A 42,692-nucleotide genomic window follows, 5' to 3' on the forward strand; every position below is an offset into this window, starting at 1 on the left:
ACCGCTATTTACAAGTAACGGCGAAGTTCACTGGTTAAAGTCCAGTACTATTTATTTTAATAGTAGCGTTTTAATTTATATGTGGGTGATTAGCTCAGTTGGGAGAGCATCGCCCTTACAAGGCGAGGGTCACTGGTTCAAGTCCAGTATCACCCACCACATATAAAATCTATTATTATGTTAATAGTCATGTTTTAAAGTTGTAATATGGGTCGTTAGCTCAGTTGGGAGAGCATCGCCCTTACAAGGCGAGGGTCACTGGTTCAAGTCCAGTACGACCCACCATTCTTTGAATGGTGCATATTACAAAAATCTAAATCTTCCAGTATCACCTTCCATTTTAATATTCATTATCTTCCACTCCTTTAGTTCATGTTCAGCATTAATTGCCATTTAGAAATTCGTTATCAAGCAATTCTTCGGTTTCAAAAAATCAGTATTACCAATCACATGCCAAAAACCTATCTTCCGAGTTTTATTATCTCCAAAATCATTTTGTTTAAACTTATTTTATTACGCGTGCTATCCATTTACTTTAAATGGGTTTTTAGCTCTTTTAAGATAAAAATATAAACCTTTAGAATTAATTTGCTTAATAAGCTCTCATCTTCGAAGCGAATCTTTAAATTACCTTGTAAGCGTCTAAACTGTTGATTATAGTCTGTGTTAAATTCAATTACGCTTAAGCCAATGTCTAAAAATATTTTTAATGAAGCAAAAATACTGATTGTAGAGGAGCAGCCACTTGCTCAAAGCTACATGAAACAGTCGCTCGAAAAAATTGGCTTTGGACATATGCGTTTTGCAGATCATGCTCTAGCGGCAAAAGAACAATGCTTACATGAAGAATTTGACTTGGTAATTTGCTCTTTTAATCTAAGCAAACGCCAAGATGGCTACCAGCTTTATGAAGAATTACGCGCTAAAGCATTAATAAAACACTCTACTGGGTTTATTTTTACATCTGCGGAAACTAGCGGAGAGTTAGTTCACAGTGTGTTAGAACTTCAACCCGATGACTTTTTAGTAAAACCTTTCTCTGTACAAGAGCTAAGAGTGCGCATAGAGCGTATTCTCAAACGCAAAAGCGACTTAAAAGCTATATACACTTTAATTGATGACGATAACCAGTCTAAAGCATTAAAACAAATTAATGCTCAGCTTGATAAAAGTAATAAATACAGCCCTATTCTGCTTAGATTAAAAGGTAATATTTTACTGGCGCTAAAACAAAACCAAGAAGCGAAAGACTTTTTTAAATCAGTTTTGAATATTCAAAAATTTGCATGGGCAAAAGTAGGATTAGTAGAAGCCTTAATTGCTAACAATGAGCATATTTTGGCTCAACGCATGCTTAAAACTATGCTTGAACGTAATGAAACACGACTAGTTGCATTAGACTTATTAGGCCGTTTAGAAATAAAACTAAACCAATTTGATTTAGCCCAAGACTTTTTAAGCCAAGCGGCCCATATTGCTCCACGTAATATAGACCGTCAAAAGTCACTGAACAGCGTATCTCTCATTAATAGAGATTATGAAACCAGCTACTTAACTCAAAAGGATATTGCCACTTTTGCTAAGTACTCTATGCATGATAGCCCAGACATTTATTTAAATGCCGCTCGTGCTGGGATTGATTTTGCACTAACCACAGATCAAACTGACCAAATAAACAGAATCTCCCGTCAAACAAATAAATATATTAATGAGCTAAAAACACAATTCCCAACCAGTAATGCACAAACTCAAATCGATGTGCTCAATGCACGCCTTTATTATTTAAAAGATGAACATAAAAAAGCGAAACAGTTGATTGAACAACTTGATGACAGCGATACTCAAATACGTTCAGTCGATGGTGCCCTAGATAAAGCAAAAGCATTACATGAATTAGGTTTTCATCAGAAGGCGCAAGCGCTATTTAGCCAAATTATTGATCATTGCGAACGCCACCCAAGTAGGAGCGACGCGACGTACTTGCGTTATATACAGCAACAGCAAAGTGAAAGACGTGATATTAAAATGGGGCCGAAGGAACTTAACAATCATGCAGTTAAACAGTTTGAGCGTGGCCAGTTAAATGTTGCTTTAGAGGCATTCAGTCAAGCCTTTAGGGTCATGCCACACAACCCAAGTATTGCGCTTAACTTATTACAGTGTTTAGTGGATAAATCAAAAAAACAGGGGGGCTCTTTCAATAGTCTATTGGCTCAAAAGTGCTTTAAACTATTAAAAAAATCACCCTTAGCAGAAGAGCAATCAGAGCGGTTCGATAAACTACTTCAGATTGCTAAAGAAATGAAACTAGAGATTAGCTAGGGCCTGTTGACATTTGCGGATTAAAATTTGTTCAAGCAAGGGACGATTTAATCGCAGCGTGAGGTTTGTAACCTAGTGGGCTCGATAACTGCTCCTGCGTTATTCTATTGGCTTACATCCATGTAAGAATAAGTAAAAGCCGAGCAAAGCTTCCGCGTCCTGCTCACGCCCCTTACCTACATCCATGTAGGCAACAAAGAGTTAATCGTCCTTTGGCAGAACCCTTTGGGCAGCGCCTGTTTGGAATTGATGCTAAGTTATCGCCCATTTATGGGGAATAACCACACCACATAGGCTCTGCCTTGCCTAAATACCAAACAGACTGCTGCAAATTTAACCTTGGAAGGCCAACAGGCCCTAGAGCTTTTTCATTGCCAGTGCGTTTACACAGTAGCGCAAGCCGGAAGGAAGTGGGCCATCAGGGAAAATATGCCCTAAGTGCGCATCACACACATTACAAACAACTTCAACTCGCTCCATGCCATGGCTGTTATCCATTACATACCCTATCGCATCAACCGTTGCAGGTTGTGTAAATGAAGGCCATCCTGTGCCACTATCAAACTTTTCATCCGCATCAAACAGTAGGTTGTCACAACACACACATACGTACTTTCCCGGTTCTAATAGTGTGCAACTAGTTGAACTATTTGGTCGCTCTGTGCCTTTTTTACGGGTCACGTAATATTGCTCTTCGTTTAACAGTTCACGCCATTGCTGTTCTGTTTTAACTACTTTTTGAACCGGTGTCGGATTGCCATGGTTGGCAAAATTAACAATATCGTTCCATTTCAACATAACAACCTCATTGCGTTATAAATTTGCTTCATACTGAGCCAAAAGCATTGGCTGACAGCCTATCATTACGTCCGTGGCTAATACCACGATCAACGCTATTTAAACACTATACGGTGCTTCTCTGTTGCTGTAAGTATACAGCTTATATAAGCGTGTAATTGAGCTTGACTACCAGGAATACTCACGCTTAATTGCCTGTCATTATTACTATGCACTATTAGCTCATCGTCTTTTATCTCTATTGACTCAATATTGCTGATGACTAACCAATGCGGGCCATTCTTTTTATCAAACAACCCGGTTAAACTAAAAACAAACAAATGCTGTGCATCACGCTGAATAAAGTTACGCAGCGGGTTACGCATTTTAAATAACGGCGTTAACCGGTAACAGCACGAACAAAATACCACTATCCACAATAGCAATATCCCTTTAAACCAAATATGTTCGCCTAATGATAAAAAATAGCCAACGCAGATAATAATCAGCCCTATAAAGGCCACTACTTGCGCTATTTTTTTATTAATAGTGTGCATAATCTCTTACTTTTTATCGGTTGCTTTTTCTGTCGGCTCAGGCCAATCACTAAAAAAAACACTTAAATAACGACTTTTTGCCAAATACCACAATACCCACAATACAATCACCATTTGTATGGCTAAAAACAGTGAAAAGCGATAATGACTATGGGCCGCCTGGATACTTAACCACGACAAGTCTATTAGCGCGCAAGCAATAAGCGGCCAACGCATGTATCGCCAAATACGCGCTAACCGTTTCGTAGCTTGATGCGAGTCTCTGGGTCTGCGTAAACAAAACAAAATAGTGGGTACAATTGCCACGGCACCAATTGCTATGGCAATAAAAAAATCATTTTTTGATTTAAAAAACAATGACATTAGATCAAGTTCAGGACGACGGCTCAGCGCGGCAATCACCCAAATAAAATAGGCCCGCAGTAACACTAAAATACTCAAATGAAACGCTATTGGCGTACGATAGCTACCATATTTATCCCAGTATTCAGGTCCATAACGGCTCACAACTGGTTTTTCCTATCGGCAATAGTGCCCAAAATAAAAAATGCAGCTAATAATGTGAGCCCTAACCACTTAGTACCAAAAAACAGTAAGGCTTTAGTTAGCAGTGGGCTTAACCACACCACTAATAAACCAAACCCAAACGCGGTGATCAACACAAAACATGCCACCCTTATAATAAAGTGACGCCTAGCTACCACGCCTTTGGTGAGCTTTAAAATATCATCCGCATAAAGCGACACTAAGCACACCATCAAAAGCAATGATAAATGCGGTAAATAGCCTTGTAGCCACTGGCCTAGGTCAATTAACAAGGTATTAAGTATATTTGTAAAACTAGCCATTATGAGTCTCTAACAAAGTAATTAAATCATCCTCTGTCAGTATTTCTATACCGAGTTCTTGCGCTTTAGTTAGTTTAGAGCCGGCTTTTTCGCCCGCCACTAGCGCATCCGTTTTGGCTGAAACACTGCCAGATACCTTGGCACCTAATTGTTGTAAGCGCGCTTTCGCATCATTGCGATTAAGCGTATTAAGCGTCCCAGTTAGCACATAAGTTAAACCCGCTAGCGGTTGTTCTTGCTCTGATGGCGCTGTTAACTGTGGCCAGTTAATGCCTTGGGCTATTAATTCGTTCACCACGGTTAAATTATGCTCTTCAGTAAAAAAGCCACGCACGTGCTTTGCCACTATTTCACCTACATCGCTTACTTCAATCAGCTGTTCAATGCTGGCATCGATTACGTTTTCAAGCGTTAAAAAATGATTAGCTAAGTTTTGCGCGGTTGCCTCACCGACTTCACGGATACCCAGTGAATATAAAAACTTTGCTAAGGTAGTCGTTTTTGCATCATCAAGTGCGGCAACTAAGTTTTTTGCTGATTTTGGCCCCATTCGTTCAAGTGATTCAAAATGTCCCTGCTTTAAAATAAATAAATCAGCCGGGGTTTTGATCAGCTCTCGGTCAACTAATTGATCAACAATTTTGTCGCCTAAGCCGTCAATATCTAATGCCTTACGCGATGCAAAATGCTTAATCGCTTGTTTACGTTGTGCTTGGCATACTAAGCCACCGGTACAACGTGCAACGGCTTCACCTTCAACCCGTTCAATATGCGAGTCACAAATGGGGCACATAGTTGGAAAGACAATTTCTTTTGCATCGCTTGGGCGTTGCTCAAGTACCACTTGAGTAATTTGCGGGATAACATCCCCTGCGCGGCGAATAATCACGGTGTCGCCCACTTTAACGCCTAAACGAGCTATTTCGTCGGCATTATGCAGCGTTGCATTTGATACCGTAACACCCCCAACAAATACTGGTTCTAGTCTTGCTACGGGTGTAATTGCCCCTGTACGCCCTACTTGAAATTCAACATCTAATAATTGCGTTATTTCTTCTTGCGCCGGAAATTTATAAGCGATTGCCCAACGCGGTGCACGAGCTACAAAGCCTAAGCGCTCTTGTAAGGCTTTTTTATTTACCTTTATTACCACGCCATCTATTTCGTACTTTAGCTCGCTACGACGCGTTAAAATATCATTGTAATAGGCAAGCGCAGCCTTTGGGCCTTCAACTAATTTGGTTTCTGGACACAGCGGTAATCCCCAATCGGTAAGCTTAGCAAGTTGCTGGTAGTGATCTTCAGGTAAGGTGCCATCGGCAACTAATCCGGTGCTGTAGGCATAAAACATCAATGGGCGTTTTGCGGTAATTTTTGAGTCGAGCTGGCGTAAACTTCCTGCCGCCGCATTACGTGGATTAACAAAGACTTTATCGCCACGTTTTTCTGCCTCTGCATTTAATTTTTCAAAGCCCGCGCTATCCATAAATACCTCACCGCGCACTTCAAGTTCACGAGGGTAATCATCACCGCGCAATTTTAATGGCACATTACGGATTGTTTTTACATTTTGAGTAATATTTTCGCCAGTAAAACCATCGCCACGGGTCGCCGCTTGAACCAGTACTCCATCGCGATAAATAATCGATACCGCTAAACCATCCAGTTTAGGCTCACAGCAAAATGTAAGCTCTTCAGTGCTCATTAAGCGCTCTTTAATACGACGATTAAAACCGCTAAATTCATCCTCACCAAAGGCGTTATCAAGCGATAACATAGGCACTTGGTGCGCTACTTGCTCAAACTTGGCAAGCGCCGCTCCTCCAACTTTTTGAGTGGGTGAATCGGCTGTTAAAAACTCAGGGTGCTGGGTTTCTAATTCACTTAGTGTCCGTAACAAGCGGTCATATTCGGCATCAGGTATGCTGGGTGTATCAAGCACATAATAACTATAATTGTGTTGCTCAAGCGTGGTACGAAGATGATTAATTTGCTCACTAATGCTGCTTGTCATGTAGACCTCAAAAAACATAAAAAAAGCCACTTTGACGAGTGAACGCCCAGTGGCTTACAAAATTTAACTTATGCGTATGTTACGCAGAAAATGCGCGAACCTGTTCAACATATTGACGAATACGCTCTACCGTCATTACATTTCGCTCTGCATCTAAAATATCGGCACCAAATTCATCCGCTATTTTTTTAGCGGCGCTGTGCAGCATGTTAAACGCGGCTAAACCGTCGCCATCGCATGGCAGAGTCATAAATAAGCTCACCCCAGCGGTGCTAAATTGTTCCATATTATCAATATCGAACGTGCCTGGGTTATACATATTCACCAGCCTAAATAACACCGGCCCTTGGCCTGCTGGGTCTAGGTGGCGATTAAAAAAGCCTTCTTCTGAATATTTAAAACCTAGCATGTTAACAGCAGGCAGTAATTTACTGCCTTGCATAGTGAGCCCTTCTGGCATTTGAATATGCACAATGACAAAGTCTGCAACGTCTTTAGGGGCATCTTGTTGTGTGTCTGCGGCCTCTTCTGTTACCACTTCAAGGTCATCCTCGATAGGTGTATTTACTGGGCTTTCGTCTATCTGTGGTTCATCAGCGCTGAAGTTTAACTCACTCATTTGTGGCTCTTCTCGTTGCGCTAACGTTGGCTCTTGTGGCTCAGTATGTACAGATGAAGGCTGCTGTTCTTGAACAGGCTCGACTCGCTCATTTGCAGGGAGTTCAGCATTCTCTTTTTTTCTTACTGACCACAAACCGTGTATTAATAAGCCACCAATGACAAATACACTGATCACAATTAAAACCCATCTTAATTCTTCGGCCATCCCCTCACCTTTTATTATTAATATGCCTAACAGCCATCATTTTACCTAAAATAACCAGCAAATGACTATAAAATTATGCATGTGCAAGTTGCACCGCTTGTTCAATATCCACAGCAACCATGCGCGACACGCCGGGCTCTGCCATGGTTACACCCGTTAATCTACCCGCCATTTCCATTGCAATTTTATTATGACTAATATAAATAAACTGCACAGATTGTGACATTTCTTCAACCAAACGGCAAAAACGAACCACATTGGCATCATCTAATGGAGCATCTACCTCGTCCAGCATACAGAATGGAGCTGGATTGAGCCTGAATATAGAAAACACCAATGATAATGCGCTCAGCGCTTTTTCTCCACCACTTAACAAATGAATTGTCGAATTTTTTTTACCTGGTGGCCTTGCCATTATACTAACACCACTTTCGAGTAAATCGTCACTGGTTAATTCTAAGTAAGCACTGCCGCCGCCAAACACTTTGGGGAAAAGCTGGCCAAAATCGTGATTTACCTGATCAAACGTAGACTTAAAGCGCGTTTTTGTTTCACGATCTATTTTATGAATAGCGCCTTCTAAAGCTGTTAATGCTTGGGTTAAATCGTCCAGCTGATTATTTAAATAATCACTTCTTTGCTTCGCTTGTTCAAATTCATCAATGGCTGCAAGGTTAACAGCTCCTAATTGCTCTAGCTGATTACTTACTCCAGCAAGTTGATTTTGCGCCGCATTTAATGACAACTCTGCAGGAAGCTCTGCTAATACCTGTTTTAAATTTTGATTAAGCTCACTAAGTGGCTCTAGTACCGCTTGCGCTTTTATTAGTAAGCTTTGCTCTTCAATACTCAGTTTTTGATGCTGCTCTTGCAATGCCACCAGCTCAGTCTGTGAACTTTTTAAACTCGCTTGTTTGTTTTGTAATTCTTGTTTTGCTTGAGCTAACTGCTGCTGGGTATCCACAAGGGTTTGTTCGCCTTGTTGGTGCTGTACTAATAATTGCTCAATACTCTCTGCAAGCTCTTGCTCAGGAATAAGTAACGCTTCAATCTGCTCTATTATCTCTTGCGCACCCTCTGCAGCAGTTGCAAGCGCCTGTACAGCATGGCTAAGTTTTGTTTGACTGAGCTGCCATTCACTTCGTGCTTTTTGCTCATTAAGGTTTGCCTGATGCGCTAGTGTTTTATATTGTTCAGCATTATTCAAAGCTTGTTTGTAACGCTCATCACTATTTATTCGTGTGCTATCGGCTTGGTTAAGCTCTTCAGCTAAGGCCTGTAACTGCTGTGCAAGCTGTTCATTTTTATCGAGCTCTTCGCTCAATAATTCGCTTAACTGCTGTTGTTGCTCTAGCAGAGGCAGACGCTGTTGTTGTAATTTTGTTAGCTGCTGCAGATGCTGATCAGCTTGCGCTTTAAGCATATCGCCACGCGTTGTTGCTACAGCAAGTTGTTGTGCTAATTGATGAATAGTGTCTTTGCGCTCATTTTGCTGAACAGTTAACAATGCAGCCTGCGTTTTATGTTCTTCAAGCGTGGAGTGTGCGTTCGTCAATGCCTGTTGTTGTTGCTCAAGTAAGGTTTCTTGCTGCTTGAGTTTTTTGTGCATTAATAATAAGGAATTTTCTGCATTTTTATCGCCACTTACATGCCAGTTTCGACCGTGTAATGCCCCTTGCTTATCTATAACCGCAATATAACTATTGTCGTTAAGTGCGCTTATATCGCCGGCTTCATCATAAGCAATATGATTTAATAACTCAGGATACACACCTGTGGTAATAAACGCGGCAATACTGTGCTTAGCTGCAGACTGCGATGCAATTTCCCACGTGCTATTTTCTGCTTTACCTTGTGATATATGAATGTGCTCAAGTGATGACAGCGCCTGCTCGACTAAAAACTCATATCCCGACTGAACAGTTAACTGCTTAAATAAGGTTAAACTTTCATCGCTGCTTTTTTCAAGCCCAAGAGTAGTTTGTAGCCCCGCTATACCGGCTTTTAATTCATTTACTTGCTGAGATAAATGCTGCCAATCTTGCTGTGCATCATCTAGCTGTTGCTGCTGAGTAGTTTGCGCAGTTTGGCCTTTACTGTGAGCCGTTTGCGCTTTCGCTAGCTGCTCAGTCAGGGCTTGTCTGTGCTGTTGTTGCTGAGTTAATAGCTGCTCTATCTCACTGTGTTTTAACTCATCTATTTGCTCATCAAGCTGCGTTAGTTGTTGCTTAACATAACTGCTTTTCTGTTCTGTGTGTTTTACTGCGTTGGTATGCGCTAACTGCTGATTATGCAATTGTTGATAATCTTCTTTTAGCGATTGCCAGTGTGATGTGTCGGCATTTTTAATCTCCAGCAGCCGATTAACCTCATCGCTAAGCTCTATAACCTGCTCGCTACACATTAAGTTATGCTCTACAGCCTGTTGTAAGCTGTCATCTAACTCTTGGCAGAAACTTTGTTGCTGCGTTTTGACTTCTTCACTTTGATTTTTTTGTTGCTCTAACTTGGCTAAATTTTGTTTCAGTGACAGCGTTTGTTGTTGAATGCTAATTTGCTGCTGTTCACTGCGAGTCAATTCTGTATGTGTATGGTGCTGCTGTTGCTGTGCATCATTAAGTTTATCTTGCTGAAATTGTACTTGAGCTTCAAGACTTGCCAGAACATCATCATGGCCTGAATGCGCCGTTTTAAAAAAGCTGATTTGTTCATCCAGTTTTTTTATTTGTGCGCTTTTATCAACTTGTTGCTGATGCAGCTTTTGCCATTTTAATACCGCTATTTGCCCCTTTAAAGTGCGTTCTTGGGTTTTAAATTCGCGATATTTTTTAGCATCAACCGACTGTACTGCAAGTTTATCAAGCTGGTTTTGTAACTCTTGGCGAACATCGAGGAGTCGCTCTAGGTTTTCTCGGGTGCTCTTTATGCGGGTTTGTGTTTCACGGCGGCGCTCTTTGTATTTCGATACGCCTGCCGCTTCTTCTAAAAAAACACGCAGCTCTTGCGGTTTGCTCTCAATTAAACGCGAGATCATGCCTTGTTCTATAATGGCGTAACTACGCGGCCCAAGCCCAGTGCCTAAAAATATATCGGTAATATCACGTTTGCGGCATTTGCTACCATTTAAAAAGTACAGCGATTGGCCATCGCGAGTTACCAAACGCTTAATAGCCACTTGGTTACGATCAGCAAAGGTATTGGGTAATTTACCTTGGGTATTATCAAATATGAGTTCAACAGAAGCTTGTGAGATGGGCTTGCGGTTAGTGGAGCCATTAAAAATAACATCTGTCATGGCATCGCCACGTAAATTTTTAGCTGAGCTTTCACCAAGCACCCATCGCACCGCATCAATCACGTTCGATTTGCCACAGCCATTAGGGCCGACAACACACGTCATTTGATCCGGAAATGGAATTTTAGTGGGCTCTACAAAGGATTTAAAGCCCGCTAATTTTATAGTGCTTAAGCGCATCTGTTTGTTTTACCAATTTTTATTATTTTTGTTAGTTGTTACAATTTAACCTATTTTTAGGCAAAAGGTTAAGCTTGGCGTTTAAAGTTATCTAAAATAATGCCCGTTGCCATTGCCACATTAAGTGATTCAGCGCCACCAAAGGCAGGGATGGTAATTTTATTTGTTACCAGCGCGGCACACTGCTGACGTATACCATGTGACTCGCTGCCCATTAATAACACCCCTTTCCCAGCAAACTGGCAATGATGGACATTCTCGCCCTCTAAAAATGCACCATAAATAGGCACATCCAAAGATGTTAAATAGCTAGGTAAATCAACTTGGCTTACCGATACACGAACAAATGACCCCATAGTGGCACTAATTGTTTTTGGGTTATACGGATCGGCACTGTCGGTGCTGGCAACAATGTGTTTTATGCCGTACCAATCAGCCACGCGAATGATGGTACCTAAATTACCCGGATCAGACACTCCATCTAAGGCCAATATTAAGCTGTTTTCATCGGGTAATGTGGTACTTGGCATATCAACAATGGCAATCGCCGCATTATTACTGACTAAAGTACTTACCTTTGTTAACTGCTCTTCATCTGCTGTAATAAAATGCGTTTGAGGGTATGCGCTTTGGTTATTATCAATAAAGTTTTGCGTTGCAAACACATCGGTTACTTTTAATGGGCTATTTAATAACTCCAGTACATTTTTTTCGCCTTGTACAAGGTATTGATTAAGTTGCTTGCGGTACTTCTTTTGGCCAAGCTGGCGAATTAGTTTAAGTTGGTTTTTTGAAATCATGTCAGCCCCGTTAAATTATCTGCACAGTATACCAGAGGAGACTTAAAGTGCAGCCCTATAAACAGCAAAAGCAATAAAATTAGCCTACTTACAATAAGCTAGCTAATCATAAAGATTGTTTTTATTCTCTAAAAAGGGTAAATTTACAAAAAATTACAAGGACTTTTTTTAAATGGAATCAATACACCCAACTTCATCTGAGTCAAACCAAACACCCTCCTCTATTTTTAGCGGTAAAGTACAATTTAGCGGCAAAAGCGGCGAATTTTTTGGCATATGGAGTGTCAATATACTGCTAAGTATTATTACTTTAGGAATTTATTCTGCATGGGCAAAAGTACGCACCTACCGTTATTTTTACGGTCATACGCGTATCGACGGTCATAGCTTTGACTACCTAGCCACTCCTATACAAATTCTAAAAGGCCGCATTTTAGCGGTAATCGTGTTTTTAATTTACACCATACTAAGCAGCCTCGCACCGGCGATAGGCCTTTTATTTGCTATTGGTTTTTTATTTTTGTTGCCATGGATCATTAACCAAGGTTTGCGCTTTAACATGCGTATGACCCGCCATCGTAATGTACGCTTTGCTTTTTCAGGTAATTACGGCGATGCATTTATTAACTTTGTTTTATTGCCTATTGCAAGTGTATTCACATTACACCTATTACTGCCGTATGTATTAAAGCGAATTGATCAATATATGCATGAAAACATCAGCTATGGAAATAAACCACTTACAGTAAATCTTCAGGGCGAACGATATTACATCGCAGCACTTATTACCCTGGGAGTTGCAATAGGTGGCTTAGTTATTTTTGGCTTCTTTGCTGGTGCAAGTGCCTTAACGATCGATAACTTAAACACACAAAACTTTAGCCTTTCGACAATTGTAGTGCCGCTATTAATTGCTGCGTTGTATGTTGCGTTTTTAACACTGGTAGGCGCTGTTTATCATTCGCTTATTCGAAATCATATTTTTAATAACAGTGAATTTACAGAAGTCGCTACCTTTGATTCGAACTTAAAAGCCATTGACTATGCCATCTTACTATTTACCAATGTACTGGCAATTATATTTACCTTAGGACTTGCCTACCCTTGGGCTAAAATACGCAGAGCAAAGCTATTAGCATCAGTTACAGAAGTCACTATTTATAGCGGCGCACTTTCGTTGATTGATGTTGCACAAAATGAGCAGTCATCATTTGCTGAAGAAGCTGCTAATGTGTTTGATATTGATATTTCACTCACCTAATGAGTAATTATCCTATTTTTGGCTGTTATTATTACCCTAATAGCAGCCAATATATTAAAAGCTACGCATACCTTTCCCATGAGCAAATAACGCTTGTTGACTCTGAGAATACGACGTTACTTTCATCAACTTTAGACGATTGCCAACTTGATAGTCCGTTACCGGGCATGGCATCAGAGTTAAATTTTGCTGATGGTGGGCGATTTGTTCCTCAAGATGTAGAATTTAGATGGCCATTCGCGCTTAAAAAGCATGGACTAAGTGAACGCTTAGAAAAAAATAAGATTCTTATTGTTGCATCCGTGCTGCTAATTCCCTTATTGCTTTGGTTAATTTTGTACCGCTTAATACCGTCAGCAGCCGTTTATAGCGTTAATTTAGCACCTACCTCGACAATTGAAACGATGGGGGAACACACCCTCAGTGTGATAGAAAAAGTCGCATTAGAACCTTCTCAACTTTCTACTAATAAGCAATCAGAAATACAGCAACAATGGCGTTTAATGCTTAACTCTCTCAATTTAGACAGTGCAAAATTTAGACTCTCTTTTTATCAGTCAGATTATTTTTCAGCTAATGCGTTTGCTCTTCCTAATGGGCGGGTTGTTGTGACTGACGAACTTGTTGAGCTATTAAAGAATGAACCTGATGCCCTGCGTGCTATTTTACTTCATGAAATTGGTCATGTTCAGCACCATCACAGCATTCGCCTTGCAGCACAAGCTGCAGCGAGCACCGTTGTATTTGCAGTTATTTTTGGTGATTTAGAAGGGATATTAGAGGTCGTGCTTGGCTCTGGTTCATCTTTTTTACAACAAGCGTTTTCACGAGATATGGAACAAGAGGCCGATGAATATGCTATTAAAAATCTTTTAAAATTAGGATATTCTAACCACGACTTTGCTGATGCAATTGAAGCACTGGAAAATAATTTAAAAGCACAAGAGGCGACCCTTGATGATACTTGGTTAAAGTATTTATCAACGCACCCAAGTTCCCAAGAGCGAATAGAATATGCGAGGCAATATAAACCACAATGACCCCTGAACTGAATTTATTGTTATTAGTTATCATTATGATAACGCTTGGCTACGGATTTATTTATCCGCGCTTTGCAGGCAGCAGCTTTAAAAAAGTATCGGTGCAAGATTTATTTGCAACAGGCATTACGCTATTAATTGCATCTACCCTTTATTACAACTCGGGCGTGCAATTTAGCTGGTTACTATTTGAAGTTAATTGGTTTTGGTTTACTTTTTTAACTTACGTAATAATCGAAATTCCGGTGTTTTTTATTTATGCTAAAAAGCACAATATGCAGTTTTCATAGTACTCTTATTTTTATACAAAAAAAGCGCCAAATTGGCGCTTTTTTGAGCTGCATTAAAACATACTAATATTTATGCTTAAGTGCCCACAAATGCAATAATTCACTGGCAATCGTTGCTGCGGCAATGGCGGTGAGCTCACTTTGGTCATAAGAAGGCGATACTTCAACTACATCCATACCCACCATATTAATGCCTTTGAGTGCACGTAAAATTTTCAGCACTTTATCAGAAGTTAAACCACCACATACAGGTGTACCTGTACCTGGCGCAAAGGCAGGGTCTAAACAATCTATATCAAAGGTTAAGTAAACCGGTAAATCGCCCACTCGCTCAATAATCTGCGCTGCAATATCATTCGCATGAAGATCATTGGCCTGCATAGCATCAATCACTGCAAACTCATGCTTGCTTTGATCAAAATCGGTACGAATGCCGAGCTGAATACTGTGATTAACATCAATCAACCCTTCCATTGGCGCATGATAAAACATAGTACCGTGATCAAAACGCGACCCATTACTATAGGTATCGGTGTGCGCATCAAAATGCACTAACGCCATTTTTCCATGAATTTTTGCATGTGCGCGCAACAGCGGTAACGTTACGAAATGATCGCCACCTAAGCCTAATAATGTTTTACCTTGGCGAAGTATTTGCTCTGCCGCCATTTCTAGCTGGGCAGTAAAATACTCAGGATCGCCTACCGGATAGGTAAAATCGCCAGCATCCGCTACTTTTAGCCGTTCAAACAAAGGAAACGTCCACGGATATTTCGTATCTTCCCACGCTAAATGCACTGACGCTCTGCGAATAGCATCAGGCCCTAAGCGGGCACCAGGGCGCCCTGAAGTAGCCAAATCAAACGGTAAACCCAGTACCACTACATCGGCTTCAATCGCATTAATGTTTTGTACCATAGGACGACGTAAAAACGTCATCCCGTTTGAGTACAATGAGTGGTCAACACAACCAAACAAGCTAGACATTGCTTATAACTCTTCTAAATAAGTGTAGCCGTCAAGGCCGCTTTGCAATTCGTCGAGGACGCTTTGCTGTTCATCTACTGCAATTTTTGCGCTGACTAACTGCGCATAAGACTGCTGAAAACCTACAACATCTAAATGTACATAACGCATCATGTCAGCAACAGTATCACCGAGGTTAATTTCTGTAATGCTGGCAACACCTTGCTCATCCATATTGACAATAGCACTGTGCGTATCACCAAATAAGTTATGCATATCGCCTAGAATCTCTTGATAGGCACCTACTAAGAAAAAACCCATTAAATAAGGTTTATCTGCTGTAAACTCTGGTACTGGTAACGTACTTTCAATACCTTGGCCATCTACATAATGCTCTAATGCGCCATCTGAATCACAGGTGATATCTAGTAACACAGCCCGTTTTTGTGGAGCTTGCGTTAAACCACTTAAAGGCAATACCGGAAACACTTGGTCAATACCCCACGCGTCAGGCAATGACTGAAACAATGAGAAATTGACAAAAAACTTGTCCGCTAAACGCGCATTAAGGTCATCTATAATCGGTCGATGAAAACGGTTTTTATTATCCATTAATTTATTAAGCTCATAACACACACGCAAATTAATTTGCTCGGCCCATGCGCGTTGGGTTAAATCTAATAATCCCATCGCAAACTGACTATGCGCTTCAGCTAAATCACCTTGGCTGTCGTGAAAAATCTCAATTAATGCACGGTCATCAGTAAGCACATGCAATTGTTGCCATGAAATCCACATATTTTTAAGTAACTGCGGCGCATCATCAGCTGGCGCTTCTATTTCTTCCGGTGTATACGTTTCGGTGCCAATTACATTGGAAATAAGCACTGCATGATGCGCCGTTAATGCTCTTCCCGACTCTGAAATAATGATAGGGAAAGGTTGCTCATACTGCTTACAAATATCACCGATGGTGTAAACAATATTATTTGCGTACTCTGCTAAGCTGTAGTTCATTGAGTTATGAGACTGGCTTCGCGTACCATCATAATCAACGGCTAAACCACCACCTACATCTAGGCAATCAATTTGTGCGCCTAATTTACGTAACTCACAATAAAAACGTGCCGCTTCGCTGACACCTAAACGTACATCACGAATGTTGGCCATTTGCGACCCTAAATGAAAATGCACTAACTGTACTAAATCAAGCTGATCAGTTTCTTTTAAGCGGTTCACAACATGTAATACTTGTGAAGCAGATAAACCAAACTTAGATTTTTCTCCGCCACTGGCTTGCCACTTACCTTTGCCTTGCGATGCTAAACGCACACGAATACCAATGCGTGGTTTTACATTTAATTCTTTAGCTTGGCTAAGTACCATATCCAGCTCAGACAGTTTCTCAAGTACGATATACACTTTATGGCCCAGCTTTTCGCCAATCAACGCTAAACGCACATATTCTTTATCTTTGTAGCCATTACACACAATCACCGCACTGGTTTTTTCAGCCAACGCTAATACGGTTAATAACTCTGGCTTGCTGCCTGCTTCTAAACCCAGCTGTTTTTTTTCTACTTGTGCTTGGCTGGCAACAATTTCTTCAACTACTTCGCGTTGTTGGTTAACTTTAATTGGGTAAACTAATAAATAGTCTTTTGGGTAACCATAGCTTTCTATAGCAGTATTAAATGCACCACATAAGCTATGCACGCGATGATGTAAAATTTGTGGAAAGCGAACTAACGCCGGCAAACTTAAGCCTTTTTCTTCAAGCTGCTTAGCAATGTCTGTTAATGCAATGGTTTGCTGTGGGGCATCAGCCTTGGGCGCAACATACACATCACCTTGATCATTAATACCAAAAAAACCTTGGCTCCAATGACGAACGTTGTAGCTCGTACGAGCTTGTTCAAGTGATGTTGTCTCTTTCATTTATCTTTCTCTTTTATTTATGAATGCCAAACCGGCTAGTTGCGCGCATTAAAAGAAAAATAGCGATTCATGTCCAACAAGTATTTCTACTCGTAACGAGTGAGGATTAAAATTGATAAAGAAAAACAGTAAATAGCGTATTATTAGCTGAGCGCAAGCTCCATAAATAGGCTGTTCGGGTTTTCTGTGTATTCACCAAAAGGGGCACATTGTACAAACCCTAAATTCTCGTAAAGATGGATTGATTGTCTTTGCTTTGGCCCTGTTTCTAGCTTTATGATTGGGATTTCTTCTTCGCCAGCATGGTGTAATAATATTTGCATAATACGGCGCGATAAGCCTTTTCCGCGATAACTAGGTTTGACATATAAACGGCGTATCTCACCATAGGGCTGGGTATCAAACTGCATAACAATCGCCCCACAAGCAATAATCCCCTCTTCATTTTTCAAGCCTATTGCATAGACATTGGGTTGACCCAATTGACTAACAGACAATGACTGTGCTGTCGCTACTGGATATAAAGAATTAATAAGTCTGTCGATATCAGAAAAAACATTAATCACATCGGGATCATCAGGGGTTAAATCTATTAACTGCATAGGTTATCTCTAATTTATTTTCTTATTTGTTAGCAAACTATAACGCATTGTAACAAATGAACAATAACTATGTTTTATGTCATTACTTTTAAAAAATACCGACACAAAATTATTATTGCAAAATAAAAAACAATAGTTTGACCTAGATGTACTATGACGGGCGTATAATGCAATCAATTAGAGTGTAAATTAGGAATAAATAATGTGGTTTAGCCCAAAAAAAAGAAAACAGGCGTTTGCAAAACAGCTAGTTAGTACACACGAAGCAGCTGCGATTATCGTTAACAACGACAACACTGTTATTGCAGGGAATGACGAGTTTACATCGCTAAGTAAGACACTTAACCAAACTAATGACACTAATACATTAACTTATTTAAATAAACGTTATAATCCAACAAGCAAAACCATTGCTTGTGGAAATAACTTGTTTTTAACCCAACACATTAGCCCGCTTACATTAAAAGAGCTTGATACATGCTCGCTCCATGTATTTAAACCTGAGCCGATAAGAGTGTTAGATGAGCAAGCTTGGCAAACACTTCTGAGTTTAGGTGAAGATATCTATGCAGTCTTCGATGATAACTCAAAGCTTGTTGCGAATAATTTAGATACGTCGAACAGTGCCGACGCTGCACTACTGCCCAAAGAAAACACTAAATTGCTAAACGTTTTACAAGATGCTTTAAATAGCGAACACGGTTCACTGTGTTTATCTGTAAAAGACAATATTTATTATAATCTTGCCCACACTACTTTTAACTTCAATAATACCTTGTTGTCTGCATTTATATTATCAAAACAATCACAAGTTGAAGACTATAAGCAATTTGAACTGTTATCTAAAGTGGTCAGCAATACCAGTACTAGTGTACTTATTACCAATAAAGATGGCTTAGTAGAATATGTTAACCCTGGCTTTGAAGTACTTTCAGGTTATACACTTGCAGAAGTAAAAGGCAAAAAACCAGGCAATTTCTTGCAGGGAGAACAAACAGACAAAGAAACCGTTAAGCGGATTTCAAAAAACCTTAAAAACAAACAACCATTTTATGAAGAAATACTAAATTTTGATAAAAATGGTGTGCCATATTGGATTGTTCTGTCGGTAAACCCAACATTTGATGATAATGGCCAGCACACAGGGTTTGTGGGCGTCAGTTCAGATATTCGCGAAATTAAGCGCCAAGTACTTGAACAAATAAACCAAAAAGATGCAATAAGTAGCCACTCGGCTGTGATTGAGTTTAATGAAGATGGCCAGTTCCTATCTGCCAATGAGTATACCAAAAAGCAATTAAACATATCTGAGGGCTCAAACATAGCGAGTGTGTTTGGTAATTTAAGGGATCATTTAGACGCTTCACGTATTCAAATACTCAACCAAGGCAAGCCGACTGAAGTAATGATGTCATTGACGCATCAAAATGAAGACGTAACGCTAGATTGCATTATTTCTTCTATTACCGATTTAAACGGTAAGGTTTCTAAATACGTTGTATTTGGTAGTAATGTCTCTTCTAGAAACAAATTGGTTACTGGAACGCATCAATCAATGTCAACCGTATTAGGGAAAATTCAAACTACGGTCACCACCATCAATGCCGTGGCAGATCAAACTAATTTACTTGCTCTTAATGCGGCCATTGAAGCTGCGAGAGCTGGTGAAGCTGGACGAGGTTTTGCCGTGGTTGCTGACGAAGTACGTAACCTTGCCAAAACATCAAACGAAGCAGCGGCACAAATTGGACTTTTAATAAATGAAACTCAAACGCACGTTGACGAGCTGGCTTCATTTTTAAAATAATTAAATAGTTTGAAAAAACTTAACAAACTTGCTCAATCAACAAATTAAACTGTTTGTTAGTGAATTATTTTAATCCGGTAGAGTCTCTGTGGCCTGAAGAAATGTGGCTGTTTTTTGTTAAAATTTAAGTGATGTATAAAATAGAAAAAGGCGCTAACGAGCGCCTTTTTTATGTGCTATTAGAGCCCTTGCTCATCTGCCATTTTTTTAACTATTTGTGGTGCTGTCCACAGTGACGGTAGTAACACAAAGGAAACTGGCACCGCGGTCACCACAATAAAGGACTGTAGCGCTGAAATTCCGCCCTCGCCAATTGAGATGAGTAATGCAGCCATTACCCCCATCATAACTCCCCAAAACACACGAATTGATGTTTGCGGATGATCGGTACCGGTCATCACCATAGATACCGAGTACGTCATTGAGTCACCGGTTGTTGCCACAAAAATAGTGGTCAGCACTAAAAATAATACCGACACAACAAACCCCATGGGTAACTGCTCAGTAATGGCTAACAATGCCGCTGGTAAATTAAGCCCTGCGAAAGGTTCTGATATAACACCTGGATTATTTAACTCAAAAAATATGCCTGAGCCACCCACAATGGTAAACCAAAAGCAGGTGATCACTGGCGCAACCACAGAGATGAGTAAAATCATTTCACGGATAGTTCGGCCACGCGATATACGCGCAACAAACATCGCCATTAAAGGGCCATAACCTAAAAACCAGCCCCAAAAGAATACGGTCCACCAGTCTAACCATGGTTTATCGGCACGAAACGTAGCCATAGGTATAAAGTTATCTAAGTACAAGCCAAACGATTGAATGTAGCTATCAATAATAAACGCAGTGGGCCCCATCAGGAATATAAACAACATCAGCACTACAGCCAATACAACATTAAAACGACTTAACAGCTGAATACCTTTAGTAACGCCACTTACCGCTGAAAGTGTGTAAATGCCAATTAAACTAAATAAAATAACTACTTGTGTGGTGTATGTGTCAGGAATGCCAAACAATTTATCTAGGCCAAAACTCACCTGTAAGCCTAAAAAACCAATGGGACCTACAGTGCCAGCAACCACAGCGAGTACACAACATGCATCAACAATTGTACCAAGCGCCCCTTTCATAACACGATCGCCAAATACGGGATAAAGCAAAGTACGAGGTTTAAGCGGTAAGCCTTTTTCGTAATGAAGATGCATATAAACAATGCCCGTTAAGCTGCCTAATATAGCCCAGGCTAAAAATCCCCAGTGCATAAAGCTTTGTGCAAGTGCGTTGTAGGCGGCATCGTTAGTGCCTGTTTCACCACCAAATAGCGGTGGCGGAGAAATAAAATGTGCCATTGGCTCTGCTGCGGCCCAAAATACGCCGCCACCAGCAAGCAAAGTACACATAATAATACTTATCCACTTAAAGGTAGAAATTTCAGGGGTTTTTAAGCCACCCAGTACCACTGAGCCAGTGCGGCCGATAGCTAAGAAAATGCCAATCACAAAGGTTAATAAAAGTAGGACTTGCCAAAAGGCGCCAAATATTTTGGTTGAGAAGGCAAAGGCCGTATTTATCCAATCAGACATCAGTTTAATGTCGTAAAGTGCCAGCGCGGCAAATAAAACTAATATACCGCCACTGATTAAAAATACGGGTATATCAACCCCATCCAGAAACTTAACTCGGGAAGAATGTGTTTCACCCGACTTTAAAGTTGCTTTAGTGGTATTCATTTATCGCTCCTAATGGTTCTTTAAAGTTACCGACATAGCGACACACCATGACATCACACTAAACCCTAGTTTCAACAAACGACAAAGCAACTCAAAAGCGAGTTTTAAGTACTTGTCATGTTCACGTCTAGGTAATGTCACAACAAGTAGACTTATTGCCAATTCCTTACTAGTTTAACGCGTTAAAAACGCTAAACCAATGCCTCAGGAATGATTTGTGTAGTAGTTACACAATAATAAAAGATAAATTACATCACGGTATCAAACAAACAAAAAATATACATTTTTGCTTTAGCAAAAGCGCGGTACGTTATTAAACGTTGCTGCGCAGTGGGTACGCAAACAACGCGGCTTATCGATTAGGGCAACTAAACCTGTCGCTCTGTTAGTGATAAATACAGGGTTATTGATGCTGTTTATGCCATGTTAAATAGTTGCTGTGGGTTAATGGTTTTGCAAATAAATAACCTTGCACTGCATTCACGCCCATCGACTTTAATATTGTTAGTTGCTCAGCACTTTCGACCCCTTCGGCCACAATGTTAATATTTAAGCTATGACCTAAGCCAATAATAGATTGCACAATACTTTGACCCGATGCGCTATTGAGCACTTTATCAATAAAGCTTTTATCAATTTTTAACTCATCAATAGGAAACACGCTTAAATGTTTTAAACACGAGTAGCCCGTACCAAAGTCATCAATTGAAAACACAAATCCCTGCGATTTTAATTCTTCCATTTGCTTTACGGTCCCCATCAAGTCACCCGCTAACATTGATTCAGTGATCTCTAATTTAATTCGAGTTGGCGAGACGTCAAACGCTTCAATTGCTTTAAATAGCTCACCTTTTAAAGTGGAAGAATTAAACTGACACTGGCTAATGTTAATTGATACGCTAAAACTGTCATCGAGTAAGTTATTATCTCGAAGTGTTTCAAGTAAAATACAAATATCTCTTAATACAATATTTTGTAACTTTTGAATTAAGCCAAATTGCTCGGCAATTGGAATAAATGCATTAGGGGGGATAAGTCCTTTGGTTGGATGATTCCACCTTATTAATGCCTCAGCACCCACAAGGGTTCCATCAATTGCTAATTGTGGCTGAAAATAAGCACAAAACTCATCGCACGCGATAGCCCTAACAATGTCAGTTTCAAGCTCAGTTTGATTTTCCAGTAAGGTTTGCAGTGCGGGGTCGTAAAAGCTACTACTATTACCGCCTTTCATTTTAGAGCGATACATAGCGGTATCTGCAAATTTTAAAATATTAGCGGTTATGGCATTGCTCGTGTTAATCAAACAAATACCAATACTACAACTGACCTGAAACGCTAAATCGCCCACTTCAAATTTTTCATAAAAGACACTTTGTACTTTTTTAGCAATCAACTCAGATTCACTATTAGCTTGCATGTGGCTATCACCGACATGCTCGATAAGAATAATAAATTCATCACCACCGACTCGTGCGAGGGTATCTGCCGGGTTCAAAATAGCTGTTAATCGTTGTGATAACTCAACCAGTATTTCATCGCCTGCATTATGACCTAGTGAGTCATTTATGCGTTTAAAATTATCTAAATCTAAAAATAAGAGTGCGCCAGAATGATGAGACTGCTTAATTCGCTCCACATACATACTGAGCCTATCATTGAGCATTCTGCGATTAGGAAGGTTAGTGAGCGGATCGAAAAATGCTAACCGTTGTACTTCTTCTTCGGCAGCTTTGCGATTAGAGATATCTCTGGCCATCCACACCACATGTCTCAGTGACGGGTTATTAGGCTGGTAACTTTCAAGGGGAGCTGTTCGCCCTTCAAATGTAAGCTGCTTACCTTTTATATTGAGCTGATATTCAAACACTTGAACTTCATTAGTTTGCAACGTTTTGTCAATCACCGCCAGAATAGGATTTGCATCTTCAGGAGGCATAATATCTCTGACATTTTGATTAATAACGTGCTCTTGGCTTAAATATAAACTTTCATTAGCTGTGCCGTAAACATTGGTATACTCCCCCTCTTCACTCAAAATGAGGGTTAGATCAGGAAGCACTTTTGTAAAGGCTTTAAACTTTTCATTACTTTGCTGTAATTCAAAAAGCAACGCGTTTAATCTTAGTGACTCGGTGTGCTTTTCAAGAGCAATACTGGTGAAATCAACAAAAAAATCTATTAATTCTAAATCTTGTGGTGTCGGTGACTTTGCGCTGTCATGATAAATTGCAAAAGTGCCTAATATGTCTGATTTTGTTGAAATAATGGGGGTAGACCAACATGACCTTAAACCATAACTTAACGCCAATGCTCTATAATCATCCCATAATGGCGATGTTGAAATATCTGCGGCTATAATGCGTTTTTTTTCATAGGCTGCAGTACCGCATGAACCGACAGTTGGCCCTATTTTCACACCATTAATTGCTTGGCAATAACCCTGTGCAATATTAGGAGCCGCGCTATGAAATAGCTGCTCTCCTTTGAGCGTTAATATAGAGCACTTTGCAGAAGAGTCTTCAATAAGCTCCTCAATAGATAAACAAATATTTTCCAGTACCTCATCAAGTGGCGCACCGAGTGCTATTTTCGATAATATACTTTGTTGCTGATAAAGCAGCTTTCTGACTCTCATTATTTCAATCAAATTATATTCCTCAACAATCACTAACGCTAAATGCGTCGCTCTATTTTAGGGCCTGTTTATAATAATTTATTATAGTCTTTTGACTATACATAATATTGAAATCAGCATCTATGCTATTTTCGTCTATTTCACGAGCGTTTGCCATTCAATACAAGGTGGCGATTTGAAATGTACTTATCAACAAATCATTTATTTACATACCATCTGTAAATACCCTTTATTAAATACTTTGTTACTTAAAAGTACTGTTTAAAATCATCAAGCTATTTATAATAGCTAAAACATAAATAATCGATGAGGTTAGTGTGCAAATAACACAAGGTATGGAATATTTTTTTTCAGGGTTTAAGTTAATTAGTCAAAAAGGGCTAAAACGCTTTGTACTTATACCCCTACTTATTAATATTTTATTATTTGGTAGCTCCTTATTCTTTTTATTTGGCTGGCTGAGTGATGGCTTTAATGCCGTAAACGCCATGCTCCCAGAATGGCTAAGTTGGCTCGAATGGTTAATGTGGCCAATTGCTGTGCTGGTGGTGCTGTTTAGTTACAGTATGTTATTTACCGTTATTACTAACTTTATCGCCGCACCTTTCAATGGCTTACTAAGTGAAAAGGTAGAGCTTTACTTAACTGGTCAAAAAATTAACGACGACGGATTAGCTGATTTACTAAAAGATGTTCCGCGAATGCTGGGCCGGGAATGGACTAAGCTTTGCTACTACCTCCCACGCGCTATCGGCTTTTTTATTTTATTGTGGGTACTACCTGTAATAGGCCAAGTGCTATGGGTGCTTTTTACCTGCTGGATGTATGCGGTGCAATATAAAGATTATGCTTTTGATAATCACAAAATTAGCTTTACACAAATGAAAAATGACTTAAAAAGCAAACAAGGGTTATCTTATGGGTTTGGCTTTGCCGTGATGCTGCTAACCGCTATCCCATTTGTAAATTTAATTGTTATGCCTGTGGCGGTATGTGGTGCCACACGATTATGGGTTGAAAATTACCGACCACAATACCGTAGTTAAAATAAAAAATGGGCCACTTGGCCCATTTTTTATACTCGCTAATAGATTAACTATATAAGCTCTGTGGCACTTTAGTGACATTTAAGTGCACCGTTATTTCTTCACGATCATGGTATAAATGCTTAGCTTGAAGTTCATAGCTTATGCCGTACTTCGCCATTTCTTCTCTGATCATTTTTAAACATTCATACACACTATCAAAGCGTTTTTTCATCGGTAATTTCAGATTAAAAATAAGCTCTTTTGCATAAGCATTTACTGCCCAGTCAATCATCAAGTTAGTCACTTTAGTTGGCTTTTCTACCATATCGCAAACCAACCAAGTGATGTTTCTTTTTTCTGGACGGTATTTAAAACCATCTTCTCTAAAATGCTTTACCTGACCCGTTTCCATTAAACTTTCGTTCATTGGGCCGTTATCTATCGCGCTAACAAACATACCACGGCGAACTAACTGATAAGTCCAGCCACCTGGGCATGCACCTAAATCAACGCTGCGCATCCCAGCTTGTACGCGTGACTCACGCTGTTGCTCAGGAATAAACACATTAAACGCTTCATCTAACTTAAGCGTTGAACGACTTGGGCCATCGCTTGGCATACGTAAACGTAAGATCCCCATAAAAAAAGGAGAGTTGTTATAACTATATGAGTAACCCACATACGCAGTATTATTAGCTAAAAACAGCACATGCATTACTGGGCGATTTGCTTTTGGTTCACGCAATACAGTGTTTTGTTTCTCGAGGGCTTTTTTAAGCGGGGTCGATATTTTTTTACAAAAAGTCAGTAACTCTTTGCCCTCGTTGGTATCGGGTGTTTCTACTCGTAGTTCAGAGCATAAAGTAAAATCTTTTGCAGCATCTACAATAGCGCCTACTCTATCTTCTACGGGCATATTTTCAATTAGGTTACCGGCAAACCATTGGCGTGCAAACACCATATTTTTAAAATCAACTTTTTTGATTATTTCGTCGCTGTGCTGCGCTTCAAAACATTCATAAATAACATAACCGGTATTTGGTTTTGCTTTTACATACCCACCAAATCCTTGTTCGGCAGCGTGAAACGTTATTTCAGCAGCGGCATCGTTTTCAAAACCACTACGACAGTAAATCACAACACTAGACATATTAACCCTTAAACTCTTTAAAACTTAAATCGTGCAACTTGCACTAAAATAACTATCCAACCAATAATAAAGCACAGCCCACCCAATGGGGTAATTGGGCCCAGCCACTTTAAGCCGGTTAAAGCCAGTAAATATAAGCTGCCACTAAATAACAGTGTACCCGCTATAAAAAAACCACCTGCCATGCTTAAGTTAATGCCCCACTTTATTAAGATTGCCACTGCAATCAGTGCCAGCCCATGTACCATTTGATACTCGGCGGCGGTTTTAAAAATACCAATAGCGTAATCTGATAAGCGACTTTTTAAACCATGGGCAGCAAATGCGCCCAGTATCACTGAAAGCATACAAAAAAAGCTGCCTGCTAATAAAAATAGTTTAACCATGTTTATCCTCTTTTAAATTTTCAAGCGTATTCTTTATAAAGCTTGCTGCTTGCATAGCTGCAGCATTCAGGTTTTGTTGCTCAGTCACGCCACTTTTTTTACGCGGTTTTAATGAATGATCCCCATCAGTCAGCCATATATACTGCGGCTGTTTTGGCATTGCCATTGTGGCAAGCTCTTCACGGGTGCCAAAGGTGTCTCGTTCACCTTGTAGTACTAAAAAAGGACATGGTATGTCTGCAAAGTGATCTGTACGCAGTTTTTCTGGCTTGCCCGGTGGATGAAACGGATAACCAAACGCAAGTACACCTAAAACAGCATGCGAGGTTGAGCAAGCAAGCATAGACGCCATGCGCCCGCCCATTGATTTACCCCCTATAAATAGCGGTAAATTTGCATCAGCTTGAGTAAGTATATGATCAAAATATGTAAGTAATTTGGGTGCTCGCTCTGGTGGGCGACGTTTATTGGTTTGTTTAGCAATTTGCATGTATTCAAAATCAAACAGCCCAACGTCAATACCATACTCACTGAGCTGTTTGGCCATGGTTTGCATAAACTCAGAATCACTGCCAGCCCCTGCACCATGCGCAAATATAAACTGTGCGATTGCAGGTTGCTGACTGCTTTTAACCCATTCAATGCTCATTAATATTCTTGCTCCTGCTCAACTAGGCTTAACATCCAATCTTTAAATGACACAATTTTACCTAATTCATTTTGCGACTCACGGATCACCAAATAATAGGCGTTTTTGCTTTCTAAACTGTGATTAAACGGGATCACTAATCGACCTGCATCAATATCTGGTTTTGCTAAAACACTATTACCTATTGCAACACCTTGGCCATGTACCGCAGCTTGCAGCACCATAGATGAATGACTAAAAATAGGCCCTTGGTTAACTTGTACGTTGCGAACACCCGCGGTTTTCATCCAGGTTTTCCAGTTTTTACGGGTGGTGTCATGTAGCAAGGTATGGTTTGCTAAATCACTTGGTTGATTAAGCGCTCTAGGGCCACTTAACAATAATGGACTACACAGTGGCACTAAGTATTCAGTGTGCAATTTATAAGCTTGTACGCCACTCCAATGACCGCGACCATAATAAATTGAAATATCAACATCGTCTGTTAACGAGTTTTCGTCCTGATCTTGGGCTTTAATTCGCACATCAATTTCTGGGTGTAACTCGTTAAATAAGCTCAATCGAGGAATAAGCCATTGAATCGCAAAGCTCGGGGTTAAACTCACTGTTAGCGAGCCTTTTGCACCACGGGCTAGTAGCTTTTCGGTTGCGTCAATTAGCTGAGTAAAAATCTCTTTAATATCTAAAAAGTAGCCTTGACCTTCTTCGGTTAGAAGTAACGAGCGATTTTTACGCAAAAACAACTTTAACCCTAAGTGCTCTTCGAGGGTTTTAATTTGATGACTTACCGCAGCCTGCGTCACATACAACTCTTCTGCGGCTTTAGTAAAGCTTAAATGACGTGCTGCAGCTTCAAAAGCTTTTAGCGCGTTTAATGGAGGAACTCGTCTTGACATGGCAACCAAGCTTAGAATTAGTTTTTCTTATGCGGTGAATTATATACCTATGCTGGGAAAGAGTATATTCAAGCCACAAAAAAAGCGACCTAAGTCGCTTTTTTATGAGTTAATCACTCTTTTATAAATCGCTAGCACTGGTATCAAGCGGAGCAAAGCTTTTGATTAAATCATCAACCGCTTTCATTTGCGATAAGTACCCTTCTAACTTGCTCAATGCTAATGCACAGGGGCCATCACATTTTGCTTCATTTGGATTGGGGTGCGCTTCAATAAATAAGCCTGCGATACCAAGAGCCATGCCGCTACGAGCAAGTTCGGCAGCTTGGGCACGACGACCATCGGCTGAATCAGCTCGACCGCCAGGACGTTGTAGCGCATGAGTAGCGTCAAATATAACGGGAGCCATGGTTTTCATATCATCCATACCTAGCATATCAACCACTAGGTTATTATAGCCAAAGCTTGAACCACGTTCACATAAGGCCACATTATTATTTCCGGCTTCATTAAATTTAGTAATGATATGACGCATTTCATGCGGAGCTAAAAACTGTGGCTTTTTCACATTAATAATCGCGCCTGTTTTAGCCATTGCAACCACCAAGTCTGTTTGACGAGCCAAAAACGCCGGTAGCTGAATAACATCAACAACCTCTGCAACCGGTGCTGCTTGATGAGGTTCATGTACATCGGTGATCAGCGGAATATTAAAGGTATTTTTAATCTCTTCAAATATCTTTAAGCCTTCTTCCATGCCTGGACCACGGTAAGAATTGATGGACGAGCGATTGGCTTTATCAAATGACGCCTTAAATACATAAGGAATATTTAATTTAGTGGTCACTTCAACATAATGCTCGGCAATACGCATCGCTAAGTCGCGTGATTCAAGCACATTCATGCCACCAAATAAAACAAAAGGTTTATTATTTGCCAGTTCTATTTCATTGATATTAATAACTTGGTTGTTCATTTTAATTCCTTATGGTGCAACTGCTTGCATCATTAATCCACAAATATACGCCATATATGTACCTACACCATAGCCAAGTACAGCTAATAATACGCCGACCGGTGCCAGTGACGGATGAAACGCAGCGGCCACAACAGGGGCAGACGCTGCGCCACCTACATTGGCCTGTGAGCCAACAGCCATATAAAATAACGGCGCTTTAATTAATTTAGCCACAATGAGCATTAAGCTTGCGTGAGTTAACATCCAAATTGCACCAATAACAAAATACATCGGTGAATCAAAAATCGCCATTACATTCATATGCAGGCCAATCGATGCCACTAAAATATACAAAAAGGCTGACGCCACTTTCGATGAACCAAACGCCTCAATATGGCGTACTTTGGTAAACGATAAGCAAATACCTATCGTCGTTGATATAACAATAAGCCAAAAGAACTTACTGTTTAAACTGTATTCTTTTGCCCACGCATAATTATTGGCAAAGAAGGGCCCTAAAATATCTGCACAAAAGTGCGCTAAACCGGTAATACCAAAGGCAATAGCAATAATCATCATGTAATCATTTAGCGTTGGCATACGCGCATGCTCTGCATGGTATTTTTCAACACGTTGCTTTAAGTCTTCAATTGCAGTGGTATCTGCACCGGCTTTAGCGTCAATCGCTTTATGATTAGCTGCCATTAATAATAATACTGCCATCCATAAATTAGCCACTATCACATCCACGGTGACCATGGCTGAGAAAATATCGCCACCCACTTCAAACATTTCTTTCATAGATGCTTGGTTTGCACCGCCACCAATCCAGCTCCCTGCAATGGTTGTCATACCACGCCAAACAGCGTCAGGGCCATGTCCACCTACCGCTTCTGGATAAACAGCACTCATTATTAAAATAGCTAATGGGCCACCAATCACAATACCTACGGTGCCGGTTAAAAACATAATTAATGCTTTAGGACCTAAATTAATAATCGCTTTTAAATCAATACTGATGGTAAGCAAAATTAAACACGCTGGCAGTAAATATCGCGAAGCGACGTAATATACGTTAGATTGAGAACCATCAACAATACCAAAGGTATTTAACAATGACGGCAAAAAATAACACAGCAATAATGCCGGTACATATTTATAAAATGCCACAAGACCTGGGCGTTGACTATTTGAGGTTTTGAAAATAAACCCTAAAATAATCGCCAATAAACCAAGTACAACGGCATCATTGGTAATTAATGCAGTTTGGGGATCAGCCATAACATTTCCTATTTTTTATTCTTAGTGGTGAGTTTTATGATTGTCTTCAAGTTCTTCAATTTGATGTAGAATGATTTCAATAGCAGGATCATCAGGACATTCATCAACAAAAAACTGTAAATCATCTCGTGCCATTTTAGGGCAGCCAAGCTGATTTAGTAAATAACCTCTGTCGCGTCGCTCATAGGGATCATCACCTAACATTTCCATTAATAAATCGACGCAAGTTAATGCATGACCAAATTTATTTTCACTAATGAAAGACCATTTTTGCTGCGCTAAAAATAATTTATACACTTCGTCTTCAAAAATAAGCTCTAAAGGCTCTTGTTCTTGAGGGTTTTCTTCATCAATATTTTCAGGAATGATGTACCAACTTTGTTGGCCACTGCTAGGGTCGACAAGATAACCCTCTTCATCACTCATTGCGACGTGAATGCCCACTTCGCCTTGAGTTATGCTTACACTGGCATCGAGTTTAGCATGCTGTAAAAAGTGGCATAACAAAATAGCTAAGGTTGTCGGTGTGCCACTGCGCATAGACAAGGTGTAGCTGATGCTATTTAACTTATACTCAGGAACTTTCAAGCTTGATGCACTAAATAGCCACTCACTATAAAAGCTATCAAGTAGTTTATCTAGGCGATCGTGTTCGTCCGGCATCTGCTGACAAATAGACTCTATTTGCTGCTCAAACGCAGTGAGTATTTCAAGACTTGGTGTTAAGTCTATTTGAGGGTCCCATTTAGCTTCCGCTTTGATACAACGATATATAGCCGGCGGCAAAAAATCATCGTAAGCATCTTCTATATAAGATTCATCGTGTTCATCAAACCCGAGGGTGGTCATTCATACTACAACATTCTAGAAAACGAACACGTAGTTTACCTAATTTTAAAGCTAGATACCAATAATCAGAAATGAATTGAAGAGGTAAGCTTTACACCTTTGGTGTGCAAAGCTTAAATAGGCATTGTTAATTATAACAACAGCGGTGCTTTCGCTGTTGCTAAGTAACCAATAGCTAAAATAACAGCGGTGTTAAGTACTAAAAATACGACTTTTGGAACGGTTGTCGTTTGTTTAGCGCTAATAATACCCACAACAATATAAACGATAACTAGAATAATTTTTTCTAATAACCAAAGTTGCTCTAATGGGTTTATTTTAGCCATTGCCATTAAGCCGATGGCTGAGACAATTAATAAAGTGTCTATACTGTGGCTACCAATAAAAACCAATTTATTTTTGGCAAGGCTGCCACTGCCCATACGAGAAAAAGAACGTACGTAAAATAAAATAATACTCACTAGCGCAATGGCCATGTGTGAGTGTTTTAATGCTAAATAATCCATGTGTATTGTTACTTCTGTTTAGTTATGTGTTTTGTCAGGAAAGCGTAAAAGTACCGCTTCGAGGTCTTCAAGTTTATCATTAAATACATCAACAAGTTTAGGATCAAAATGCGTTCCTTTATTTGCGTTGATCTCCGCAACCGCTTCTTCAAGTGTCCACGCACCTTTATAACAACGTTTATGGCGCAGTGCATCATACACATCAGCCAATGCCACTATTCTGGCAAAAATATCAATACGCTCCCCCTTTAATCCACTAGGGTAACCAGAACCATCCCACTTTTCGTGGTGCTGCTGTGCAATTAAGGCCCCTGCGCTGACTATTTTACGCGGTGAATCTTTCAAAATAGCATAGCCTTTTCCAGCATGAGTTTTCATAACTTCCCACTCTTCGCTATTTAACTTGCCAGGCTTATTTAAAATTGCATCCGGAATACCTATTTTACCCACATCATGTAAAGGCGATGCAAAACGAATTAAATTCGCTTGCTCTTCAGATAACCCGTAGGCTAATGCTAATTCATAGCAAATATAAGCAACCCGTTTTACATGATTACCCGTTTCGCACGAGCGCTGTTCAACGGCTTCACTTAAACGATAAACAAGCTCTTGTTGTGTGGCTTCAACTTCAGTATGTAACTGCACATTTTCAAATGCCAACTGCACATTTTGAGAAAAGATTTCAATTAGGTTTCGTTGTGTATCTGTCAACTTTGACGGCACACCTGATACAAACAACATTGAATTATGGTTAAATTTACTGCTGCAATAAGCAAACAAATAATCATCTCTGTACACAATTGCTTTGTTAGCAAGGGCCTCTTGGCACGCTAACAGTTGGTCTTCTGCTAGTACGGTTTCTAACTCTTCTCCCTCGCGCTTAGCAAAATCGCCGGTACCAGAGCAAACAATCAGTTTTTTATTCATCTCCTCTGACGGATTTTGTGCAACTAAGGTGGTGGCATACATGGCTTCATCAGCAACGTTTAGTAAAGAAGTAAGCTGCTGCATCACGCCTTCAATAAAGTTATCCATTGAATGGGTTGCAAAAATATTGCGCGAAGCGGTGATTATTTTTTCTAGCCCTTCACGCGATTGCTCAATCGAAATAATATCGCGGTACGAGCGAAGACTTGCCATCATAACGGTGAATAGTTTTTGTGCGGTAAGTTCTGTTTTAGATTTATAGTCATTAATATCGTAATTTACGATTACTTGGCGCTCGGGTGCTTGGCCTGGCTGCCCGGTTCGTAGAATAATGCGAATATAATTATTTTTAACGGTATCACGAATGTATTTTGCTACTTGCAAACCCGCATCGTCTGTTTCCATAACAACATCGAGTAGGATGATGGCCGCATCAGGATGATCATCAATCAACTTTTTCGCTTCTGCGCCTGAATAAGCACTAATAAACTCCAAACGTCTATCTTGAAACTTAAAATCACTCAACGCTAAACGCGTAACAGCATGAACCTCGGGTTCATCATCAACAATTAGAACTTTCCATGTTCCTTGCTCTTCACTTACTACTTCAGGTGGTTGTTCATTTGAAAATAAAAAATCTTCCATCACAAAGAGTTCCTTAAAACATATGCAAACAAACAACGGGGCTATTTTTAATAAGTTAAGGCCATTGTCCGAAAGTTACGCGGTCGTTATTACCAAGATCTTTCACTGTGCTTACATTTATAAACGCCATTTGGTTGAATATATGGCGAACAGCTGCACTTTGCTCAAATCCGTGTTCAATTAAAAGATAGCCATTAGAATGTAAATAGTCACGTGATTGTGTAATTATTTGTTTAATATCAGCTAATCCAGCATCATCTGCAACCAATGCAGACAAAGGCTCAAAGCGCACATCACCTTGGTGCAAGTGTTTATCGTTATATTCTATATAGGGGGGATTGGTTACAATTAGATCAAATTTTTTATTATTTAACGCGCTAAACCAATTGCTTTGTTCAACACACACATTATTTATCGCTAATCGTTTTTGATTACGTTTGGCCAGTGCCACCGCATCATCAATACGATCAACGGCAATAATATCCCATGTAGGCATTTCACTACCAAGCGCAAGTGCAATTGCTCCAGTGCCTGTGCCTAAATCGAGCACTTTGGCGTCATTTGGTACATTACATGAAAGCGCAAGCTCAACTAAGGTTTCTGTATCAGGGCGAGGAATGAGTGTTGTTGGATTTACTTCAAGCTGTAAACTCCAAAACTCACGATACCCTGTAATGTGCGAAACAGGCTCGCCGTTTAAACGACGCTCACATGCACGCTCAAACGCTTGTGATTGCTCATCCGTTAATTGTTTTTCTGGCCAAGTAAATAAATAACTACGTGGCTTTTGTAAAATATTAAGCAGTAGTACTTGAGCATCTAACTTTGCGCTATCACTACTTGATGCTAATAAATTAGCACCGGTAGTAATAGCGTTTTCAACAGTGAGGTTCACGATTAATCGTCGCCCATCGCTGCTAATAAGTCGGCCTGATGCTCTTGCATTAGCGGCTCAACCACAGCGCCTAAATCACCGGCTACCACTTCGTTTAAACGATAAAGCGTTAAGTTAATACGGTGATCGGTAATTCGCCCCTGCGGATAGTTGTATGTGCGAATACGCTCAGAACGATCGCCACTGCCCACTAAATTACGACGTTCAGACGCTTCAGCAGCATGACGTTTTTCATCTTCAGCCTGTTGCAAACGCGCCGCCAATACCGACATCGCTTTTGCACGGTTTTTATGTTGAGAACGCTCATCTTGACACTCAACCACAACACCGGTTGGTAAATGAGTAATACGAATGGCAGAGTCGGTTTTATTAACGTGCTGACCACCCGCGCCCGATGCTCTAAAGGTATCAACTTTAATATCGGCGGTATTAATTTCTATGGCCTCTGCTTCTGGCACTTCAGCCATTACAGCAACAGTACATGCTGAGGTATGTACGCGCCCTTGTGACTCAGTTTCTGGGACGCGCTGTACACGATGCACGCCTGATTCAAATTTTAATTGCCCATACACACCTTCACCGCTGATGTTAGCAATTACTTCTTTGTAGCCGCCATGTTCACCTTCGTTGGTCGTCACAACTTCTACTTTCCATTTTTTTGTTTCTGCGTAGCGGCTGTACATTCTAAACAAGTCGCCAGCAAAAATAGCGGCCTCGTCGCCCCCTGTTCCGGCACGAACTTCTAAAAACACGTTGTTATTGTCTTTCGGATCTTTAGGCAACATAAGCACTTGAATGTCGTCTTCTAAAGTCGAAATTTGTGCTTTTGCTTCTTTATATTCTTCTTGTGCCATTTCGCGCATTTCAGGATCTGAATCTTTTAGCATTTCTTCAGCGCTACTCAAGTCTTCTTGTGCTTGCTGGTATGCTAAAAACGTTTTCACCACTTCTTCAAGCTCAGAGTATTCTTTTGAAAGAGTACGAAAGCGGTTTTGATCACTAATGACCGATGGGTCACTTAGTAGCGCTTGAACTTCTTCATAGCGCTCAACTAAGGTTTCTAATTTACGATAAACGGACTCTTTCATTTAACTGTTATTCCTGATCTATACCTAACATTTTTTTCAATTGGTTTAACTGAGCCACTTCACCTTTTTTCGCTGCATCTTGGATGGCACGGGTAGGCGCGTGCATTAAGCGATTGGTTAATTTATTGGCCAGCTCTAAAATTACTTTTTCTGCGTCTTTACCTGTATTTAGCTGACTAAGCGCCCTATCTACAAGTTCTGCTTTTGTTGTTTGTACATCATTACGGTAGTGGCGAATTAAATCCACTGAATCAAGCGAGCGCAACCACATAAAAAACTCTTTGGTGCGCTCACTAATAATAATTTGTGCTTGCTCTGCCGCTTGCTCACGAGCAGCCATGTTTTCACTAACAATGGCTTGTAAGTCATCGACCGAGTACAAGTAGGCGTCGTCGAGTTCACCGACTTGGCTTTCAATATCGCGTGGTACAGCTATATCAATAAACAGCATCGGCTTATAGCGGCGTTGTTTCAGTGCTTGCTCAACTACACCTTTACCAATAATGGGCAAAGTGCTGGCGGTGGAGCTAATCACAATATCAGCTTGATGCAAACGTTCAGGCAATTGTGCCAACGCAATAACATCGGCTGATACTTCATCGGCTAAACTGCGCGCTCTTTCTATTGTTCTGTTGGCAACAGTAATTTTTTGCGGCTCATTTTGGTATAAATGTTTTGCTACCAGCTCTATGGTTTCACCGGCACCAATGAGTAACACCTTGGTTTTATCCAGCTTTCCATAAATATGCTTTGCTAAATTAACTGCCGCAAAGGCAACCGATACTGCACTGGCACCAATGTTGGTTTCGGTACGGACTTCTTTTGCCACCGAAAACGTTTTTTGAAACAAACGGTCAAACGTAACGCCCACCGCATCATGGGTTTTGGCACTATTATAGGCTTGTTTTATTTGCCCTAAAATTTGTGGTTCGCCTAACACCAGCGAGTCAAGCCCACAGGCTACACGCATCAAATGATTTATTGCAGCGCTGTCTTCATGACAGTAGATATTTTTACTCAGTTCATGTTCATCTAAACCATGGAAACTGGCCAACCATTGCAACAATGTTTGGGAATTTTGCTGTGCAAGGCTACAATACACCTCAGTGCGATTACAGGTAGAGACAATAACCGCTTCATTAAAGTCGGCATGGCCACTTAATTGTTGTAGCGCCTCTGAAATTTGCTCAGGCGAAAAGGCCACTTTTTCTCGTAATTCTACGGATGCGGTTTTGTGATTAATACCAAGTGCTATTATGGTCATATCTGCCAAATATTGCTGAGCCCTACTACATAGGCGGCAATTTTATCAAAAATCTCAGGAATATGGAAAGTAAGGAACAACATTTGACTCGACAATATTTGATTTTAACACTGCTATTTGTATTTTTAACCGGCTGCGCAAGTAAAAACAATTACAAAACAGAGCCTTACGAAGACTGGAAGTTGCGCCTTAGCGAACAAAAAACTTGGCAGGTGGAAGGTAAATTAGCGTTTATTAGCCCTGATGAGCGCCAATCTGCTAACTTAAATTGGCAACAAACACAAAATAGTAATCATTTAGTGTTAACCACATTTATTGGCACCCGAATTTTATCGCTCAAACAAACCGCAGTGGGGGCTGAATTAATATTTGATGATCAACAGTTTTTTGATACTAATGCGAGTAAACTTTTACAACGCTTAACGGGGTTTACTTTACCGGTAAATAACGCCGGTCAGTGGTTAAAAGCCACTATTGACGATCAAACCTTAGAAGTCGATCAATTAGGCCGTGCTAAAAGCGTGTTATGGTTTGATGATAATGGTAAAAAGTGGCAAATAAGTTACACAAGTTACGTCCAAAAATACGGTTTTTGGTTACCGAATGCTTTAAGCTTAACCCATGAAAAGATTAAAATTAAAATCAAACTCTATGACTGGCAGTTTAACTAACTATGCATACTCACACTGAATTTTCGCTGATTGCCCCAGCTAAGCTTAATTTATTTTTACACATTAATGGCCGCCGTGATGATGGTTACCATGAATTAGAAACTTTATTTACGTTTTTAGACTATGGTGACGAGCTCCATTTTAAACTAAGCACGGATACTCATATTAGCATTAGCGGCGACACCAATGGCATTGCGCTAACCGACAATTTGATTTACAAAGCGGCGTTATTATTACAAACCCACTGTAAAGTAGATAAGGGAGCAAAAATAAATTTAACTAAACGCTTACCCATGGGGGGAGGTGTTGGAGGCGGTTCATCCGATGCCGCATCAACACTTTTAGCCCTTAATACGCTTTGGAATACAGCCCTATCTTTAGATGAACTGGCTGATTTAGGCCTGAAACTCGGTGCTGATGTGCCTGTGTTCATTAAAGGTAAAAGTGCCATAGCACATGGCATTGGCGAGCAATTAGAGTACCTAGAACTGCCGCCGAAGTGGTATTGTGTTGTCTTCCCAAATCAACATGTCAGCACAGCACAAATATTTACTCACCCTGATTTAAAACGTGATACGCCAAAACTTTCTGGCGACTGGCAACAGCAAATTTTAACCAACGATTGTGAGCCTTTAGTGAAAAAGCTGTGCCCCGAGGTTGAAAAAACCCTGCAGTGGTTGCTAAAATACGCTCCATCAAAGATGACCGGAACAGGTTCATGTTGTTTTGTTGAATTTGCTAGCCAAGTTCAAGCACAAGATGTACTTGCTAACCTCCCCCATACTTGGCAGGGTTTTATCGCATCCAGCGTTAGTACCTCTCCTGCTCATACGGAGTTAGCCGCCATCATTGATAAATGAAGTAACGTACAAGTAATCATAAGTTAACCTACTTTGTTCACTCAATGTAAGTTAGTCCAAAAATTCAGTGCCTGAGGAACCCTACCGTGCCTGACATGAAGCTCTTCGCTGGTAACGCAACACCTGACCTAGCTCAAAAAGTTGCAAAACGTTTATATATTGAATTAGGCGATGCTGTTGTTGGCCGTTTTAGTGACGGTGAGATCAGTGTTCAAATTAATGAAAATGTTCGTGGCTCGGATGTTTTTATCTTGCAATCAACCTGCGCCCCTACTAACGATAACCTGATGGAACTTATCGTTATGGTTGATGCGTTACGCCGTGCATCTGCCGGTCGTATCACTGCTGTTATCCCTTATTTTGGTTATGCTCGTCAAGATCGTCGCGTACGTTCTGCCCGTGTACCAATTACAGCTAAAGTGGTTGCGGATTTCTTATCAAGTGTAGGTGTTGACCGCGTTCTTACGGTTGATTTACACGCTGAGCAAATCCAAGGCTTCTTTGATGTACCAGTGGATAACGTATTTGGTAGCCCTGTACTATTAGAAGATATGAAAAACCGCGACTTTGATGACGTGGTTGTTGTATCACCTGATATTGGTGGCGTGGTGCGTGCCCGTGCAATTGCAAAACTATTAAACGATACCGACTTAGCAATTATCGATAAACGTCGCCCTCAAGCTAACGTTTCTCAAGTAATGCACATTATTGGTGACGTTGAAGGCCGCGATTGTATTATTGTTGATGACATGATTGATACCGGTGGTACATTGTGTAAAGCCGCTGAAGCCCTTAAAGAGCATGGCGCTAAACGTGTATTTGCTTACGCTACTCACCCTATTCTTTCTGGTACAGCTGCAGAAAACTTACGTAACTCTGTGATTGACGAAGTGATTGTAACTGACTCAATTCCACTGTCTGACGAACTAAAAGCGCTTGATATTGTTAAAGTATTAACGCTTGCAGATATGTTAGCAGAGACTATTCGTCGCATTAGCAACGAAGAATCTATCTCGGCAATGTTTGAACACTAAAGTTAAACATTAATGAGTATAAAAGCGCCTTTTGGCGCTTTTTTTGTAAGCGATGTTTATTTTATAAACCCGCAGTGGTATGATAGCGCGCCTTTTGGCTAGGGACCTTGGTCGCAAAGGCCCTAACACTTTTAATTATTGGAGACATCATGTCTAACACAACTTATACTTATGACGCTGAACTTCGCGTAGAAACTGGTACTGGTGCGAGCCGCCGCCTACGTCGCGAAGACAAAGTGCCGGCAATCCTTTATGGAGCTGATAAAGAAGCGGTATCGCTTACTTTTGCTCATAAAGATATGATCAAAGCACAAGAAGACGAAGGCTTTTACACTCACATCCTTACATTAAATGTAGGTGGCGAGAAAGTTGAAGCAATCTTAAAAGATATCCAACGTCACCCTTTCAAGCCTAAGCTTACTCACCTTGATTTCCAACGTGTAGACGCAACTCATAAACTAGTAACTAAGGTTCCTTTACACTTCATCGGTGAAGAGAAAGTAACTAAGTTAGGTGCAACTGTTGTTCACCAGTTAACTGAAGTTGAGATTTCTTGTCTTCCTAAGTCACTTCCAGAATTCATCGAAGTAGACGTATCTGATCTTGTTGCTGGTGATTCAATCCACCTTACAGATCTTGCGTTCCCTAAAGGTGTTCAATCTGTTGAGCTTGGTAAAGGCGAAGGCCACGATCAGTCTATCGTTACTATCAAAGCTAACAAAGCAGCTCCAACTGAAGACGACGCTTCAGACGCTGCAGAATAATATTTAAGGTCTCGCACCTTGAATTCTATTCAAATGCTTGTGGGCCTGGCTAATCCAGGCCCCGAATACGCAAATACACGCCACAACGCAGGTGCTTGGTTCATTCAAGAACTCGCTGCACGCTACAACTGCACGCTAAAAAACGACCCTAAATATCACGGCCTTACTGGCAAAGTGATTATTCAAGGCAAAGAATTCAAATTACTGATCCCCACCACTTACATGAACTTAAGTGGCAAAGCGGTGAGTAGTTTAGCCAATTTTTTTAAAATCCCCGTGGAAGACATACTTGTTGCCCATGATGAATTGGATTTAGACCCGGGCGTTGCTAAATTAAAAAAAGGCGGCGGACATGGCGGTCATAATGGCTTAAAAGACATTATTGCAAAAATGGCAAATCAAAAAGACTTTATGCGCCTACGCATAGGTGTAGGTCATCCAGGACATCGCGAAATGGTCACCGGTTGGGTGCTTGGTAAAGCAGCCAAGGACGATCAAGAAAAAATGGATGCCGCAGTTGATGAAGCAGTTCGTTGTATGGAAATACTTGCTAAAGACGGTGTGTTAAAAGCACAAAACAGACTACATTCGTTTAAACCCTAATTTTTGGGTATACGGTCGCACGTATTAAACGAATCTAAACAAGGTATCTTACTATGGGTTTTAAATGTGGCATCGTTGGCTTGCCTAATGTTGGTAAATCAACACTTTTCAATGCATTGACTAAAGCGGGTATTGAAGCCGCTAACTTTCCTTTTTGTACCATTGAACCTAATACAGGTGTGGTACCGGTGCCAGATCCTCGCCTAGACGAGCTTGCTAAAATTGTTAACCCACAACGTATTCTTACAACCAGTATGGAATTTGTGGATATTGCAGGTTTAGTTAAAGGTGCATCGAAAGGTGAAGGCCTAGGCAATCAGTTTTTAGCAAATATCCGTGAAACAGATGCGATTGGTCATGTAGTTCGTTGTTTTGAAGATGAAAACGTTATTCACGTTGCTGGTACTATCGACCCTGCTGACGATATTGACGTGATCAACACTGAGCTAGTACTTGCTGATATGGACAGTGCCGATAAAGCAATGTTCCGTAATGCAAAAAAAGCAAAAGGTGGCGATAAAGACGCTAAAGAGCAAAATGCGGTACTTGAAAAAGTAAAAGTGCATCTTGATGAAGGCTTAACTTTACGTTCTTTAGCGCTAACAAAAGAAGAAAAAGCAGCCATTGCGCCTATTAACTTCTTAACTATTAAGCCAACTATGTATATTGCTAACGTGGCTGAAGACGGATTTGAAAATAACCCATTGCTAGATCGTGTCCGTGAAATAGCGGCTGCTGAAGATGCGGTTGTTGTGCCTGTGTGTGCAGCTATCGAATCTGAGCTATCTGAGCTTGACGAAGAAGACAAATTAGAGTTTATGGCTGACCTTGGTCTTGAAGAGCCAGGACTTAACCTTGTTATTCGTGGTGGCTATGAGCTACTACATTTGCAAACTTACTTTACTGCGGGTGTAAAAGAAGTACGTGCATGGACTATCCCAGTGGGTGCAACAGCGCCACAAGCAGCGGGTAAAATTCATACCGACTTTGAACGTGGCTTTATCCGCGCACAAACAATTGCTTTTGATGACTTTATTGCATTTAAAGGTGAAAGCGGTGCAAAAGAAGCAGGTAAAATGCGCCAAGAAGGGAAAGAGTACATTGTTAAAGATGGCGATGTAATGAACTTCTTGTTCAACGTATAATTAAACATTGCACCACGTTAAGTGGCTCATTGTTTTTTAAAGGCTCGTTTTTACGGGCCTTTTTATTTTTCAGCCGAATAAAAGTAATAATTAGTCTACCCTTACTATAGGCTTAGAATTGTAAGGCAAAGCCAAAATTACAATACAAAGCTCACAAAGAGTGTTAAAAAAGCAACGTTTTAATTAAAAAGTAGCCGGTTAGCCTATTTTTCCTGCAAACAAACCAACTTAAGTGTTTTTTTGCAAAAAAGGTGTTGACGAATTTGGGGCATATCAGCATAATACGCCCCGCACTCAGCGATGAAGTGTTAACAAAAAAGATGGCTAAGTAGCTCAGCTGGTTAGAGCACATCACTCATAATGATGGGGTCACAGGTTCAAATCCCGTCTTAGCCACCATTTATTTTTTGTTGCTCAATGAAGAGTTTAAAATAACTACCATTTCTTTGATTAATTCAAAGTGATAATGCGGGAGTGGCGGAATTGGTAGACGCGCTGGATTTAGGTTCCAGTATCTTAGGATGTGAGAGTTCAAGTCTCTCCTTCCGCACCATATTCTTGATAAGAATTAAAACTATCAATTGTTATTGTTGGGATATCGCCAAGCGGTAAGGCACCAGGTTTTGATCCTGGCATTCCCAGGTTCAAATCCTGGTATCCCAGCCAACAATGGCTAAGTAGCTCAGCTGGTTAGAGCACATCACTCATAATGATGGGGTCACAGGTTCAAATCCCGTCTTAGCCACCATTTCTTTTTTAGAAGTGGCTCTGCAAGAGTTAAATTGCAGCTCAATGAAGAGTTTAAAATAACTACCATTTCTTTGATTAATTCAAAGTTATAATGCGGGAGTGGCGGAATTGGTAGACGCGCTGGATTTAGGTTCCAGTATCTTAGGATGTGAGAGTTCAAGTCTCTCCTTCCGCACCATATTCTTTGATAAGAATTAAAATTATCAGCAATTTCTTAGTTGGGATATCGCCAAGCGGTAAGGCACCAGGTTTTGATCCTGGCATTCCCAGGTTCAAATCCTGGTATCCCAGCCAACTTCTTCTACCAAAGAACGTTGTATAAGAAAACTCTGTTAAGAGTATAAATATAAGCCTGTATGCGGGAGTGGCGGAATTGGTAGACGCGCTGGATTTAGGTTCCAGTATCTTAGGATGTGAGAGTTCAAGTCTCTCCTTCCGCACCA

The 42,692-nt window shown here is 40.4% G+C and carries 37 protein-coding genes and 9 tRNA genes; 21 read left to right on the plus strand and 25 right to left on the minus strand.

Annotated elements, in window-relative coordinates:
- Positions 1-83: 83 nt before the first annotated feature.
- The 3 genes from L641_RS0117550 to L641_RS0117560 all read left to right on the plus strand — a co-directional run bounded on the left by L641_RS0117550 (position 84) and on the right by L641_RS0117560 (position 2,322).
- Positions 84-159 (plus strand) — tRNA-Val (locus L641_RS0117550).
- A 50-nt stretch (positions 160-209) separates the two neighbouring features.
- Positions 210-285 (plus strand) — tRNA-Val (locus tag L641_RS0117555).
- 405 nt (positions 286-690) lie between these two features.
- On the plus strand, positions 691-2,322 hold the full coding sequence (locus L641_RS0117560) for a response regulator (protein ID WP_024602643.1): 1,632 nt from the start codon (positions 691-693) through the stop codon (positions 2,320-2,322).
- A gap of 357 nt (positions 2,323-2,679) precedes the next feature.
- On the opposite strand, the gene msrB is transcribed toward L641_RS0117560, so the two are convergent.
- The 8 genes from msrB to L641_RS0117600 form a co-directional block, all read right to left on the minus strand.
- Positions 2,680-3,120, minus strand: a complete 441-nt coding sequence (gene msrB, locus L641_RS0117565) for a peptide-methionine (R)-S-oxide reductase MsrB (RefSeq protein ID WP_013465299.1) — start codon at positions 3,118-3,120, stop codon at positions 2,680-2,682.
- Positions 3,121-3,215: 95 nt separating this feature from the next.
- A complete protein-coding gene (locus L641_RS0117570; protein ID WP_013465300.1) occupies positions 3,216-3,656 on the minus strand; it encodes a hypothetical protein in 441 nt (146 codons plus the stop codon).
- A gap of 6 nt (positions 3,657-3,662) precedes the next feature.
- Entirely contained in the window at positions 3,663-4,163 is a 501-nt protein-coding gene (locus L641_RS0117575) for a DUF2919 domain-containing protein (RefSeq protein ID WP_024602644.1), read from the minus strand.
- Positions 4,160-4,504 (minus strand): DUF3392 family protein, encoded by a 345-nt coding sequence (locus L641_RS0117580; protein WP_013465302.1) that lies wholly within the window; start codon positions 4,502-4,504, stop codon positions 4,160-4,162. The genes L641_RS0117575 and L641_RS0117580 overlap by 4 nt, the downstream gene beginning before the upstream one ends.
- Entirely contained in the window at positions 4,497-6,518 is a 2,022-nt protein-coding gene (gene ligA / locus L641_RS0117585) for an NAD-dependent DNA ligase LigA (protein ID WP_013465303.1), read from the minus strand. Before ligA ends, L641_RS0117580 begins: the two co-directional genes overlap by 8 nt.
- A 79-nt stretch (positions 6,519-6,597) precedes the next feature.
- A complete protein-coding gene (gene zipA, locus L641_RS0117590; protein WP_024602645.1) occupies positions 6,598-7,344 on the minus strand; it encodes a cell division protein ZipA in 747 nt (248 codons plus the stop codon).
- Between the two features lie 73 nt (positions 7,345-7,417).
- Entirely contained in the window at positions 7,418-10,819 is a 3,402-nt protein-coding gene (locus tag L641_RS0117595; RefSeq protein WP_013465305.1) for an AAA family ATPase, read from the minus strand.
- Positions 10,820-10,887: 68 nt separating this feature from the next.
- Entirely contained in the window at positions 10,888-11,619 is a 732-nt protein-coding gene (locus L641_RS0117600; protein WP_013465306.1) for an RNA methyltransferase, read from the minus strand.
- A 172-nt stretch (positions 11,620-11,791) separates the two neighbouring features.
- Between L641_RS0117600 and L641_RS0117605 the strand changes: the two genes are divergently transcribed.
- The 3 genes from L641_RS0117605 to L641_RS0117615 are packed head-to-tail and all read left to right on the plus strand — an operon-like array spanning position 11,792 to position 14,210.
- Positions 11,792-12,880, plus strand: a complete 1,089-nt coding sequence (locus L641_RS0117605; protein ID WP_013465307.1) for a YjgN family protein — start codon at positions 11,792-11,794, stop codon at positions 12,878-12,880.
- A complete protein-coding gene (locus L641_RS0117610; RefSeq protein ID WP_024602646.1) occupies positions 12,880-13,920 on the plus strand; it encodes a M48 family metallopeptidase in 1,041 nt (346 codons plus the stop codon). The genes L641_RS0117605 and L641_RS0117610 overlap by 1 nt, the downstream gene beginning before the upstream one ends.
- Positions 13,917-14,210: a hypothetical protein gene (locus L641_RS0117615; protein WP_024602647.1), complete on the plus strand. Its 294-nt coding sequence runs from the start codon at positions 13,917-13,919 to the stop codon at positions 14,208-14,210. The genes L641_RS0117610 and L641_RS0117615 overlap by 4 nt, the downstream gene beginning before the upstream one ends.
- A 63-nt stretch (positions 14,211-14,273) precedes the next feature.
- Here L641_RS0117615 and speB read toward each other — a convergent pair whose 3' ends face one another.
- From speB to L641_RS0117630, 3 genes are all read right to left on the minus strand, one after another.
- On the minus strand, positions 14,274-15,197 hold the full coding sequence (gene speB, locus L641_RS0117620) for an agmatinase (protein WP_024602648.1): 924 nt from the start codon (positions 15,195-15,197) through the stop codon (positions 14,274-14,276).
- A 3-nt stretch (positions 15,198-15,200) separates the two neighbouring features.
- Complete coding sequence (speA, locus tag L641_RS0117625) at positions 15,201-17,114, minus strand: biosynthetic arginine decarboxylase (protein ID WP_024602649.1); 1,914 nt, start codon at positions 17,112-17,114, stop codon at positions 15,201-15,203.
- A 143-nt stretch (positions 17,115-17,257) separates the two neighbouring features.
- Positions 17,258-17,716 (minus strand): GNAT family N-acetyltransferase, encoded by a 459-nt coding sequence (locus L641_RS0117630; protein WP_013465312.1) that lies wholly within the window; start codon positions 17,714-17,716, stop codon positions 17,258-17,260.
- A gap of 202 nt (positions 17,717-17,918) precedes the next feature.
- Between L641_RS0117630 and L641_RS0117635 the strand changes: the two genes are divergently transcribed.
- On the plus strand, positions 17,919-19,523 hold the full coding sequence (locus tag L641_RS0117635; protein WP_013465313.1) for a methyl-accepting chemotaxis protein: 1,605 nt from the start codon (positions 17,919-17,921) through the stop codon (positions 19,521-19,523).
- A 179-nt stretch (positions 19,524-19,702) separates the two neighbouring features.
- On the opposite strand, the gene L641_RS0117640 is transcribed toward L641_RS0117635, so the two are convergent.
- Both L641_RS0117640 and L641_RS0117645 read right to left on the minus strand, forming a co-directional pair.
- Positions 19,703-21,262 carry a BCCT family transporter gene (locus L641_RS0117640; protein WP_013465314.1) on the minus strand — a complete coding sequence of 520 codons (1,560 nt, stop codon included), beginning with the start codon at positions 21,260-21,262 and terminating at the stop codon, positions 19,703-19,705.
- 403 nt (positions 21,263-21,665) lie between these two features.
- Complete coding sequence (locus tag L641_RS0117645) at positions 21,666-23,912, minus strand: EAL domain-containing protein (protein WP_024602650.1); 2,247 nt, start codon at positions 23,910-23,912, stop codon at positions 21,666-21,668.
- A 305-nt stretch (positions 23,913-24,217) separates the two neighbouring features.
- On the opposite strand from L641_RS0117645, the gene cysZ reads away from it, so the two are divergent.
- Positions 24,218-24,946, plus strand: coding sequence for a sulfate transporter CysZ (cysZ, locus tag L641_RS0117650; protein ID WP_024602651.1), 729 nt, complete (start codon positions 24,218-24,220; stop codon positions 24,944-24,946).
- 46 nt (positions 24,947-24,992) lie between these two features.
- On the opposite strand, the gene rlmM is transcribed toward cysZ, so the two are convergent.
- The 12 genes from rlmM to hemA form a co-directional block, all read right to left on the minus strand.
- The gene (gene rlmM / locus L641_RS0117655; protein ID WP_024602652.1) at positions 24,993-26,078 is read right to left on the minus strand and encodes a 23S rRNA (cytidine(2498)-2'-O)-methyltransferase RlmM; all 1,086 of its coding nucleotides are present in this window, start codon (positions 26,076-26,078) and stop codon (positions 24,993-24,995) included.
- A gap of 17 nt (positions 26,079-26,095) precedes the next feature.
- On the minus strand, positions 26,096-26,464 hold the full coding sequence (locus tag L641_RS0117660; protein ID WP_024602653.1) for a DUF423 domain-containing protein: 369 nt from the start codon (positions 26,462-26,464) through the stop codon (positions 26,096-26,098).
- Complete coding sequence (locus L641_RS0117665; RefSeq protein WP_024602654.1) at positions 26,457-27,113, minus strand: alpha/beta family hydrolase; 657 nt, start codon at positions 27,111-27,113, stop codon at positions 26,457-26,459. The genes L641_RS0117660 and L641_RS0117665 overlap by 8 nt, the downstream gene beginning before the upstream one ends.
- On the minus strand, positions 27,113-28,009 hold the full coding sequence (locus L641_RS0117670) for a transcriptional regulator GcvA (protein ID WP_008115185.1): 897 nt from the start codon (positions 28,007-28,009) through the stop codon (positions 27,113-27,115). Before L641_RS0117670 ends, L641_RS0117665 begins: the two co-directional genes overlap by 1 nt.
- Before the next feature lie 121 nt (positions 28,010-28,130).
- Positions 28,131-28,985: a 3-deoxy-8-phosphooctulonate synthase gene (gene kdsA / locus L641_RS23415; protein ID WP_013465322.1), complete on the minus strand. Its 855-nt coding sequence runs from the start codon at positions 28,983-28,985 to the stop codon at positions 28,131-28,133.
- 9 nt (positions 28,986-28,994) lie between these two features.
- Positions 28,995-30,248, minus strand: a complete 1,254-nt coding sequence (locus L641_RS23420; RefSeq protein ID WP_013465323.1) for a DUF819 family protein — start codon at positions 30,246-30,248, stop codon at positions 28,995-28,997.
- Between the two features lie 21 nt (positions 30,249-30,269).
- Positions 30,270-31,097 (minus strand): tetratricopeptide repeat protein, encoded by an 828-nt coding sequence (locus tag L641_RS0117690; RefSeq protein ID WP_013465324.1) that lies wholly within the window; start codon positions 31,095-31,097, stop codon positions 30,270-30,272.
- Positions 31,098-31,228: 131 nt separating this feature from the next.
- On the minus strand, positions 31,229-31,603 hold the full coding sequence (locus L641_RS0117695; protein ID WP_024602655.1) for a SirB2 family protein: 375 nt from the start codon (positions 31,601-31,603) through the stop codon (positions 31,229-31,231).
- A gap of 18 nt (positions 31,604-31,621) precedes the next feature.
- Positions 31,622-33,175 (minus strand): DUF3369 domain-containing protein, encoded by a 1,554-nt coding sequence (locus L641_RS0117700; protein WP_013465326.1) that lies wholly within the window; start codon positions 33,173-33,175, stop codon positions 31,622-31,624.
- Positions 33,176-33,230: 55 nt separating this feature from the next.
- Entirely contained in the window at positions 33,231-34,070 is an 840-nt protein-coding gene (gene prmC, locus L641_RS0117705) for a peptide chain release factor N(5)-glutamine methyltransferase (RefSeq protein WP_013465327.1), read from the minus strand.
- 2 nt (positions 34,071-34,072) lie between these two features.
- Entirely contained in the window at positions 34,073-35,158 is a 1,086-nt protein-coding gene (gene prfA / locus L641_RS0117710) for a peptide chain release factor 1 (RefSeq protein ID WP_008115176.1), read from the minus strand.
- A 7-nt stretch (positions 35,159-35,165) separates the two neighbouring features.
- Positions 35,166-36,422: a glutamyl-tRNA reductase gene (hemA, locus tag L641_RS0117715; RefSeq protein WP_024602657.1), complete on the minus strand. Its 1,257-nt coding sequence runs from the start codon at positions 36,420-36,422 to the stop codon at positions 35,166-35,168.
- 83 nt (positions 36,423-36,505) lie between these two features.
- Between hemA and lolB the strand changes: the two genes are divergently transcribed.
- From lolB to L641_RS0117790, 13 genes are all read left to right on the plus strand, one after another.
- Entirely contained in the window at positions 36,506-37,093 is a 588-nt protein-coding gene (gene lolB, locus L641_RS0117725) for a lipoprotein insertase outer membrane protein LolB (RefSeq protein WP_024602658.1), read from the plus strand.
- Between the two features lie 2 nt (positions 37,094-37,095).
- Positions 37,096-37,953 carry a 4-(cytidine 5'-diphospho)-2-C-methyl-D-erythritol kinase gene (gene ispE, locus L641_RS0117730; protein ID WP_016900433.1) on the plus strand — a complete coding sequence of 286 codons (858 nt, stop codon included), beginning with the start codon at positions 37,096-37,098 and terminating at the stop codon, positions 37,951-37,953.
- Positions 37,954-38,039: 86 nt separating this feature from the next.
- Positions 38,040-38,987 carry a ribose-phosphate pyrophosphokinase gene (locus tag L641_RS0117735; RefSeq protein ID WP_008115168.1) on the plus strand — a complete coding sequence of 316 codons (948 nt, stop codon included), beginning with the start codon at positions 38,040-38,042 and terminating at the stop codon, positions 38,985-38,987.
- A gap of 149 nt (positions 38,988-39,136) precedes the next feature.
- A complete protein-coding gene (locus tag L641_RS0117745; RefSeq protein ID WP_013465331.1) occupies positions 39,137-39,751 on the plus strand; it encodes a 50S ribosomal protein L25/general stress protein Ctc in 615 nt (204 codons plus the stop codon).
- Between the two features lie 18 nt (positions 39,752-39,769).
- Positions 39,770-40,354: an aminoacyl-tRNA hydrolase gene (gene pth / locus L641_RS0117750; RefSeq protein ID WP_016900436.1), complete on the plus strand. Its 585-nt coding sequence runs from the start codon at positions 39,770-39,772 to the stop codon at positions 40,352-40,354.
- 53 nt (positions 40,355-40,407) lie between these two features.
- The gene (gene ychF / locus L641_RS0117755) at positions 40,408-41,499 is read left to right on the plus strand and encodes a redox-regulated ATPase YchF (RefSeq protein WP_008467970.1); all 1,092 of its coding nucleotides are present in this window, start codon (positions 40,408-40,410) and stop codon (positions 41,497-41,499) included.
- Positions 41,500-41,821: 322 nt separating this feature from the next.
- Positions 41,822-41,898, plus strand: a tRNA-Met gene (locus L641_RS0117760).
- A 69-nt stretch (positions 41,899-41,967) separates the two neighbouring features.
- Positions 41,968-42,052, plus strand: a tRNA-Leu gene (locus L641_RS0117765).
- Positions 42,053-42,090: 38 nt separating this feature from the next.
- A tRNA-Gln gene (locus L641_RS0117770) sits at positions 42,091-42,165 on the plus strand.
- A gap of 5 nt (positions 42,166-42,170) precedes the next feature.
- Positions 42,171-42,247, plus strand: a tRNA-Met gene (locus L641_RS0117775).
- A 95-nt stretch (positions 42,248-42,342) separates the two neighbouring features.
- Positions 42,343-42,427, plus strand: a tRNA-Leu gene (locus L641_RS0117780).
- Between the two features lie 41 nt (positions 42,428-42,468).
- Positions 42,469-42,543, plus strand: a tRNA-Gln gene (locus L641_RS0117785).
- A gap of 64 nt (positions 42,544-42,607) precedes the next feature.
- Positions 42,608-42,692, plus strand: a tRNA-Leu gene (locus tag L641_RS0117790).

It is taken from the genome of Pseudoalteromonas sp. TB41 (assembly GCF_000497975.1).
In the GTDB taxonomy this organism is placed as follows: domain Bacteria; phylum Pseudomonadota; class Gammaproteobacteria; order Enterobacterales; family Alteromonadaceae; genus Pseudoalteromonas; species Pseudoalteromonas tetraodonis.

What these genes read in the sequence shown, in the direction of transcription:
- L641_RS0117640 (WP_013465314.1), bottom strand. Translation starts at nt 21,262, where the DNA reads ATGAATACCACTAAAGCAACTTTAAAGTCGGGTGAAACACATTCTTCC.
- rlmM (WP_024602652.1), bottom strand. Translation starts at nt 26,078, where the DNA reads ATGTCTAGTGTTGTGATTTACTGTCGTAGTGGTTTTGAAAACGATGCC.
- prfA (WP_008115176.1), bottom strand. Translation starts at nt 35,158, where the DNA reads ATGAAAGAGTCCGTTTATCGTAAATTAGAAACCTTAGTTGAGCGCTAT.
- hemA (WP_024602657.1), bottom strand. Translation starts at nt 36,422, where the DNA reads ATGACCATAATAGCACTTGGTATTAATCACAAAACCGCATCCGTAGAA.
- msrB (WP_013465299.1), bottom strand. Translation starts at nt 3,120, where the DNA reads ATGTTGAAATGGAACGATATTGTTAATTTTGCCAACCATGGCAATCCG.
- L641_RS0117595 (WP_013465305.1), bottom strand. Translation starts at nt 10,819, where the DNA reads ATGCGCTTAAGCACTATAAAATTAGCGGGCTTTAAATCCTTTGTAGAG.
- L641_RS23420 (WP_013465323.1), bottom strand. Translation starts at nt 30,248, where the DNA reads ATGGCTGATCCCCAAACTGCATTAATTACCAATGATGCCGTTGTACTT.
- L641_RS0117580 (WP_013465302.1), bottom strand. Translation starts at nt 4,504, where the DNA reads ATGGCTAGTTTTACAAATATACTTAATACCTTGTTAATTGACCTAGGC.
- L641_RS0117700 (WP_013465326.1), bottom strand. Translation starts at nt 33,175, where the DNA reads ATGGAAGATTTTTTATTTTCAAATGAACAACCACCTGAAGTAGTAAGT.
- speA (WP_024602649.1), bottom strand. Translation starts at nt 17,114, where the DNA reads ATGAAAGAGACAACATCACTTGAACAAGCTCGTACGAGCTACAACGTT.
- L641_RS0117570 (WP_013465300.1), bottom strand. Translation starts at nt 3,656, where the DNA reads ATGCACACTATTAATAAAAAAATAGCGCAAGTAGTGGCCTTTATAGGG.
- ychF (WP_008467970.1), top strand. Translation starts at nt 40,408, where the DNA reads ATGGGTTTTAAATGTGGCATCGTTGGCTTGCCTAATGTTGGTAAATCA.
- ligA (WP_013465303.1), bottom strand. Translation starts at nt 6,518, where the DNA reads ATGACAAGCAGCATTAGTGAGCAAATTAATCATCTTCGTACCACGCTT.
- L641_RS0117695 (WP_024602655.1), bottom strand. Translation starts at nt 31,603, where the DNA reads ATGGATTATTTAGCATTAAAACACTCACACATGGCCATTGCGCTAGTG.
- L641_RS0117560 (WP_024602643.1), top strand. Translation starts at nt 691, where the DNA reads ATGTCTAAAAATATTTTTAATGAAGCAAAAATACTGATTGTAGAGGAG.
- L641_RS0117745 (WP_013465331.1), top strand. Translation starts at nt 39,137, where the DNA reads ATGTCTAACACAACTTATACTTATGACGCTGAACTTCGCGTAGAAACT.
- L641_RS0117600 (WP_013465306.1), bottom strand. Translation starts at nt 11,619, where the DNA reads ATGATTTCAAAAAACCAACTTAAACTAATTCGCCAGCTTGGCCAAAAG.
- L641_RS0117660 (WP_024602653.1), bottom strand. Translation starts at nt 26,464, where the DNA reads ATGGTTAAACTATTTTTATTAGCAGGCAGCTTTTTTTGTATGCTTTCA.
- L641_RS0117605 (WP_013465307.1), top strand. Translation starts at nt 11,792, where the DNA reads ATGGAATCAATACACCCAACTTCATCTGAGTCAAACCAAACACCCTCC.
- speB (WP_024602648.1), bottom strand. Translation starts at nt 15,197, where the DNA reads ATGTCTAGCTTGTTTGGTTGTGTTGACCACTCATTGTACTCAAACGGG.
- L641_RS0117690 (WP_013465324.1), bottom strand. Translation starts at nt 31,097, where the DNA reads ATGACCACCCTCGGGTTTGATGAACACGATGAATCTTATATAGAAGAT.
- zipA (WP_024602645.1), bottom strand. Translation starts at nt 7,344, where the DNA reads ATGGCCGAAGAATTAAGATGGGTTTTAATTGTGATCAGTGTATTTGTC.
- ispE (WP_016900433.1), top strand. Translation starts at nt 37,096, where the DNA reads ATGCATACTCACACTGAATTTTCGCTGATTGCCCCAGCTAAGCTTAAT.
- L641_RS0117610 (WP_024602646.1), top strand. Translation starts at nt 12,880, where the DNA reads ATGAGTAATTATCCTATTTTTGGCTGTTATTATTACCCTAATAGCAGC.
- L641_RS0117635 (WP_013465313.1), top strand. Translation starts at nt 17,919, where the DNA reads ATGTGGTTTAGCCCAAAAAAAAGAAAACAGGCGTTTGCAAAACAGCTA.
- L641_RS0117665 (WP_024602654.1), bottom strand. Translation starts at nt 27,113, where the DNA reads ATGAGCATTGAATGGGTTAAAAGCAGTCAGCAACCTGCAATCGCACAG.
- L641_RS0117630 (WP_013465312.1), bottom strand. Translation starts at nt 17,716, where the DNA reads ATGCAGTTAATAGATTTAACCCCTGATGATCCCGATGTGATTAATGTT.
- L641_RS0117615 (WP_024602647.1), top strand. Translation starts at nt 13,917, where the DNA reads ATGACCCCTGAACTGAATTTATTGTTATTAGTTATCATTATGATAACG.
- L641_RS0117670 (WP_008115185.1), bottom strand. Translation starts at nt 28,009, where the DNA reads ATGTCAAGACGAGTTCCTCCATTAAACGCGCTAAAAGCTTTTGAAGCT.
- kdsA (WP_013465322.1), bottom strand. Translation starts at nt 28,985, where the DNA reads ATGAACAACCAAGTTATTAATATCAATGAAATAGAACTGGCAAATAAT.